Below are 56,601 nucleotides of genomic sequence, written 5' to 3' on the forward strand. Positions count from 1 at the left end.
GACATGATCAAAAAGACGCTCGAAGCGTACGAACGAGGCGACCTTCCCCACACGAATCCTCCGTGACACCGTCACGGACCGTCAAGCAACACGGCCCCTTGACAACCAATCCCCGATAGGGAATCAGACGTAGAGCTTGCGGAGTTCACGGGCGATGTCGGAGACCTCGGTCAGGGTGCCGCTGGCCACCGACATCACAAGAGCCTCTGCCTGATCAACATCGACATCCTGGATCGGCACCTCGTTGAGGGCCAGGAAAACACGCACCGCAGCCCAGGCGAGACGCTTGTTTCCATCGATCAGCGCGTGGTTCATGCAGATCGAGTGGAGCAGCGCGGCGGCCTTGCTCCAGATATCGGTGTAAGCCTCCTGGCCGAACGCCACGGTGGCCGGGCGAACCACCGCCGACGAGAGCAGGCCGAAATCACGGACCTGCGGCGTCTCGCCCAAGACGATCGAGGCGATCTCCATGAGGTCGTCGACCTCAAGATAGTTGGTCACTCTGCCAACCGTCGCAGCAGTTCGGCGTCGCGCTCGGCAACCTCCCGCGCAAGATCCCGCACCCGGGCACGGTGACTGCGGGCCGAGACGTACTCCTCGACCGCCACAACGATGGTGGCGTTCATCGACCGGTGCTCCTGCTCGGCGAGCTGCTTGAGCCGCTCATGCAACCCGTCAGGCAAATTGACAGTGGTGACCATATGGAAATCATACTGCTCATACACACGGGAATCACCTATCCCGAGGTCTTCGCGAGCCTTCAGGGCGCGGTCGCGCGACTCCTGGTGCGGGTCCGCCTCCGGCGGGCGGGCGGTGGAGCCCCAGCTGCGCCAGCCGGTCCCGGATCAACGGGGACGCGGCCGGAACCAGGTCCACACGCAGTAGCCGAGCCAGGCGACCGCGACCACCGCGCCGAGCGGCCGGAGGCGCAGCGCGTTCAGCGCGATCACCAGCGCCAGGACCAGCAGCCAGGGCAGGAACGCCTTCACCCGGTCCACCCGTTCGGCCTACCGGAACCGGCCACCACCGGTTGCTGTGTCATCGCAGGCTGCGCCAGTACCGGCTCGGGGGCGGCGGGCTGCGCCACGGTCGGCTCGGGCACGGGCGGCTGCGCCAGGGCCGGGGCCGCCGGCCGGAGCGGTGTCGACCCCGGCGGCTCGGCGGCCGGCGCGACGAGTTCCGGCCAGAGGGTCGCGGTCACCGACCGGGTACGCGCCAGCCGTTGCCGGGCCCGCGCGTGCCGCTCGGCCAGTACGGCGGCCAGGTACGCCCACTCGGGCAGGCACGGCGGTGGCGGTGGGGAGGTCACCGCCGCCACCTCCGCCCAGAGTGACCGGGTCAGTCGCCGCCGGGCGTCCCGGGTCAGCGTGGAGGTGCGACTGAGCAGTTGGCGTACGGCCAGCGCCAGCCCGTCGTCCAGCCGGGTCAGGTCCAGGGTCGCCGCCCAGCCGGCCAGCGGCGGGACCATCGTCGGCACGTAGCCGGTGCCGGCGGGGCTCCGGTCGTGGATGACCAGCGTGCCGGCGGCCAGGTCACCGAGCCGTCGACCCCGGGGGTCGGTGAGCATCACCGTCACCCCGACCGCCCAGGTCAGCAGCGGCAGCACCAGACCGGGCCACTCCACCGCGACGCCGACCAGGCTGCGGGTCAGCGCCTGCCGGAAACCGACCCGGCCACCGTCGGCGCGCACCACCCGCAGCCCGACGGCGAGCTTGCCGACCGTACGGCCGGAGTTGAGGGTCTCGAAGGCCACCGGATAGCCGACCAGGATCAGCACCACGCCGACGGTCTGCAACCCGCGCAGGGTCGCCGCGTCCAGCGCGCCGGGGCCGACGAACGCGGTGAGCAGGATCCCCGCCCCGATCACCATGATCACCGCCAGGGTGACCTGGGCCAGGATGTCGACGAGCAGCGCCAGTACCCGGGAACCGAGCCGGGCGGCCCGAATGTCCAGTTCGACCGCTTCGCCGCTGACCAGCCCGGCGTCCGCACCGTAACCGCCGGGGTGCGCCGGCCGGGCACGGGCGGACCTCGGTGGTTGCGCTGTCACCAGGACAGTGAACACTATGGTCGCGAACCCTGGGGGACTGAGTTGGATCTCGACGCGTACGCGGCGGAGCACGACCGGGAATGGCGGCGGCTGGCCGAGCTGACCGGGCGGCGCCGGCTCGACGCCGACGAGGCCGACGAGCTGATCGCGCTCTACCAGCGGGTCGCCACGCACCTGTCGGTGGTGCGCAGCCGGTCGCCCGACCCGGTGCTGGTCGCCCGGCTCTCCCAACTGGTGCTGGCCGCCCGGAGCCGGCTGGCCGGCAGGTCCGGGTTCTCCCTCGGCGCCGTCGGCCGGTTCGTCCGCACCGGCTTTCCGCTGGCGGTCTATCGGGCCTGGCCGTGGTGGACCGCGGTCGGCGTCGGGTTCGTCCTGGTCGCGGGCTTCTTGATGTACTGGACCGCCGGGCATCCGGAGACCGCCGCCGCGCTGATCGGCGACGAGGCCGCGGCCGAGGCGTTCGAGGCGCGCTTCGTCGGCTACTACAGCGAGTACGCCGCACCGAGCTTCGCCTTCCAGCTCTGGACCCACAACGCCTGGATCGCCGCCCGCTGCCTCGCCTCCGGCATCCTGGTCGTGCCGGTGTTCTACCTGCTCTGGCAGAACGCCCTCAACATCGGCGTGACCGGCGGGGTGCTCGCCGCCTACGACCGTACCGACGTCTTCTTCAGCATGATCACCCCGCACGGCCTGCTGGAGCTGACCGGGATCTTCGTGGCGGCCGGTGTCGGCCTGCGGATCGGCTGGGCCTGGATCGCGCCGCCGCCCGAGCTGACCCGGGGGCAGGCGGTCGCCCGGGCCGGCCGCTCCGGCGTGCTGGTCGCGGTCGGCCTGGTGGGGCTCTTCGCGGTCGCCGGCCTCATCGAGGCCTTCGTCACCCCGGCGGCGGTCCCCACCGGGATCCGGATCGGGATCGGCGTGCTCGCCTGGCTCGGCTTCCTCGGCTACGTGTGCTACTTCGGTCGTCGTGGTGCCAGGGCCGCTACCTGAGATCGAAGACGTGGACCATGTGTGGTGCGTCGATGAGGGTGTGCGGCGCCAGCGCGTGGTAGGCCCAGACGTGCACCCATGCGTTGCCGGTGCGGACCGTGAGCACCGTCTTGAACATCCCCGGCGCGAAGTAGGTGAACAGCAGGAAGACGACCGACAGGGCGGCGTTGCCCGGTGAGGTGAACACGGTCCACGCGTCCCAGACGTGCAGCGCGGTGTAGGTGAGACCCCCCAGGATCACGGTGGCCGCCGTCGACCCGGTCAGCCGCAGGAAGCGCGGCACCAGAATCGCGTAGATGAAGATCATCGCGGGTAGCACGGCGCCGGCCAGGTACAGCGTGAAGGTCAGGGTGGCCCCGAGCACGAGTTGGCCGGGCGCCAGGTCGAAGGTCTCCGGAGCGAGCACCGCGATCTGGACCAGGGATTCGATCAAGAGGACCACGCCGATGAGGGTGGCGTCGGCCCGACGGTTGCTCGAGCGAAGGTTGAGCGCCTCGGCGGAGTAGCGCCGCCGGAAGAACAGCAGCGGAACCACCGCGTAGACCACGAGATTGTAGGTTGCCCAGGCGATGGACTCGGCCGGGCTGACGTGGTCGTGCGTCCCGTAGATCGTGCCGGCCAGGTGAAGGCCGAAGGGGTGCCAACCGGCGAGTCGGGCGAGGACGAAGCCCAGTGCCAGCCCGGCAGCCCCGTAGGCGAGCAGGAACAGCGTCTCCCGGGCGGCCACCGACCGCTCCGGCGCACGGTCGGCCAGGTCGGGCAGCCTCCGGCCCCGGGTGAGCCAGTACGTCAGCACGGTGAGCAGGAGCACCTCCGCCAGAGCCAGGTTGGCGTCCATCAGGTGGCCAACCGGCGTGCGGGCCGCAGCGGCCGGCCAGTCGAACGGGAGTACGTCCCCCGCCACCGCGAGGACCGCCAGGTTGCCGGCGAGCCAGCCGACGGCGGTCAGTTGCACGCTGCGCCTGTGCAGCAGTGTCCCCGGGCCGTACCGGGGCGGACCTGGCGGCGGGTCGGTCGTGCGGGAGAGGACCATCATCCACCTCGAAATCTTTGTAGTATGACCGTGCTAGTTGGTCGGCGCAGACTAACACGACTGTGCTATAAAAGGTCAATGCCGAAGGTGGTGGATCCGACAGAGCGTCGACGGGAACTGGTCGAAGCCGTGTGGCGGGTGATCCGCCGAGACGGTCTTGAGCAAGCCTCGGTTCGCAACGTCGCCCGCGAGGCGGGACTGTCGATGGGTTCCCTCCGGCACTACTTCGCGAGCCAGTCCGAACTCATGGTGTTCGCGTTCCGGACGGTCATCGACCGGATCGAAGCCCGCCTGACCGGGCTGGCACCCGAGCCCGACCCCAGACGACGGGTGCAGCGGACCCTCGCCGAACTGCTCCCGCTCGACGAGGAACGGCGGTCGGAGAACGAGGTCTGGCTGGCCTTCACCTCCGGAGCCATGGCCGACCCCGCGCTTCGAGCCCTGCGGGACGAGGGATACGACGCCCTGCGAGCCGGCTGCCGAAGGATGATCAGCGACCTGTCCGCCGCCGGCCTCGCCCCGACCGACATACCAGCCGAGACCGAACGCCTACATGCCATGTTGGACGGCCTCGCCGTCCATGCGGCCATGCGACCGGACATCCATACCGCCGAGTCGCTGGTCGCCGCCGTCGCGCATCATCTCGACGCCCTGGCGGCGCAACGCTGCCCGCGAGGAAGCTGAACCCGCCGGGCACTCCCGCCCTCAGCCCTCCGGCGCCCTGGCCGCTGCCCGAGGTGACCGGCAGGTCGCGATCAGAGCTGGCCGAGGGCCTTGAGCCGCAGGTAGGTGTCGGTCACCATCGGCGCCAACCGGTCGGCCGGGGCGTCGACCACGGTCACCCCGTGCCGGGCCAGCGCCGCGCGCACCCGGTCACGGTCGCCCAGCGCCCGCCAGGCCGCGGCCGTCGCGTACGCGTCCTGGACGGTCTCCGGTGACCGGGTGGTGAGGTCGGTCAGCACCGGGTCGTGCACCGACGCCACGATCACCCGGTGCCGGGTGGCCAACCGGGGCAGTACCGGCAGCAGCCCCTCACCGAGGGCGCCCGGCTCCAGGGCGGTGAAGAGCACCACCACCGATCGCCGGCGCTCCCGCCGGAGGATCTCCCCGGCGACCAGTTCGAAGTCGGTCTCCACCAGGGTCGGCTGGAGCGGGGCGAGCACGTCGACCATCCGGGCCAGCAGCGTCGACTGGGCACCCCCGGTCAGCGCGACCCGGACCGCGTCGTCCACGGCCAGCAGGTCCACCCGGTCACCGGCCCGGGCGGCCAGCGCCGCCAGCAGCAGCGCGGCGTCGATGGCGGCATCCAGCCGGGGCTCGTCGCCGACCCGCACCGCCGAGGTGCGCCCGGTGTCGAGTACGCAGACCACCCGCCGGTCGCGCTCCGGTCGCCAGGTCCGGACCAGTACGTCGGCCCGCCGGGCACTGGCCCGCCAGTCGACCGAGCGCACGTCGTCGCCGATCACGTACTCCCGCAGCGTGTCGAACTCGGTACCCTGGCCCCGCCCCCGGGCCACCTCGGTGCCGTCGATGACCCGCAGCCGGGCCAGCTTCTCCGGCAGGTGCCGGCGGGACTCGAACCGGGGCAGCACCCGCAGGGTCCACGGCGGGGTCGGCGGCCGCTCCCTCCGCTGCCGGAACGCCAGCCCCAGCGGCCCGTACGAGCGCAGCGTCAGCCGCAGCGCCGGCCGGTCGCCGCGCCGGGTCGGGGTCAGCCGGCTGGGCAGCTCCACCCGGGCACCCGGCTCGACGCGCACCTTCGGGGCGCCAGGAAAGTCGAACCGGGCCCCGGCGGACGGCACCCAGGCGTCCCGGACCAGCCCGCGCAGCGGCCGGCCCGAGGTGTTGTGCAGCCACACCGAGACCGTGGCGGTGTCGCCGAGCCGTACCGCCCGGTCGCCGTCCCTGCTCGCCTCGACCGCGTCCGGCGGGACGGCCAACCGCCAGTCCAGTACGGTCAGCGCCAGCACCACCCCGGACATCACCAGTACGCCGAGCCACGGCGCCGGCCAGAGCGGCAGGGTCAGCGCGCCCGCACCGAGCAGGGCCGCCGCCCGTGGCGTCATCGTGGCGTCGGCACGGTGCCGAGCACCGCGTCCAGCACCGACCGGGTGGTGACGCCCTCCAGTTCGGCCTCCGGCCGCAGCCGCAGCCGGTGCCGCAGCGTCGGCCGGGCGATCGCCTTGACGTCGTCCGGGGTGACGTGGTCGCGCCCGGCCAGCCAGGCCCAGGCCTTCGCGGTGACCAGCAGCGCGATCGCGCCCCGGGGCGAGGCGCCGAGTTCCAGCGCGGGCGCCGTCCGGGTGGCCCGGCACAGGTCCACGATGTAGCCGAGCACGTTTTCGGCGACACCGACCCGGCTGACCCCCGTCTGGGCCAGCGCCAGGTCGGCCGCGCTCGCCACCGGGCGTACCCCGGCGGCGGCCAGCTCGCGCGGGTCGAAGCCGCCGTGGTGTGCCCGGAGTACGCCCAGCTCCTCGTCCCGGTTCGGCAGCGGCATCGTCAGTTGCAGCAGGAACCGGTCGAGCTGCGCCTCGGGCAGCGGATAGGTGCCCTCGTACTCCACCGGGTTCTGGGTGGCGGCCACGATGAACGGGTCCGGCAGCGGGCGCCGGTTCCCCTCCACCGAGACCTGCCGCTCCTCCATCACCTCCAGCAGCGCGGCCTGGGTCTTCGGCGGCGTCCGGTTGATCTCGTCGGCGAGGAGCAGGTTGGTGAAGACCGGTCCCTCCCGGAAGGTGAAGGCGGCGGTGCGCGGGTCGAAGATCAGCGAGCCGGTGACGTCGCCCGGCATCAGGTCCGGGGTGAACTGGAGCCGTTTGGACTCCAGGTCGAGAGCGGTCGCGATGGTCCGCACCAGCAGCGTCTTCGCCACCCCCGGCACGCCCTCCAGCAGCACGTGCCCCCGGCAGAGCAGCGCGATCACCATCCCGGTGACGACGGCGTCCTGCCCGACGACCGCCTTGGCGACCTCGGTCCGCAGCCGGTGCAGGGCGGCGCGGGCCCGGTCGGCCTCGGCCGGGGCGCCGCCCTGCGCCGGGACCGGGTACGGCGCGGCGGCGTGGCGCGGGTCGGTGGTTCCGGCGGGTCGGGTCACCAGGCTTCTCCTTCACTGGGGCGGTCGTGCCGGGGCTGGCCGGGCGGGGCGGTGTCGGGGGAGCCGGCCAGGTCGTCGAGTGCCCGGGCCAGGTCGAGTAGTTCCTGGTTGGTCTCCGGGGCCGGACCGTGGAGCAGGTCGTGCACCTCGGTCGCGCTCCGGCCGGTACGCGCGGCGACGACGGTGGCCACCTCGTCCGGCCCGGCGTCGGACGGCACGCCCCGGGACCGCGCCAGCCGGTGCAGCGCCGCCGCGCGCAGCGTCTCCGCCGCTGGCCCGTACGCCCGGGCCCGCTGGTAGAGCCGGCCGCGACCCCGCACCGTCTCGGCGGACGGGACGGTCACCGGCAGCGGCTCGGCGACCGGTGGCCCGAGCCGACGGGCCCGCCAGAGGACCAGCAGCAGCAGGGCCAGGGCGAGCTGCGCCAGCAGGGCCCAGAACCAGGGCGGGAAGGCGTCCCATAGCGGGTTGCGCCGCTCCGGCGGGGCTGCCTGGTCGTCCTGCCCGGATGGCGGCTGCGGTCGCTCGTCGTACTCCGGGGTGCGGTCCCGCTCCTCGAACTCGCCGTCGGGGTAACTGTCGGAGCCGTCCGGCGTCGACGTCCAGGGGTCCAACTCGTCGTCCCGCTGGTACGGCGGCGGTGGCTCCGGCCCGGCCAGGTCGAGCCAGACGACCCGGTCGTGGATGCCGAGCAGTCCGGCGGCGAGCGCGGCGTTGCCCCGCTCGGCTATCCGGTCGTTCCGGAACGGGTCGCTGGCGCCGATCACCACGACCTCGCTGCCGCGCCGATCCGTGGCCTCGCCGTCGCGCGGCTCGGTCCGGACCAACCCACCGGAGTAGCAGGAGTCGGTGCGGTCGGGCAGCCCGGGCGGGCTGGCGAACCGCTGCAGCAGCGCGGCGGCCCGCCCGGCCCTCGTCACCTCCGGCAGCGGGCAGGGCCGGTCGTCGGCGGCGGCCTCGACCGCGCCGGCCGCCCACCGCCGACCGGTGGCGACCAGCGGCAGTCCGGCGCCGTCCAGCACCCGCTGCGGCGGGTCCACCAGCACCACCCGGGCGCGGTCGGCCGGCTCGGCGAGGTACGGCAGGTACAGCGGGTGCACCAGGCCCGGCGAGGGGACGAAGAGGGTGAACCCCGGGCTTGTCGCCTGGATCAGCGCCCGGCGGGTACTGGTGAACCGTTCGACGACGACGCCCTCGGCGCGCAGCCGGTCGGCGAGTCGGCTCCCGCCCTCGTCGTCGACGTTGATTGGGGAGAGGAAGCCGGGGGAGCCGCGGTCGGGCTGGTCGATCGCCCGGGTGATCCCGGTGACGGCGAGCAGCACGGCGACGGCGCCGAGCGGGATCACGAGCCGGTGCCAGCGGCGTCGCCGGCGGCCCGTCCCGGACCGCGCCGGCGAACCGTGCGGTGCCGACGCCCCGGGGCCCTCCCGCGGATCGCCGGCCGCCACGGTCGGGCCGGGGGTGGGGGCGGTCGGGCCGGGGGCGGTCGCGCCCACGGTGGGCGTGGTCGGGTCGGGGGTGGTGGTCATCTCGGTGCCGTCCCGGGCCGGGCCGTCGGGTGGTGGTCCGGCTCCGGAGCGGTCCGGGCCGGCTCGGCGGGTCCTCCCGGCGCCGGGTGGTCCGTGCCGGCGAGGATCCGGCCCACCTCGGTGGCGAGCATCCGCATCCGGTCGTCGTGCTCGCGCCGGGCGGGACGCTCGGCGTACCAGAGGTCGGAGAAGACCTGGCCGGCCTCGGAGACCGGGTGGTCCACCTCGGGGCGGTTCCGGGCGGCCGCCGTCGCGAGTTCGGTGACGGTGAGCCCGGGGCGGTGTTCCAGCGCCCCATGGTCGACCAGTTCCCGGACCATCCCCCGGAACCGCTCGCGGGCCGCCTCGGCGTACCGGCCCTCGGCGGCCAACCGGTCGGCGAGGGCGACCAGCGTCCCGGCCGGTACGTCCGGCAGTTCCGGATCGTCGGCCGTCGCCTCCGGCTCGGGCCCGGTGGCCGGCGCCGGACCGGGCTGCCGCCGTCGCCGCCACCGGCGCAGGCGCCAGCGCGGCAGCCGCCGGGGCACCCAGGCGGGGTAGTGGAACCAGCCGAGCGCGACCAGCACGCCGGCCAGCACCAGGAGGAGCGCGACGAGGGGCAGCGGCAGACGGTCGCCGATCGCGGCCGTCGTCTCGGTCCACCAGCGGCTGAAACTCACCGGCGACCTGCCGGCGGAGTGAGCATGGCCGACCCGGTCCGCCGGGCCCGGTCGATGACGATGTCCAGCCCCTCGGTGCGGATCCGCGCCTCCAGGTAGACCACCGCGTCGATGCAGGCGAGCGCCGGATAGGCGACGCCGTTCGTCAGGGTCCAGACCGCCAGGCCGACCGGCAGGTGCCACTCCGCCGCGAGCAGTCCTGCCGAGTGCAGACCGGTGACGGCACCGACGGCGAGCCCGATCCGCAGCAGCCACCAGACCAGGTAACCGAGTATCCGTACCGCCGCCGCGCGGCCGCCGGTGCGCAGGGCGAGCGTGGCGGAGCGCCACAGCGCCCGGAACGGCCCGACCCGGTCCAGCACGATCGCTGGCGCCACGGAGCCGAGCAGCGCGAACCCGACCACCCAGAGCGGCATGATCAGGGACGCAACGAACATCACCGCACCGGCCAGCAGGGCGACGAGCAGCGCCACCGGCAGTCGGGCCCCGCGCGGGCGGAGCAGCCCGCGGGCCGGGGAGCCGGGATCGAGCAGGACCGTACCGGCCGCCCGGGCGGTCAGGTTGCCGAGCAGCGCGATGATCACTCCTTCGCAGGCGGCGCCGACCGCCAGCAGGAACCAGTACGCCGGCAGCCTGTCGAACGTCGGCAGGTAGGCCGGCGGGGTGGCCCCGGCGACCAGCCGCAGCGGGTACAGCAGGAGCTGTTCCAGCGCGGCCAGCACCAGGGCGACCGGCACCAGCACCCGGGCGTGGTCGCGGAGCAGCAGGACCGCCGAGTCGATCAGCTCACCGACGGTGAGCGGCCGCAGCGGCAGTACGGCGATCGGGGCGGCGTCGGGCAAACGTACTCCTGGCGGCTTCGGGACGGGCGGGGGGATACGCCGCAGCAGTCATGGTGTCACGTAGGCCCGTCCCGGGCCGAGCCGCTCGGCCGGTTCCCACGTCACGGTTCGGTGTGCGTCACCGAGGGCGGAGCTCCCGGGTTCCGCCCCTGGTTCCCGGGCGGTCGACCAGGGTAGGCTTCTGCGCTTCGTGCCCGGGGAGAGGGCCGGCGGTACGCCGCGCCGGGAGGCGGGACACCGCCGTGGAGCAGAGAGTGGAATATTAGTGTCATGAGAGCCCGGGTACTGGTCGTCGACGATGACCCCGCGCTGGCCGAGATGCTCGGCATCGTGTTGCGCAGCGAGGGGTTTCTGCCCTCGTTCGTCGCCGACGGAGAACGGGCACTGGCCGCGTTCCGGGAGAATCGGCCCGACATCGTCCTGCTCGACCTGATGCTGCCCGGAATGAGCGGCATCGACGTGGCCCGGGCGATCCGCTCCGAGTCGGGCATCCCGATCGTGATGTTGACGGCCAAGAGCGACACCGTCGACGTGGTGCTCGGGCTGGAGTCGGGCGCGGACGACTACGTGGTCAAGCCCTTCAAGCCCAAGGAACTGGTCGCCCGGATGCGGGCCCGGCTGCGCCGGGGCGAGGACGCCGCACCGGAGCTGCTGACCATCGGGCCGCCCGGCAACCAGATCAACATCGACGTGCCGGCGCACACCGTCAGCCGGGACGGCGAAGAGGTCAAGCTGACCCCGCTGGAGTTCGACCTGCTGGTGGCGCTGGCCCGCAAGCCGCGTCAGGTCTTCACCCGGGAGGTCCTGCTGGAGCAGGTCTGGGGTTACCGGCACGCCGCCGACACCCGGCTGGTCAACGTGCACGTGCAGCGGCTCCGCGCCAAGATCGAGCCGGATCCTGAGCGACCCGAGGTGATCCTGACGGTGCGGGGAGTCGGCTACAAGGCGGGCACCGGATAGCCTTGGGTGCACTGTGGCCCGCACCCTGACCTCGTCGTCCGCCATCCTCGCCCGTGCCGCCACGGCCGGGCGGCGGCTGCGGCGCGTCAGCTCGGTCCGGGTCGCGAGGGCGGTCACCGGTCTGCACCGCACCTGGCGGCGCTCGCTCCAGGTGCGGGTCGTCACCATCACCCTGGTCGCGTCGAGCCTGCTGGTCGGCGGATTCGCCTATCTGGTCGCCGACAACATCACCGAGATCGTGCTCGACAACGCCACCACCGACGTCAAGGCCCGGCTCGAGGACGGCCAGCAGTACGCCTCCGAGCAGCTCAGCAACCACACCACCGTCGCCGAGCAGGGCGTGCGGGCCACCCTGGAGGACACCGTCAACTACCTGGCCGGCGGAGATCCGGCCCAGCTCGGCGGGGTGGTGGTCGCGCTGCGGGTCAGCGGCGTCGCGCCGGCCACCTCGCCCCAGGTCGACGTCAGCGACATCCTGACTCCGGGGCTGGAGAACGCGGTCAGGGGCGGCGACATCGCGCACCAGTTCCGCACCGGCGACCTCTTCGACAAGGGGCCGACGAAATATCTGGTCTACGGCTCACCGGTACCGACTCGGCTCGGTCAGGTCGAACTCTACTACTTCGTACCGCTGACCCGGTGGGACCAGATCGCGGACGGCTCCCGGGCGACGGTGTTGGCCACCGGGTTCGCCCTGGTCGTCCTGCTGGGGCTGCTCTCCGGGCTGGTCACCCGGCTGGTGGTCAATCCGGTACGGGTCGCCGCCCGCACCGCCCAGCGGCTCTCGGCGGGGCTGCTCGACCAGCGGATGGTGGTCAACGGCGAGGACGACCTGGCGTTGCTCGCCTCGTCGTTCAACCAGATGGCGACGAACCTGCAACGCCAGATCGTCCGGCTGGAGGAGATGTCCCGGCTGCAACGGCGGTTCACCTCGGACGTCTCGCACGAGCTGCGTACCCCGCTGACCACCGTACGGATGGCGGCCGACCTGATCTACGCGGAGCGGGACGAGTTCGACCCGGCGGTCACCCGCACCGCCGAGCTGCTGCACGCCGAGCTGGACCGGTTCGAGGACCTGCTCACCGACCTGCTGGAGATCAGCCGGTTCGACGCCGGGTTCGCCATGCTGGACGCCGAGCCCACCGACCTGGTGCCGGTGGTGCACCGGGTGGTCGACCGGCTGGAGTCGCTCGCCGGTCGCTGCGGTACGCCGCTGCGGGTGACCGTGCCGGAGAACCCGGTGATCGCCGAGGTCGACCCGCGCCGGGTGGAGCGGATCCTGCGCAACCTGGTCGGCAACGCGGTGGAGCACGGTGCCGGGAAGCCGGTGACGGTGGTCCTGGCGGCGGACGAGACGGCGGTGGCGATCACGGTCCGGGATCACGGTGTGGGGCTGCGGCCCGGCGAGGAGAAGCTGGTCTTCAACCGGTTCTGGCGGGCCGACCCGTCCCGGGCCCGGCAGACCGGTGGCACCGGGCTCGGCCTCTCCATCAGCCTGGAGGACGCCCGGTTGCACGGTGGCTGGTTGGAGGCGTGGGGCGCATCGGGCGAGGGCGCCCAGTTCCGGCTGACCCTGCCGGCCCGGGCCGGTGACCGGCTGACCTCGTCACCGTTGCGGCTGGTGCCGGCCGACGCGTCGGTGTCGGCCCCGGACATCCTCGGCTGGACCGTACCGACCCTGGCCGGCGACGGACCCGCCACGCCGCCGCCCGGCGCGGACAGTGCGGAGGCCGCCGCCGACGCCCCGGCCGGGACGGCGACGCCGGACGAGGCCGTCGATCCGGTACCGGGCGGGCTGGCCGCGCCGCGGGCGCCGGCCGACGCCGAGCGGAGCGAGGTGACCAGATGAGCCGGCGCCGCATCGCGCTCGGTGCCGTCGCGATGCTGCTCTCCGGGCTGGCCGCCTGTGGCATCCCCGGCGAGAGCGACGTGCGGATCGACGGCAAGGGGCCGGTGGCCGACGCCGCCCCGGCCGACCGTCCGGCGGCGCGGCCGCCCGGACGTACCGCGAGCGGCAGCGATCCCGAGACGTTCGCCAAGAACTTCCTCACCGCCGCGGCCGGCGAGGCCGGCGAGGCCTACAAGCGGGTCAACGAGTACATCCTGGAAGGCGCGAGGTTCGACTCGAAAGCGGAGAAGGGTGACATCAACGTCGTCCGGGTCGAGCCCGGCGGGATCCAGGTCACCCAGAACAAGGACGGCACCAGCAAGGTGATCGTCACTGTCCAGCAGGTCGGAGTACTCCGGGCGAACGGCTCGATCGGCGAGCCGGTGCAGCAGGACACGTCGTACTCCTTCGTCGTCGGCGCCGCGCCGACCGACCCGGGGCCGGGCGGCGGGCTGTGGGTGCTGGAGAAGCCACAGGTGCTGCTGATGACCGACGACGCCCTACAGGACTACTACCAGGAACACACCATCTACTTCTGGAACACCAACGGCACCTCGCTGGTACCGGACCTGCGCTACCTGCCGCGTACGGTGCCGGTGCAGCGGCACGCCACCGCCGTGCTCGAATGGCTGACCGGCGGCCCGTCGGAGTGGCTCAAGTCGGCCGTCGCGCTGCCCGAGGGCACCAGTCCGGTGGGTAACGTGCCCGCCCCGGAGGAGGGGGGCCGGCTCGAAATCAACCTCGCGGTCAAGGCCGGCGCCCTGGAGACCGAGCGCGACCTGGAGAGGCTCTTCACCCAGATCGTCTGGTCGCTGCGGACCAACCAGTTGCTCGACAACGAGCTGGAACTGAAGATCCAGAACCAGTCGAAGATGATCGAGGTTGCCGCCGACTACCGCCGGGACAACCCGCTCTACGAGCTCGACGGCGCCGCCGCCCGGTACGGCGTCTTCGCGGGCCGGATCTATCCGCTCACCAGCCCGGGCGAGCCGAACCCGGTGCCGATTCCCGCGGCCGAGAACCACGACATCGTCACCGCCGGGTTGAGCCGCAACCGCGACGACGTGGCGGTGGCGCTGGTCGTCCGGGACGGCGACTCCCTCCGGCTGCGTACGGGCACCGGTCCGGGGGTGGCGAGCAGTCTCCTGACCAGCGAGGAGAAGTACGACGACATCAGCCGGCCGGTGTGGCTGAAGGAGGCGTTGATCGGCGGACCGGTCGGGTTGGTCGTCGCCGAGGGCCGGCTCTGGACCTTCACCGCCGGAAATCCCCGGCTGACCCGGGTCTCGTTCTCCGGCGCGGACCTGAGCGTGACGGCGGTGGCGGCGTCGTTGGACGGCAACCGGATCGCCTTCGTATCCGGCGGCCGGCTCTACGTCGCGGGGGTACGGCCGATCGACGGCGGGCTGAACGTCGAGCTGCCCCGCCAGCTGGCCACCTCGTTGCACTCGCTGAGCGCGGTGGACTGGTTCGGCGAGAACCTGCTCGTGGTGGCCGGTCTGGACGGCGAGGACGCCAAGGCGATCAACCGGATCAACGTGGACGGGACGCTGGAGTCGCGGCAGATCAGGTACGTCAGTGCCGCCCCCGTCGAGGCGCTGGCCGCCGACCCCACCTTCCTGGCGGTGCGGCCGTTGCCCCTGACGTACGAGGCGAACGAGGTGGCCTTCGTCTCCGACACGATCATCACTCGGAGCCAGGTCGCACCCGGTGCGGGCGAGCCCCCGGCCAACGCGAACTCGGCCACCGCCTCCTTCTACCTCTACTGAGCTGCTGCCCGGGGAGGCGTGGTGCTGGCGGGGGTCTGGACCGAGTTGACCGATCTGGTGCTGCCGGCCGAGTGCGCGGGTTGTCGCGCCGAACGGTTGCCGTTGCGCCAGGGTGCCTGCCCAGGCTGTGCCGCCGCGCTGCGGGCCCTGCGCCCGGCCCCGGTACGCCCCACCCCGGCGCCGCCGGGCCTGCCGGACTGCGTGGCGCTCGGCAGCTACCAGGGCGCGTTGCGGGAGTCGCTGCTGTCGTACAAGGAACGGGGCCGGCACGGGCTGGCCCGGCCGCTGGGCAGGTTGCTCGCGGAGGTGGTGGCGGAGGCCGCCACTGGGCGCCGACCGGTGCTGCTGGTGCCGGTACCGGCGACCGCACGGTCGGTACGGGCCCGGCACGGCGACCATCTGCGCCGGCTTGCCCGGCACTGCGCCGCCCGGCTCCGGGCTGCCGGCTGGCCGGTCGTGGTGGCCCACCCGCTGCGCGCGGCGCCCCGACCCGACTCGGCGACGCTGGACAGCGCCGGCCGGGCAGCGGCGGCCCGGGACGCCTTCCAGCTCCGGTCGGGCCGGTCGGACCCGGTCCGCCGGATGGCCGCCGGCCGGGTGGTGGTGCTGCTGGACGACATCGTGACCACCGGGGTCACGCTCGCGGCGGTGGCCGGGCGGCTGGAGAGCGCGGGAATCCCGGTGTACGCGGCGGCGGTGCTGGCCGCCACCGTCCGACGGGGGCGTGGTTAGCCACTCCGCAGAAAAGTCACTCTACGTGCCGCGACATTCACCCTGTCGTGCATCTCATGCAAATCTTCCCACCGTTCTTGGTGACCGGGGTGACTGTCGGGGCGATTGGGGTTAGCGTCTGGGTTACCGAGGGTATGACGGATGTTCCAACGCCCCTCGGATGCGTGGAGGGAGGCACCGCCGTTGTTCTCGACCCGGTCAAGCCGAATGGATCCTCCAGGGGCGGGCTGACCGGGGCTTTTTTGTTTCCGCAGACTCTCCGATGGCGCAGGGAGGTCACGCATGGATCTCGTGGTCAAGGGTCGCAACGTCGAAGTGCCGGATCATTACCGTGTGCACGTAGCCGAGAAGCTCGCCAAGATCGAACGGTACGATCACAAGCTTATTCGGATCGACGTGGAACTCTTTCACGAACGCAATCCGCGACAGTCCGATCACTGCCAGCGAATAGAGATTACCTGTATCTCCCGGGGACCGGTGGTCCGGGCGGAGGCATGTGCGAAGGACTTTTACAGTGCCCTCGACGCGGCGATCTCGAAGCTCGACACGAGACTGCGCCGGGCCGCCGACCGGCGTCGCGTGCACCGTGGCCGGCATGCCCCGGTCTCCGTTGCCGCCGCCACCGCTGGGCTACCGGTCGTCGACGCGAGTGACTCGGCGCTGGCCACCCTCACCGCACCCGCACCGGCCCGGTCGACCGACAACGGCCGTGCGGCCCAGGAACCCGAGTTCGACGAGCACGACGAGTACGACGACAGCCAGCCCTGGCGCATCGCCCGGAAGAAGCTGCACCCGGCCGATCCGATGACGGTCGACGACGCGCTGTTCCAGATGGAACTCGTCGGCCACGACTTCTACCTGTTCCTGGACAAGGAGTCCGGCCGCCCCAGCGTCGTCTACCGGCGCAAGGGTTACGACTACGGCATCATCGCCCTGGCCAGCTGACTCCACCGTTGCCCACCGGCCCGGGGCTCGTCCCCAGGGCCGGTGGGCATGACCATCCCCGCCCGTCAACCGTCGCCGGGGCGGTGGCTGGAGGTTCCGCCGATCAGCCCCCGACCCCCGGCCGATCGGCGTCGGTGAAGAGCCCGAGGTCGTCGGGGAGCAGGGCGCCGACCCAGGCGTCGACCCGGTTGCCCCGGTGGCTGAGGGCGTGCCGCGCGGTGCCCTCGATGGTGAACCCGGCCTTCTGGGCGGCCCGGCGCGACGCGGTGTTGCCCACGTTGGCCCGCCACTCGAGCCGGGCCAGATCCAGGGCGGTGAAGCCCCAGGCGGCAACGGCCGCGGCCGCCGCCGGGCAGTAGCCACGCCCCCGCGACCAGGGTGCGACCAGGTAACCCAGGTCGCCGACGAGGGGATCGCCCGGGGAGATCCGCAGCTCCATCACCCCGCTGTACCGGTCGGATCCGTCGGCGATCGCGAAGACGGCGCCGGTGCCCCGACGCCACACCGTCCGGCTGTACTCGTGCACGAAGTACTCCGCGTCCGACCGCTGGTACGGGTCCGGCACGGTGGTCCAGCGGATGCTCTCCGGGTCGCGGCAGGTCGCCACGATCGCCTCCAGGTCGGGCTCGTGCAGGGGGCGGAGCCGCAGCTCCGTACCGTCGGCGGTCCGGGCGAAGAGCACCGGTTGGGCGGCGGCGAAGACGGCGGCCCGGCGCGCCGGGAGTGAGCCGGCACCGGCCGGAGCACCCGGCTGCGCCGCGCCGTCCGGCTGATCCGGGTCGGTGCCGGTCAGGTCCTCCGGAAGCAGTGAGCCGATCCAGCCCTCCCGGCTGCCGCCCGGACGTGGGGCGGCGAGCCGGAGCCGTCCGTCGACCTGGAAGCCGGCCCGCAGCGCGACCAGCCGGGAGGCGTGGTTGCCGACCTCCGCCTGCCAGATGATCCGGCGCAGCCCCAGCTCCTGGAAGGACCACCTGCTCACCGCCCGGGTCGCCCGGACCGCCACGCCGCGGCCGCGGGCCCAGGGGGCGGTCCAGTAGCCGACCTCCCCGGACCGGAGCACCGAGTCGACGGTGATCAGGCCGCAGGAGGCGAGGAGTTCTCCGGTGCCGGCGTCGCAGACCGCGAACGGCGCTCCGGAGCCGTTCAACCACGCCTGCGGAGCCCGCTTGGTCACGAAGTCGATCGCGTCCTCGACCCGGTACGGGCTGGGCACGTTGGTCCAGCGCTGGATCTGCGGATCCTGGCATGCCCGGTACACGTCGTCGGCGTCCTCGGCCCGCCACGGCCGGAGCCGCAGTCCCGCCTCGACGATCTCGACGCCGTCCGGGCGGCTGCTCCGGTTCACCGGGCGGCTGTTCTGGTCCATCCGGTCATCGTGCCGGAGCATTCGCGCTGGGCGTAACCGGATTTACCGGCCCTCACGGCTACTATCGGACAGAATGTCCGGTTCGCTGAACAGGAGGGGCGGCGCGACTGACGATCGGGCCGGTGATGCGCCTACGATGGTTCGGCAGACTGTCTAGGGGAGCGTTGATCCGTGTCGATTCTGGAAAAGGTCCTACGCGCGGGCGAGGGGCGCATGGTGCGCCGCCTCAAGGCGATCGCCAATGCCGTCAACTCGCTCGAGGATGACTACGTCAACCTCACCGACGAGGAGTTGCGGGCGCTCACCGACCAGTTCCGGGAACGGCTGGCCGACGGCGAGACCCTCGACGACCTGCTGCCCGAGGCGTTCGCCACGGTACGCGAGGCCGCCTCGCGGGTGCTCGGCCAGCGGCACTACGACGTGCAGATCATGGGTGGCGCGGCGCTGCACTTCGGCAACATCGCCGAGATGAAGACCGGTGAGGGCAAGACCCTGACCTCGGTGCTGCCGGCCTATCTCAACGCGCTGTCCGGCAAAGGCGTACACATCGTCACGGTGAACGACTACCTCGCCGAGCGCGACGCGGCCTGGATGGGGCGGGTGCACGAGTTCCTCGGCCTGACCGTCGGGGTGATCCTGCCGAACCGGCCGGCCGCCGAGCACCGGGCGGCGTACGAGGCCGACATCACGTACGGCACCAACAACGAGTTCGGGTTCGACTACCTCCGGGACAACATGGCCTGGAGCCGGGATGACCTGGTCCAGCGCGGGCACAACTTCGCGATCGTCGACGAGGTCGACTCGATCCTGATCGACGAGGCCCGGACCCCGCTGATCATCTCCGGTCCGGCCGAGCACTCCGCCCGGTGGTACACGGAGTTCGCCGGGGTGGTGGCCCGGCTCCAGCCCGGCAAGGACGGCGAGGGCGACTACGAGGTCGACTACGCCAAGCGGACCATCGCGGTGACCGAGCGCGGCGTCGCGAAGGTGGAGGACCGGCTCGGCATCGACAACCTCTACGAGTCGGTGAACACCCCGCTGGTCGGCTACCTCAACAACGCGATCAAGGCCAAAGAGCTCTACAAGCGCGACAAGGACTACATCGTCAACGAGGGCGAGGTCCTGATCGTCGACGAGTTCACCGGTCGCATCCTGCACGGCCGCCGCTACAACGAGGGCATGCACCAGGCGATCGAGGCCAAGGAAGGCGTGGAGATCAAGCAGGAGAACCAGACTCTTGCCACGATCACCCTGCAGAACTACTTCCGGCTCTACAGCAAGCTCTCCGGCATGACCGGTACCGCCCAGACGGAGGCCGGCGAGTTCAACAAGGTCTACAACGTCGGGGTGGTGACGATCCCGACGCACCGCCCGATGGTCCGGATCGACCGCCCGGACGTTATCTACAAGACCGAACGGGCCAAGTTCAACGCGGTGGTCGAGGACATCGCCGAGCGGCACGCCGCCGGCCAGCCGGTGCTGGTCGGCACGGTCTCGGTGGAGAACTCCGAGGTCCTGTCCCAGCTGCTTCGCCGCCGGGGCATTCCGCACGCCGTCCTGAACGCGAAGTTCCACGCCAAGGAGGCGGAGATCATCGCCCAGGCCGGGCGGAAGGGCGGGGTCACGGTGGCCACCAACATGGCCGGCCGGGGCACCGACATCCTGCTCGGTGGCAATCCGGAGTACCTGGCCAACACCGAGCTGCGGCAGCGCGGGCTCGACCCGGTGGAGCACGGCGACGACTACGCCAAGGCGCTCGAAGAGATCCTGCCGCGCTGGAAGGAGGCCTGCGACGCCGAGGCCGACGAGGTTTCCTCGGTCGGCGGCCTCTACGTGCTCGGCACCGAGCGGCACGAGTCGCGGCGGATCGACAACCAGCTGCGCGGTCGGTCCGGTCGGCAGGGTGACCCGGGCGAGTCCCGGTTCTACCTCTCGCTCCAGGACGAGCTGATGAAGCGGTTCCGGGCCGGCGCGGTCGAGGCCGTGATGGAGCGGTTCAACATCCCGGAGGACGTCCCCATCGAGTCCAAGATGGTGACCCGGCAGATCAAGAGCGCGCAGGCCCAGATCGAGGGTCAGAACGCCGAGATCCGCAAGAACGTCCTCAAGTACGACGAGGTGATGAACAAACAGCGCCAGGTGGTCTATGCCGAGCGCAAGCGCGTGCTCGACGGCGAGGACCTGAACGACCAGGTCAGGAACATGATCGACGACGTGGTGTCGGCGTACGTCACCGGTGCCACCTCGGACGGCTACGCCGAGGACTGGGATCTCGACCAGCTCTGGGCCAGCCTCAAGCAGCTCTACCCGATCGGTGTCACCGTCGACGACATCGTCGAGGAGTCCGGCGGGGAGCGGAGCACCCTGGACGCCGACTTCCTGCTGGAGCAGCTCAGGCAGGACGCCTTCGCGGCATACCAGCGGCGCGAGGAGGAACTCGGCAGCGAGGCGATGCGCCAGCTGGAGCGGATGGTGCTGCTCCAGGTCATCGACCGCAAGTGGCGCGAGCACCTCTACGAGATGGACTACCTCCAGGAGGGCATCAGCCTCCGCGCCTACGCCCAGCGTGACCCGGTGGTCGAATACCAGCGCGAGGGTTTCGACATGTTCGCCACCATGATGGACGGGATCAAGGAGGAGACGGTCGGCTTCCTCTACAACCTGGAGGTCCAGGTGGAGGAGGCGAAGCCGGCTCCGGCCGACTCCGGTCCCGCCCCGATGCCGATGCCGGCGGAGCAGCCCGTCGAGATCCGGGCCAAGGGGCTGGGGCGGGCACCCCGGACCCAGGGTCTCCAGTACTCGGCGCCGACCATCGACGGTGAGGCTCCGGCAACCGGTGGGGTGGCGGTCGAGCGTCCGCAGGCACCGGCGCTCGGGGTGGGCGGCCCGCCGCCGCCCTCGACGTCCCGTCGACCCGCCCAGGGCCAGGCGACCGCGGCCAACGCCCCATCGCGGAACGCGCCCTGCCCCTGCGGCTCCGGACGGAAATACAAGCGCTGCCACGGAGCGCCCGGCGGCGCCTGATCAGTCCCGGTGCCCCCGACCACCGTCCGGTGGCCGGGGGCACCGGTGTCTCCGGACCGGTGGCACCCCTGCCCGGTCAGCCGGCTCGGTAGGTGGTCGGCTGCCCGGTCAGCCGGCTCGGCGGGTGGTCGGCTGCCCGGTCAGCCGGCTCCCCAGGTGGTCGGCTGCCCGGTCAGCGGGCTCGGCAGGTGGTCGGCGCCGACCTGGGTGACGCGCCCGGCCCCGGGACGCCTGCCGCCGGCCCGGCCCCCGGGACTGGTGAGGGCTAGACCCGGTCGGTCAGTAGCCCCCACATCGCCCGGGCGGTGCCGTGGCGGGCCGACCGGGCCGAGGAACTGCTGCGCGGCGGTCCCGGCCAGGCCCCGGGACGCGTGCTGCCGGCGACCTCGGAACTGGTGGGGTCGGCCGTCGGCGAGACCGCCATCGTGCGGCCTGGGCCGTTCAGAGCAGGGCCACGGCGGTCCCGACCCAGCTGCCCCGGCGCCGCTCGATCCGGAACGCCATCGCCCAGGTACGCCCGGCGACGCCGACCGCGGCGGCCGCCTCGACGACCCCGGGCCGCGGTTCACAGACCCGTAACCGACGCAGCCGCACGGTCCGGACCGGCTGCCCGGGTCGACTCCGGCCGGAGACCCGGCTCGTGGCGGAGGCGAGTTGCGCGACCATCCCGGCGGCGTCGGGCGGACTGGCCAGTGCCCGCACGTGCCAGGCCGGCCGGTAGCCGTTGACGATTTCCAGGCAGGTGTCCAGGAACCGCTTCGCCGCCTGCTTCGCCTCGGGTGTCGCGCCGGCCACGGCGGCAGCGAGCGGCGGACGACCGCCGTCGCCATGGTCGGAGCGGACAGCCGAAGCCACCGCCCGCTCGACGGGTCGGGCGGGGGCCTTCGGCACGGTGGCCGGGCGGGTCGCCGCGCCGGGGTGGCGGCTCTCGGCGGCGGCCGGCCGGAAGCGTTCGACACCGTTCCGGACGACTCGGGGTGAGGGTGCCGGGTCGACCCAGGTCTCCGGGACGCATTCGTCGTCGAAGGGCGGATCAAGGGGCGGCACGGGGCGCAGGCGCACGGTGGGCCGGACGGGCGGCCGGGTGCGGGCGAGGGGCATCCTCGTTCCCTTCTTGATCTTGCGTTTGCTTTCGTTTGCCTCCGACAGCTATTTTTCTAGCCCATTCACTGGCAGTCGTCAATGGCTTTGAGTCGTTTGCCGGGTATGGGTCGGCACAGCTGCCCCGATGGCCGGGCGGCACGGCTCCCTGCTGGCACGGGCGCCGGGGGTGCGGGCAGAGATCACCCGAGGGCTTGCGCGCCACGATCCCCGCTCGGCCTGGCGTGCAGCCTGGCGGAAGCGGCGGTGGTGAGCTGTCTGGGGTGGACGCTAGCCGACCGGTCCGACACCGGTCCCGTGCTGCGGCGGCTAATCGGGAAGACGCTCCACCAGCGGGTTGTCGGCCACCCACTCGGCGGTCTCGGCGTACTTGCGCTGGATGTACTCCTCCAGGCGGGCGCGCTCCACCCGCCACTGCCCTCGGCCGCCGATCTTGATCGCCGGCAGTTCACCGCTGCGCACCATGTGGTAGACCTGCGAGTCCGAGACGTTCAGCTCGGCGGCTACATCGGACAAGAGCAGGAACCTGGGTTCCAAGAGAACTCCCGGTAATTGGTGACCGCCTCAGTTTGCCACCGACTGCGGTGTGGTCGCCTCCGCCGTCAGGTCCCGACCCGGCAGCGGACTGGAGTAGACCACGCTGGTGGTGACCGGGCCGAGCCCGGCGATCCGGCCCGCCACCTGCTCCAGGTGGCGCATCGACCGGGCGACGACCTTGAGTACGAAGCAGTCCTCGCCGGTCACGTGGTGCGCCTCAACGATCTCCGGAGTGCTCTTCAGCAGCGCGTGGAAGGGCCGGTAGTTGCCGCTCGGATAGCGGAGCCGGATGAAGGCGAGGATGTCCAGGCCGATCCGCTCCGGCACCACCACCGCCCGGTAGCCGGCTACCACCCCGGTCTCCTCCAGCCGTCGTACCCGCTCAGTCACCGCACTCGGCGACATCGCCACCAACCGGGCAAGCTCCGCGAAGCTGGCCCGCCCATGCCGTTGGAGTTCGGCGAGGATCCGCCAGTCGGTCGCATCGAGTGTCGGTGAATCGTCGGTCACAGGAGCAGAATACCGGGGATTCCCCGGCAGACCCTTGCCGTGACCGGGGAACGTGCCTTCAGATGTGGAGGCTGCGGCCGTACCGTTACGGTCATGACCACGACCACCACGAACCCGGTGCTGGCGGTCCCGCCTGCCGCGCCCGACCAGGCCGCCGCCTGGTTCGTCGCCAAGCTGGCGGTGCAGACGGACGTCTCCGACGTGCACGCCGCGCTCGACAGCGACGATCCCGGCTTCGTCCTGCTCGACACGCGGGATCTGGCCTCATGGCGGCAGGGACACATCCCCGGCGCGGTTCACCTGCCGACCCGGATGATCCCGATGCGCGCCGCCCGGCTGCTCGACCCGGGAATCCCGGTTGTGACCTACTGCTGGGGGCCCGGCTGTGACGGCGCGACAAAGGCGGCGCTCGCGCTGAGCAGCCGGGGCTACCGGGTCAAGGAGATGATCGGCGGCATCGAGTACTGGATCCGGGAGGGCTTCCCGGTCCAGAGCGTCGGGGCCGAGCTGGTGACCCGGGCGGTGGACCCGCTGACCGCCCCGGCGCGGGCCTGAGCGGTGCGACCCGACCCGATCTGCGGGTCCGCTGCCGTCCGGCACGCCGTCGGTGTACTACCGTCGCGGGTGAACGTCAGCGACGGCCGTGGCCCGGATCGGGCGCCGTCGCTGGCCGGCGTCGAGCGGGGGAGAACCAGCGTGCCAGAGCAACTCGTCCGGGTGTACGTCCCGGCCACTCTGCCGATGCTCGCCGAGCTGCGCCAGCAGGGCTGGATCGTGGCCGCCCAGGGGCACGCGGTCACTCCCGAGCTGCGCGAGTGGTACGCCGAGGGCGACGAGGAGGAGCTGGAGTACGTCGCCTTCACCCGAGCCGCCCAGGAGGGGCTGCGACTGCTCCGGGCCGATCCGCAGGCGCCCCGGCGCCGGGTCGTCGTCGCCGTCGATCTGCCCCCGGGGGCCGTCACTCGGCCCGATCCCGAACTCGGCTCCAGCACCGTACGGCTGGGCGAGCGGCTCGGGATCGACGCGGTGGCCGCGATCCACGTGGACGGCGACGACGCCGAACAGGACGTCGAGGCTGCGGTGGAGGCGGTCGAGCAGGCGCTGGCCGGCGACCCGGACGCGCAGTTCACCGTGGACGGCGCGGAAGACCACGAGCTGGAGTGGTACGACCCCTCCGAGTTGGACGCACTCTTCGGCGCCACCGGCTGACCCGGAGCCTCAGCCGCTGGTCCGGATCCGCAGTCTCCCTGATCCGGATCCCCAGCCGCTGGTCCGGATCCTGGTGACCCGGAGCCGGTGGCCGGCGGTTCAGGGCGTGCTGGCCGCCAGCTTGAGACAGTTGAGCACGGCGCCGTCGACCGCGGCGATCTCGTCCGGGTTCGTGCTGGCCCTGCCCGCCACGTACGCCTCGCGCTGCTCGGCCGTCGCGTTCTGCATGTACCAGTCGGCCAGGCAGTCGATGGCCCGGTCCGAGGTACCCGCCATGCGCGGGTCGGAGCGGACCTTCGTCACCACGTCGTCCCGGTCGGGGCTGCCGTCCGAACAACCGGTCAGGGCCATCGCGAGCCCCAGCGCGGCGAACGCGGCGGCGACCGTTCTGCGGAATCTAACCACGACCACAGTCTATGCCTGCCGGGTCCGTCACCGCTGCATCGCCCTCGGCGCCGGGCTCCGGTCAGTGGTCCGCGACGGGCCGGGCGACGAGGAGTTCCGGGCCGCCGACGGGCTCTCCGGTCAGCGGCCGGCGACCGGCTCGGGGCGGTCCGCCGGTTCGTGGTCCTTCCCGTCGGCGGCGTCGTCTGCGGCCGCTCCACCCGACTCCACCCTCGGGCTGCTGTCCGGGGCGTCGTCCGCACCGGTGTCCTCGCCCGCCGGCTCGGCGCCATCCCGGTCGGCGCGGCTCGGGTCGGCGCCGCCCCGGTCGGCGCCGTCCTGGTCGGCTCCGCGGGGGTCGGACGGCGTCGCGGTCGACTCCTCCGCCGGTCGGAGCGTACGGCCGAAGGTGATGAGCGCGGTCAGCGAGCCGAGGAAGAGCACCAGCGTCGCGTGGTTGATCCGGGAACCTCCGAGCAGGCTCTGCGCGGCCCGGTCGGCCTCGCTGACCGCTCCGGCCAGCCGGAGCACCTCGGCCCCGGCGGTGCGGGTGAGCACCTCGGCGGCGAGCAGCAGCAGGCCCGGTCCGGCGCCCGCGATCAGGTACGCCGGCCAGCGTGGTGACGGCACCGCCCCGGTGGCCCGCTCGACGGCCCGCCGTCCGGCGGCCCGCAGGTAGCCGAATGCCAGCAGCCCGGCGGCCAGCCCGCTGGCCAGTGAGGAGGTCCGGGAGAACCAGCGGAAGGCGTTCACCTGCGACGCCTCGGTGGCACCGGCGCCGTAGAGGTTCAGTATCGGGTCCTGGAAGTAGCTCAGCGCGAAGCCGACCGCGAAGACGGCCAGCCCGGCGGCGACGACGGCGGCCACGACCAGGGTGCTGCGCAGCCCGCCGGCGATGCCGCCGACCGTGGCGGCCGCAGCCGTGGTGCCGGCGAGGACCATGATCGCCGACCCCTCGCCGTAGCTGAGCGTCACGACCAGTGCGGCGAGGAACCCGGTGGCGAGGCCGGCGACCAGCGACACGAGGAACCGGGGAGTGCTGCGCCGCACCCCGAGCCGGGTCAACAGGTTACCCAGGACGAGGCTGACCCCGGCACCGCTGACCAGGCTCGCCGAGATCACCCCGGGCAGGGCGTACGCGGCCGAGGTGATCGCCATCGAGGTGATGCCGGAGGAGGAGATCCCGGCCTTGGCCGACCAGAGCATCGCGGCCAGCCAGCCCACGGCGAGCAGCGCGAGAACGAGCGCGCCGGGCGCCGGCACCAGGGGCGGAGCCGTCGCCGTCGCCGGCGGCTCGACCGGCTGGTCGGGCGCCGAGGTCGCGGTCGTGCCGGACTCTTCTGACATCATCTCCCCTTCAGCAAGTGGCCGGCCGCGGTGGCGGGGCGGCGACGGGCCGCGGTGGTGCGACCCGGCCACCCGGTCCTCAGCGTACGCGGGCCGGTCGGGGCGGTGGCTGGCTGCCGGTACGCGCGGGCCGGTGCGACCCTTCGCGGCGGGCGACGCCGTTCGGGGTGTGCCGGCCGGATGTTGATCCGGTGCGGACGCCGCCCGGGTGGTGCACCGGCGACCGGGGCGGCGGCGACCACCGTGTAAGGATTGACGCAGGTCCCGCCCCCGTACTCCCGGCATCTCCCGGGGCACGGGGTCGAGGTGTCCGGCCGACCGGTCGGCACCGGCGGGTCCGGTTTCGCCATCGCTGTCGAGATCGCCCAGGAGAATCCCATGGACGCCGTACTCTCCGTACCCGAGCCGCGCAACGAACCGGTCCGCGACTACGCGCCGGGCAGTGCCGAGCGGGCCAGCCTGGAACGCCGGCTCGGTGAACTGGCCACCGAGCGGCTCGAACTGCCGATGACGGTCGGCGGTACGCAACGGATGGGCGCGGGTGCCGCGATCGACGTCGTAGCGCCGCACCGGCACCAGCATGTGCTGGGGGTCACCCACAACGCAACCAACGCGGATGCGCAGGCGGCGGTGACGGCCGCGAAGCAAGCCGCCCCGATGTGGCGGGATTTGTCCTTTGCGGAGCGGGCTGCGGTCTTCCTCCGTGCCGCCGACCTGCTCGCCGGACCCTGGCGGGACACCCTGAACGCGGCCACCATGCTCGGCCAGTCCAAGACGGCGATCCAGGCAGAGATCGACGCTGCCTGTGAGCTGATCGATTTCCTGCGCTTCAACGTCGCCTTCGCCCGCAAGCTCCTCGCCGAGCAGCCGCTGTCGTCGAGCGGCGTGTGGAACCGGTTCGACCACCGGCCGCTGGAGGGCTTCGTCTACGCCGTCACGCCATTCAACTTCACCGCGATCGCCGGCAACCTGCCGGCCGCACCCGCGCTGGTCGGCAACACGGTGGTCTGGAAGCCGGCGCCGACCCAGCAGCTCGCGGCGCACTTCACCATGCGGCTCTTCGAGGCGGCCGGGCTGCCGCCCGGCGTGATCAACATGGTCACCGGGGACGGCATCGCGGTCTCCGAGGTCACCCTCGCCGACCCCGATCTGGCCGGCATCCACTTCACCGGGTCGACCAAGGTGTTCCAGAAGCTGTGGCAGGGTGTCGCCGAGAACATCGCGAACTACCGGGGGTACCCCCGGCTGGTCGGCGAGACCGGCGGCAAGGACTTCGTGGTCGCGCACCCGAGCGCCGACGTCGACGCGCTGCACACCGCGCTGATCCGCGGGGCGTACGAGTACCAGGGGCAGAAGTGCTCGGCCGCGTCCCGGGCGTACGTGCCCCGGTCGCTCTGGGAGGGCGGGCTGCGGGACCGGCTGGCCGCCACCGCCGACGGGCTCGCGTACGGCGATGTCACCGACTTCACCAACTTCGGCGGCGCGGTGATCGACGCCAAGGCGTTCGCCCGGCACACCGCCGCACTCGACATGATCGGAAGCGACCCCGCCTGCCGGGTCGTGGCCGGCGGCACGGCCGACGACTCGGTCGGCTGGTTCGTCCGGCCGACCCTGTTCGAGTGCGACGACCCGGGGCACAGATCGTTCACCACCGAGTACTTCGGGCCGATCCTCGGGGTGCACGTCTACCAGGATGAGCGCTTCGAGGAGACGGTGCGGCAGGCCGAGTCGGTCGCGCCGTACGCGCTGACGGGTGCGATCTTCGCCACCGACCGCCGGGTGGTCGACTGGGCCAGCCAGACCCTGCGGTACGCGGCCGGCAACTTCTACATCAACGACAAGCCGACCGGTGCGGTGGTCGGGCAGCAGCCGTTCGGCGGGGCCCGGGCGAGCGGGACCAACGACAAGGCCGGCTCCTGGCACAACCTCGCCCGGTGGATGTCGCCGCGCACCGTCAAGGAGACCTTCGCCCCGCCGACCGACCACCGGTACCCGCACATGGGCTGACCACCCGGCGTCCCGTGCCCCGGTCGACCGCGTGTTTCGTGCGCGGCCGACCGCCCGGCCGGCGGCGGCGTGGCCTCGGCGCCGCTGTCGAAGTCCGGGACGGTCGGGTCGGCGGCGATTGTTCCGGCAAAAGCCTACATAAGCGATGAAAGTTTACTAACCTCCGCAATTGACACTTGCCCTGATCAGGCGCCGCCGGCCGTCGACCGGCAGTCGGCCCGGGTCGTGCGTGTCCGGTCCGCGGTCGTGCGTGTCCGGTCGCCGCATCACCGGAGGGTCCGTTTCGATCAGCGCCGGTGACCGGGAGTGTGCGTCGGGCCGTGTAGTGCGCCCGCCGGGCCCGCGGTGCGGCGACCCGGAGCGGCGCGGAGCGGGGGTGGGTGCCCTCCGTCGGATGGTCGGCTCCGCCGTGCCCGGCGAGCCCCGATCCATCGATCGTCCTCAGCCGACTGTCGCCCCAGAACAGTGCACAATGGAGACGATGACCAGCGGATAGTGCCAAATCCTGGACGCGGCGCCGGCAAAGTGGCAGCGTGGAGGGCATGGCGGATGTTGCAATCAATCCCACGGCGGCAGCCCTGCTCGGGCTGCTCCACGAAGGACCGATGACAGGCGGCCAGCTGATGGCCGCCGCCGAGCGGCGCCTGGCGCCGTACTGGTCGATGACCCGGAGCCAGGTCTACCGGGAGTTGCCGGCCCTGGCCGAGCAGGGACTGGTCCGGCTCGGCAAGCCCGGCCCCCGGTCCAGTCAGCCGTACGCGATCACGGCGGCCGGCAAGCGGACGTTCTCCCGTTGGCTCACCGAGATGCCGGGACGGGACACGGTGCGTAACCCGACCGCGCTCCGGGTGGCCTTCGGCCCGCAGCACTCGGCCACCCAGCTGCGCAACCTGGTGAGCAACGCGAACGAGTACCACACCGAGGCGCTCGCGGCAGCCAGGGAGCAGGCCCGGGACGCGAAGAAGACCGGTGACTCGTACGGTGCCGCCGCGCTGGAGTTCGCGGTCGCGTACCACAAGGCGGCGCTGTCCTGGCTGAAGAACGCACCGGTCTGATCCGGCTCCCGACCCGGCCGGCAGCTCCGGACGACGCCCGGGCGGACGCGCCGAAGCGCTTCGCCGCTGGCGCCGACCCGGTCCCGCGGACGACCAGTACTCTTGACTGTCGTGACCGCTGCCGAATACGCCGACCAACTCAAGGATCTTGACGCCACGCTTCGCAACATCGAGACCGTCCTCGATGTCGACCGGCTGCGTCAGGCCAAGGCGGAACTGGAGGAGGCGGCCTCCGCGCCGGACCTTTGGGACGACCAGGCCCGCGCGCAGGGGGTGACCTCCAAGCTTTCGTACGTCAACGGAGAGATCGCCAAGCTGGAGAGCCTGCGCGGTCGGCTCGACGACGCCCGGGTGCTGCTGGAGCTCGCCGAGGCGGAGGCTGACGCGGGGGTGCTCGGCGAGGTCGAGGCGGAGATCGGCGGGCTGACCAAGGCCATCCAGGAGATGGAGGTTCGCACCCTGCTGTCCGGGGAGTACGACTCCCGGGAGGCGCTGGTCGCGATCCGGGCGGGTGCCGGCGGCGTGGACGCGGCCGACTTCGCGGAGATGCTGCTCCGGATGTACCTGCGCTGGGCCGAGCGGCACGGCTATCCGACCGAGGTCTACGAGACGTCGTACGCCGAGGAGGCGGGCCTGAAGTCGGCCACCTTCGCGGTCAAGGTCCCGTACGCCTACGGGACGCTCAGTGTCGAGGCGGGCACGCACCGGTTGGTCCGGATCAGCCCCTTCGACAACCAGGGGCGCCGGCAGACCAGTTTCGCCGGAGTCGAGGTGCTGCCGGTCACCGAGCAGACCGACCATATCGACATTCCGGAGAACGAGCTCCGGGTCGACGTCTACCGGTCGTCGGGTCCGGGCGGGCAGAGCGTCAACACCACCGACTCGGCGGTGCGGATCACGCACGTCCCGACCGGGATCGTGGTCACCTGTCAGAACGAGAAGTCGCAACTCCAGAACAAGGCGTCGGCGCTGCGCGTGCTCCAGGCCCGGCTGCTGGAGCGGAAGCGCCAGGAGGAGCAGGCCAAACTGGAGGGCCTGAAGACCGACGCCGCCGGGTCCTGGGGTGACCAGATGCGGTCGTACGTCCTGCACCCCTATCAGATGGTGAAGGATCTGCGTACGGAGCAGGAGACGGGCAACCCCGCCTCGGTGTTCGACGGTGATTTGGACGGATTTATCGAGGCCGGCATCCGGTGGCGCAAGCAGCGGCAGCTCGCCGGTGACGCCGCGTGAACACGGCTCGCGTCCGCGTCGCTGCGGTGTGTCGACATCGGTGATCGTTTCCATGTGCGGGGCGTGAGGGGTACCGGACGCAGAGCAGTTTCCCGATAAATGTCGCCCGGACAGGCCGGGTTCCGGACTTGGCCTTTTCGTTACGACGCGTAGACTCACCACCCGTGATTCAGCTTGAGCAAGTGACGAAGACGTACCCGAAGGCGTCCCGGCCGTCGCTCGACAGCGTGTCGGTCTCGATCGAGAAGGGTGAGTTCGTCTTCTTCATCGGTCCCTCCGGTTCCGGCAAGTCGACAATCATCAAGCTGCTGCTGCACGAGGTGACCCCGAACAAGGGTCGGGTGATGGTCAACAACAAGGACGTCACCTCGATGCGTTCTTGGAAGATCCCGAACTTCCGGCGCTCGATCGGCTGTGTCTTCCAGGACTTCCGGTTGCTGCCCAACCGCACTGCGTACGAGAACGTCGCGTTCGCACTGGAGGTCATCGGCAAGACCAAGGCGGTAGCCCGCCGGGTGGTGCCCGAGGTGCTGGAACTGGTCGGGCTCGGTGGCAAGGAGCACCGCTACCCGCACGAACTCTCCGGCGGTGAGCAGCAGCGCGTCGCGGTGGCGCGGGCCTTCGTCAACCGGCCGCTGATCCTGCTGGCCGACGAGCCCACCGGAAACCTCGACCCGGACACCTCGATCGAGATCATGCGCCTGCTGGACCGGATCAACCGCACCGGTACCACGGTCGTGATGGTCACCCACGACTCCAACATCGTCAACCAGATGCGCCGTCGCGTCATCGAGATCGAGAGTGGTCGCATCGTGCGGGACCAGGCTCGGGGCGTCTACGGCTGACCTGCCCCACCGCGCCCGCGCCGAACAGCCCCCGGTTCGGCCCGGCAGCGGCCGCTGACTCGACGACGAACGACTCCTGCGGAGATCCGGAAGGAACCCCCGATGCGCTTGAAATACGTCCTGTCCGAGGTATTGGTCGGGCTGTGGCGCAACGTGACCATGACCATCGCAATGATCATTACGATGGCGGTCTCACTCACCATGCTCGGCGCGAGCGGCCTGATGTACCTCCAGGTAGACGCGATGAAAGACGCGTACTACAAGGACATCGAGGTGTCGATCTTCCTCGTCTCCGGTGTGACCGAGGAACAGCGCACCCAGTTGCAGACCGACCTGGAGGCCGACCCGCTCGTCCGGGAGGTCAAGTACGAGTCCAAGGAAGAGGCGTACGAGCGCTTCCAGCGGCTGTTCGCGGACTCGCCCGACCTGGTCAAGGCGGTGCAGGCGGACAAGCTCCCCGAGTCGTTCCGGGTGAACCTCGTCGATCCGGAGCAGTACCAGCAGATCTTCGACACCTACAAGGGCCGCGAGGGGATCGACGACATCATCGACCAGCGCCGGCTGCTCGAACAGATCTTCAACATCCTCGGCGCGATCCAGAACATGGCGCTGGTCTCGGCCTCGGTGATGGCGATCGCCGCCCTGCTGCTGGTGGCGAACACGATCCAGGTGGCCGCGTACAGCAAGCGCCGTGAGGTCGCGGTGATGAAGCTGGTCGGTGCCTCCAACTGGTTCATCCAGGCACCGTTCGTGCTGGAGGCCGTGGTGGCCGGGCTGCTCGGCGCGATCATCGGGTTCGGCGCGCTCGTGCTGGGCAAGATCTTCCTGCTCGACGGCTCGCTGCGGGACCTCACCGATCTGCTCACGCCGATCGAGTGGAGCACGGTGCTGCTGATGTTCCCGTTCATGGCCGGGGTCGGTGGTCTGGTCAGCGCGATGACCGCCTGGGTGACGCTCAGGTTCTACCTGAGGGTCTAGCTCGGTCCCGCTCTTCGCGGCCCGCATCGGCCGTCGATCGACCGCAGGGCCTCCGGCACGCGTGAAAAGCGCGAGCCGGGGGCCCTGCGCCGCGAGGTAGCATTGCGCGGTTGTTCCACGGGTACGACGAGCAAGGGGTACGACGAGGAAGGGGTGTGGCGCCGATGCCACGGGAGAAGGGGCGGAAGGTCGTCGCCTCCAACCGCAAGGCGCGGCACGACTACGCCATCCTCGACACGTACGAGGCGGGCATGGCGCTGACCGGTACCGAGGTCAAGTCGCTGCGCGCCGGCCGGGCGTCCCTGGTCGACGCCTTCGCGCAGGAGCGGGACGGCGAGATCTACCTGCACGGCATGCACATCCCGGAGTACGCCCAGGGGACGTGGACCAACCACGAACCCCGGCGTACCCGAAAGCTGCTGCTCAACCGGCAGGAGATCAGCCGGCTGATCGGCAAGTTGAAGGAGAGCGGCCTGACTCTGGTGCCACTCTCGGTCTACTTCTCGGATGGCTGGGCCAAGGTCGAGATCGGCCTGGCCAAGGGTAAGAAGGCGTACGACAAACGGCAGGACCTGGCCAAGCGGGACGCCGAACGGGAGATCTCCCGAGTCGCGGGCCGGCGTGGCAAGGGTATGGGGTGACGGTCTGTCCTCGGCTGGCCGGTGGTGGTCAGGACGCCCCGTGTCTGGGGCCGCTGTGACGCACGTTACTGCCGAGTCGTCCGGTTCCGGCGGTGTGCCGGGCGGTATCCGGAATGAAGTTGGCGGGGCGAGGCGTTAGGCTTGGAGTGGCCGCCGACAGGCGGTGCGGAAACTCCACCGGCCCACGTCGGTCCGCGGGACAGTCGGGTCGGTAGGACACAGGGGGTGACTGGTTTCGACTTCGTACGTTGCGGCAGGGGAAGCGAGCCGAGGAAGCCGACGTCGTCTCGAGAATCGTTCGTCGGAAACCAATAAGCGCCAAGCAGAATCGCGCTGACTTCGCTCTCGCCGCCTGAGGCGGGTAGCAAGTCTGTCGGCCTGGGAGTGCCTTCGACCCAGTTAGCCGGCATCAGCTAGGAGGCTGGCCAACCGGACCCGGTCGCGGGGTCCGTGCGGCGAGATTAATCAGCGACTGGGCCCGTCACACCGACTCGCTCGCGTGATCGGAGGGGCCGAGTAGAGGCACAGCGAGCTGCGCTCGGAGAAGCCCTGGCAAGGCGACGAAGGACCCGGGTTCGATTCCCGGCACCTCCACGACAACGACTGCGCCCCGGTTCAGCAGGACCGGGGCGCAGTCGTCTCGTTTCCGCCTCGCCTCCGCGCCGCCCGCCGGGCCGGCCCGAGGCCTCCCCGGGGCGCCGGCACCATCCTGCGCGACCCTCCTGCGACAACCTCACCCGGTGCTGAAGTGACTGGTGGGACCCGCTGTGCTCGGTGAGACGTACGGGACAGATGAGCCGGACCGCAAGGGTCGACAGCGGCAGGTGGTGGGCCGCACCATCGTGATTACCACCGGTAGCTGTCGCTCTGCGGGAGGTGGTCATGCCGACCGACCCGAACCAGCACCAGCTGTCGATTCCGGTGCCCTTCTCCAGGCCGTCGCCGGCAGCGGCGACCGAGTCGGCCACGCTACGGATGGTCCGATGCCGCCGGGCCGTACTGCTGGGTGAGACCCACATCCTGGAGCGGGCGATCGTCGCGCCGATCCGGGATCCCGAGTGGCGGCCCCGGGTCCGATCCAGTCTGGGTGGACTGCGGGGCGCCTTCGCCGAGCACATGCGCAGCACCGAGGGACCGGACGGGCTCTACGCCGAACTGCTGGACCATGCGCCCCGACTGGCTCGGGGCGTACACGTGCTGATCCGGGAACACGCGGCGGTGGTCGCCGCGATGGCCGCCCTGCAACGTCGGGTCGACCTGCCGGAGATCAGCGTGACCGAACTCCGGAGCCGGGCCACCGATCTGCTCCGGGAACTCTCCCGGCACCGCCAGCGCGGCGCGGACCTGGTCTACGAGGCGTACCAGACGGACATCGGCGGAGAGACCTGACGACACGTCGGCGCGGGCGGGTGCCGATGCGTGGGGCGCTGCCCGGTGCTTCGGGTCCTCGGCGCAGATCGGCGGGACGCTCAGGGCAGGTCGATTGGCAGCTTGATGCCGTCGAGGCTGTGCGGGCACGGGCAGTCGCGCTCGGCGGAGAGCCGGCCGACCGCGTCGAGCAGAACGTTGCGCAGTCGCGTCGTGTTCTCGCCGAAGACCCGGAACACCTCCTCCTGGGTCACCGCGTGCCCACCCTCCACTCCGGCGTCGAGGTCGGTGACCAGCGCCACGGCGGTGTAGCAGAGCGCCAGCTCCCGGGCGAGTACCGCCTCCGGGTGCCCGGTCATGTTGATGATCGCGCCACCGATCGCGGAGTACCAGCGGGACTCGGCCCGGGTGGAGAACCTCGGTCCCTCCACCACCACCATCGTGCCGCCGTCGTGCGCCCCGATCCCGTGCGCGGCCGTGGCGGTCAGCACCGTGCTCCGGCCACGCGGGCAGTACGGGTCGGCGAACGAGACGTGCACCGCACCCTGGTCGTAGTAGGTCTGCGCCCGGCCACTGGTCCGGTCCACGAGCTGGTCGGGAATCACGAACGTCCCCGGACCGAGTTCCGGCCGCAGCCCGCCGACCGCGCAGGGAGCGAGAATCTGGCGTACGCCGAGCGACCGCAACGCCCACAGGTTCGCCCGGTACGGAATCCGGTGCGGTGGAAACCGGTGGTCACGCCCGTGCCGGGGCAGGAAGGCGACCGCGCGACCCGCCACCTGCGCCACCATGATCGGGTCGGACGGCGGCCCGTACGGCGTTTCGACCCGGTGCTCGGTGGCGTCCTTCAGCAGGGCGTAGAGCCCGGATCCGCCGATCACCGCGACTTCCGCCTGCGGACCCATGCCCCACCCTCTCCTGCTCAGCTCTCTTCCAGACTGCCAATTGTCGTCAAAGCGCTCTGTGGACTAGCCCTACAGACCTTAACCAGCGCCAGTGACGCAAGCTATGGTGCGTGGCATGGCGTTTACTGCGCGCAGGATCACCATCGATCCTGCGGATCCGGCAAGGCCGGTGAAGGGCCGGGTCGGGGTGACCGACGACGAGACGCGGCGGCGGCCCGGGGAGTGGTTCCTGGTCCTCGGGCCGGCCGAGTAGCGGGATGGCTGGCGTGTTCGGCGAGGGGCAGGCGATCGGGGGGCGGTCGATGGAGTCGATGACCGGGCAGTTGCTGGTCGCGACCCCTGCGCTGAAAGACCCGAACTTCGACCGGACCGTGGTGCTGTTGGTCGCCCACGAGGCGGGCGGTGCGCTCGGGGTGGTGCTCAACCGCGCCACCGAGGTGCCCGTCTCCGAGGTGCTCGGCGCCTGGGGCGGACTGGCCCGGGACCCGGCGGTGCTCTTCGAGGGCGGTCCGGTGCAGCCGGAGTCGGCGATCTGCCTGGCCCGGATGCGTACCCCGACCCAGCGGGTGAAGGGCATCCACCAGGTGACCGGATCGGTCGGCACGGTCGATCTCTCGGTCGACCCGGACCGGCTCCGGGACGCCGTCACCGGAATACGCGTCTTCGCCGGCTACTCGGGCTGGTCCCCGGGGCAGGTGGAGGAGGAGGTGGCCCGGGGGTCGTGGTTCGTGCTGGACGCGCTGCCCGGCGACGCGTTCATGGAGCGCCCCGACGACCTGTGGCCGATGGTGCTCCGCCGGCAGGGCGGGATCATGGCGGCGGTCGCGCACTTCCCACCGGACGTACTGCTCAACTGAGCCGGGACGGCGCGCTGCCCCCTCGGATGACCGTGGCCGCGAAGGTGTGTACTATTGCGCGGGTGCCCGGGAGACCGGGCAGGCAGTGAAGCAAGGGGCCGTGGCGCAGCTGGTAGCGCACCACACTGGCAGTGTGGGGGTCAGGGGTTCGAGTCCCCTCGGCTCCACCCGAAACCGCAGGTCAGCGGCATTTTCAAGCGATGCTTGTGAATGCCGCTGACCTTGCGTCTCACATCGTCTCACGACGTGGAGGCTGTCGGCCGCTTGGAGCGGTCTGCTCCAGTGGTCGGAGCATGGGCAGGGCAGCCGCGAACCTTGCTTCTCTCCGGAGCGATTTCCCTGGTCATAGTGGCTGCGTCGGCCCGTTGGCCCGTCCGGCTCGTCGATGTTCGCCGGCTCCGAAACCGTCGGCGAGGCACCGCACCACATCGAATGTGTGGGGGTAACGGGCCGGACTGAATGCTTGATTGGTCGATGCGGCAGCAGTAGGCGGCCACGACGAGGGTCGGCCTGTCCCCGCCGTTCAGGGCCGCACGGAGGTCGCCGTCGACGACAACGGCCGGCTACGCCTGCGGCTACCGGAACCGGCGCACCGCCGAGGCCGGCGTTCCGGGCAGGAAGCTCCGGTCCAGGTCCCGGAGGTTTCAGGTGGAAAGTAGGGTGCCGCCGGTGATGCCCGCAAGTCGGACCGTGCGATCGGCGAGGGTGGCGTCGGTGGCGTCGTGACTGGCGAAGATCACCGCCGCGCCGGCGCGGACCCGTTCGGCGAGCAGGTCGTGGACGGTAGCCGGCTTGCCGCGTCGTCCGATCGGTGACGCTCGACTCGACTCCCAACGAGATCAGCGGAACGCTGTCGGCGCACTGACGTCCCGGATTCCGGCGGTGGGGACGGATCCCTTCTCCATCGCCGGCCGGTCCGCATTCCTGGCCGGGCAGCCCGGCTGGAGCTCGCCGGGCCAGGTCTCGGATTTCGTCGGCACCACCGGCCACTTCGGCGGCGGGTACCTCGATGGACACCGGAGATCATCGCCCAGGCACGTGGCCAGGACGTGATTGCCGGCCCGGTGGGGCTCCTCCGGCCTCATCTCGGGTGATGGTGGAGATGGTCTGCTTGGACACCCCAGCGCCGTACACCTCGGCCAAGTGGGCGGCGATCTCCCCGTGCGTCAGCCCCTTGGCCGACAACGACAGGACCATGTCGTCGACGCCGGTCAGGCGCCGCTGCCGTTTCCGCACGATCTGCGGCTCGAACGTACCCGCCGCGTCCCGCGGCACCCGGACCTCGACCGGCCCTACATCGGTGAACACCATCTTGGTCCGGCTGCCGTTACGGGTGTTCCGGCTACCCCGACCCGCCGGGTCGTGCTTGTCATAGCCGACGTGGTCGGTGATCTCACCGTCCAGCGCCGATTCCAGGACCCGCTTGATCAGCTGCCGCAACAGCCCACCCTCGCCGGTCAGCTTCAACCCGTCCCCACGAGCCCGATCGACCAGCATCGCGATCAACTGCTCATCCGTGACCGCATCCGCCGGCCTGGCGGCCGGCTCCTGCCCCGAGGTGATCTCGGTCGTCATCTGGCGTCTCTCCCTTGATCGGTGGCGGGAGGACGACGCCGAGCACGAGACGTACACCGACTCGGGCGGCAAGTCCGGCGGGCAGAAGGAGAAGCTGGCGTACACCATCCTGGCCGCGTCGCTGGCCTACCAGTTCAAGCTCGACTCGACGGCCACCGGCGCGAACACGTTCCGGTTCGTGGTGATCGACGAGGCGTTCGGGCGCGGCTCCGAGACATCGACCCGGTTCGCGCTCGCCCTGTTCCAGCGGATCGGTCTGCAACTGCTGATCGTGACCCCGTTGCAGAAGATCCACGTCATCGAGCCGTACGTGGCCGCGGTCGGGTTCGTGGACAACCCGAACGGCCACTACTCGCGTCTGCAGAGTCTGACCATCGAGGAGTACCACGAGCGGCGGCAGGCACACGAACTGGGCGCATCGCCCGCGTCCGGGGCCTGACATGGGCGCTGCCTCGCGGATACCACGCTGGACCGGGCCCGACGATCTGGTCGAGCGGCTGCGTCGCCGGTGGGAGACGGGGGAGTTCCTGACCGCACTGGGACAGGGGGCACCGTGGGAGCCGGTCGTGGTGCCGCTGCGCGCCCCGACCGCGGCCGAACTGGCCGACCACTTCGGCGCCGCCCAGGACCGGATCGGCCGATGGTGGAAGGTCGACCCGGATCTCGTACGGCTTGAGCAGCGCAGCGTCGGTGGTCGACTGATCGGTGCCAACCGGGTACCCGCCCGGGCGGTGATCGACACTCCCCAGCAGCTCTGGGCACTGTTGCGGGTCGAGGAGGACGTGGCGACGTACGAACGACTGCTGGAGGTCACCCAGGCGAGCGCACCTGCGTTGGTGGACTGGATGGTGGCCCATCCGATGCGGGTGCTCGGGCTCGCGGATCGGTGGGGGAGCCTGGTCGACACCGTGCTCTGGATCGACCGCAACGGGCGGCCGGAGGTCTATCTGTGGCATGTCGACGTGCCGGGCGTCGACACCAAGTTCATCGAGCAGCACCGTGGGGTGCTGGCCGGGCTGCTCGACCGCCAGCTTGAGCCGAGCCGGATCGACCAGGCCCACCCGCCGAGCCGGTTCGCGCAGCGATACGGCTTCCGAACCAGGCCGGTGTACGTTCGGCTGCGGGCGCTGGGCCGGAAACCGCCGACGCCGGGGCCGTACCGGGAGGTGACGGTACGGGTGGAGGAGTTGGCGGCGACTCCGGTCGAGGCGTCCCGGGTCATCGTGGTGGAGAACGAGATCACCTATCTGGCGCTGCCGCCGGTTGACGATGCCGTGGCGATGCTCGGCGGCGGGTACGCGCTGTCCGGTCTGGCACCGCTGAACTGGCTGAACTCCCGTGAGCTGGTCTACTGGGGCGACCTGGACACGCACGGCTTCGCCATCCTGGACCGGCTGCGTCAGGTCTTTCCGCACACCCGGTCGATCCTGATGGACCGGCCGACACTGCTCGCCCATCGCGACCACTGGGGTCGGGAGCCGAGTCCGGTCCGAGCCGAGCTGCCCCATCTGCACCCGGCGGAGGCCGACCTCTACGCCGACCTGCTTGCCGACCGGTACGCCCCTGCGCTACGTCTGGAGCAGGAACGTATCCGGTTCGGCACGGTCGAGCGGGCACTCCGCCGAGCAGACGCATCCGGTGTGTGACGTCGTGCCACGGGCCCGGCATCGGGACAGGTGGTCGCCAAAGCTGAGAGTGGGCCATGGCAGCGGATCAGGATGCCTACCGCTGCCGAGGCTGGGTTGCGGGGTGGGGGGACGCCCAGCCCGCCCCGCTGCGGCGATATCTCACAACCGTCTCACGGACGACTCGGAAAGGTCCGGTTGAGGCCGACGTGGTTCGAACCCTCAGTGGATGTTCCCCAGCCTTCGACCACGTACGTCCTCGGCCGCGAGCGGTCCGCTGCTGTCTCGTCCCCGGCCGCCGTCGGGACAGCCAGCCCGGTCATCGCGCCGGGCGAGGTCCCGGAAGATCACCGACGGCCCCACCGGAACCCGCCGAGATCAAATCGGGCGACCGGCTGAACTGGCCTCCCTCATGGCTGACCCTTGAAACTCAGAACCTGCCGCGTTCGGTGGCAACGTCCAGCCATGCGAGCACCCGGTCGGCAAGATGGTCGGCCGAGGGTAGCCACGCCACGAAGCTGCCCCGGCGGTCGGTCGGTACCGGGTCGGGAACGGCCGCGAACCGGCCGCCGGCCGCGGTCACCAATGCCCGGCCAGCGGCGACGTCCCAGGCGTACACGTTGGTGTTCAGGGCCATGTCCGCTCGACCGCTGGCGATCCAGGCCAACGCCAGTGCCGAGGAGCCGATGCGACGCAGTTCGGCGTGCCGAAGCACGTTCCCGACCAGATGGCTGTCCCCGGGCCGGAATGCCGGGCCGCCGTTCGGCACGTCGGTGAGGACCAACGGCGGGCCGACCGTCGATCGCTCGTCCACCGGAAGTCGCCAACCGTCGAGCCGGAGCTCGTCACAGTGTGCCGCGAAGGTCTCGCCGCCGACCGGGTCGTGGACACATCCGCCCAGAGGCACGCCGCCAACCTCGTACCCGATGGATATGCAGAACAGCGGCAGGCCACGGAGGAAGTTGTAGGTGCCGTCGATCGGGTCGACATACCAGCGGAGGTCTCCGTTCCCACGGGGGCCGCTTTCCTCACCGACCACCGTGCAGTTCGGAAATGCCGCGTCGAGGGTCTCCCTGATGATCTCCTCAGCGCGGAGGTCGCACTCGCTCACCAGGTCGGTGGCGGGTGCGCCGGCCGCGCCAGGCGGAATCTTGTGCCGCGTCCGAACCTGCTTGCGGAACTGGCGGAGCAGGTATTCGCCGGCTCGATGGCTCGCGGAGACTGCGGCACCGAGGAGGGCCGGCATGTCGTCGGTGTCCCATGGGCGCCTCTCGACGTCCAAGCGTATGGTCACGGCTGCTCCTCAGGCGATCACTGCGCTCGGTGGCCGCCGATTGGGCGGTGCGGATCGGCGACCACGCCGCAGACGAGGCGTACGTACCCGTCCGCCAATGTGTCGACCTGTGCAGACGTGAAGTGCCGCGGGTCATAAGCGAGGACGCCGCCGCTGCCGTTGACGCGTGCGCCCGGCGCGTGCCGCCGAACATGCCTCGGAGGCTGCCAGGACGACGTGTTGCTGCCAGCGACGGTTTCCGCACTGAACCACGCATCGATGAGATGCACGAAAGGCCATGGCCGGTCGTCGAGAAAGGCGGGATGGACGAGGGCTGCCAATCGGGTGAAGGGCGGCGCGACCCGCGCCGCTTCGGTGAGTCGCTCCTGTACGTGGCAGCTCAGGTCGTGGAACGACATCGAGGTGGAGACTCGAATCTCCACGTAGAGGATATCGGCGAACCGGCCGACGAGGCTGCCGAGAGCACCGCCGTGCCGCCCCGGCGTCGGCGTTCCCATCACCACCCGGTCGGTGCCCGCGCGTAGCGCCAACAGAGCGGCATAGGCACCGAGCAGCAAGACGAATCGCGTCGTGCCGATCAGGCGTGCCGTCCTGGTCAGCCCGACGCGGGTCGGCGGCGGTAGGGAGAACCTGCGTCGGACGAGCGACGGCGGCTCCGCCACCGGTGGGTCCGCCTGCGGTAGCGCCTCCGGCAGTGGAAGGAGCCGCTGGCACCACTGACGGAGTACGTCATCGTCGAGGGCCGGGGTGGATGCCCGCGACGTGACGGTTGCCCGGTAGGTCGTCGGCACGGCGGCAGGTGCCGGTCCCAGTCCGGCGCGGGCCCGGTACGACCTGCCGAGTTCGCGTATCAGCACCCAGATGGAGCGTTCGTCGCCCACGATCGGGAACAGACTCACGACGAGCACCGAGTCCCTCTGCCGGCGTACCAGATAGGCGGCCCAGAGAGGACCGGCAAGGAGATCGAAGCGGCGCCGGACCGCCGCGTCGACGACCGCGGCGAGACGCTCGGCATGGTCGGCCCGGAGATGGTCGCCGGCAGTCGAGACGATCAGCGGTACACGCGGACAGCCCAGCGTCAGCCGGGGTTCCATCCCCGCACGCGCGAATCTCGTGTGCAGCGGTTCGTGTCGTTCTCCGACCTCGTCGACCGCTGCCCGCAGCGACGCGATGTCCACAGTTCCTGGAAGCATCGCCGTACCGACGAGGTTCATGGCCGCCGCCCCGGGATCACCCGGATGGAAATACTTGAGGTACTCCCAAAGAGTCTCCTGGGCGGGTGAGAGCCGAAACGAATCGGCAGATCCGACGAGCATCGGGACTCCCGTGGTGGGACATCGACATTCCGTATGCGAATGGTGGTCGGACGGCGACGAACGATGGCAGAAGTGGGTCTCTGTCGCATCTCCTCAGGTGGGCGAGGCTGGCATCGGGTGCCGCTGGACGAACAGGAATCGCCTCGACACTTTCGGGTCGACGGCCGGCGGCGCACTCGGCCGATCGAACATGTATTCCGCCTCAAAATATAAGCTGACGACTGGGTGACCGCAAGCCGTCGTCGATATCCAGCTTGGCGTGTTTGCGCCAGGACCGCGGCCGTCCTGCCGACCTGTTTTCCGAAAATCCGCTGGTCAGCCGCCCGGTATGGGTGAACGCTTCACTCGCGGTCGGAGGGATTGGCGGCCGGTGCCCGGAGGACGCCTTCCCGGGTTCGCCAATTACTGCTACGTTGTTCGCGGAATCAATCACGTCCCACGACGCCAGAAAGACACCACGGTGTGGCGGTCGTCCGCGACGGGCAGGGCCGGACGCCGCCGACGGGAAGAGGGTCAACAGTGGACGGGAACCACGCTGTGGACGGCGTGATCACGGTGGTCACACCAACGCGACGCCGACCGCACCTCATCGGACGAGCTATCGAGTCGGTGGCAAATCAGTGCTGTCGTCACGTCAGCGAACACGTCGTGCTCGTCGACGATTGCCCGAGTACCTGGTCGTGGTTGGGGCGAGAGTTGCCGTCGTTCGTCCGCCCCCGATTCGTCCCACGAGGCCCACGGGAGACCGGTGGGCCGGCCCGGGCGGCCAAGTTGCGCGATATCGGCACAAGCGTCGCACGGACCAGGTGGGTGGCCTACCTGGACGACGACAACGAGTGGGAGAGCAACCATTTGCACACGCTGCTCAGTGAGGCGATAGAGTCGGCCTGCCCTGCGGTGTATTCCTGGGCACAGGTGTTCCATCGGGACGGCACCCCATACCTCGACGAGGTCAACCCGTGGAGCCAGGACCTCGATTCCGGACGCGCCGAATATGCGCGTCTACGAAAAGCCGGTGTCGTGACACCCGGTTCCCACGTGTATCGGGACCGGTTGGACCTGTTCGACGGCGAGGATGCGATCCGGTCCGTCGATCAGAGCGCCTGGTTGCTGGAGACGGATCTCGTCAGACGCATCACTTTCAGCAACACCTCGATACGGCCGAACCGCGAGGAAGGGCTCGCGGAGGACGACATTTTCAATTTGAATCTCGTCGCCGAGGGGATAGGCGCGCGCCCCACCGAGCTGGCGACGCTGCGCTATTATCTCGGTGGTTATTCGACCGCACCGGAGCAGAACGAGCCAGCCGACTGGTGAGGGGCGGCGCATGTTCTCGCGCACCCCAGTCCCCAGCACCCCAGTCGGCTGCCCCGCCGCATCACCAACTCGCCTCGCCTCGCCTCCAGGGCGATTGCATAGTCGGCCGGCGGGTTGTTGACCAGGAGGTTCGAGACGAGTTCGGCCTCTGTGGAGGCGTAAGAAGCGGGTGAGGCCGCATCGGTGATCATGGAGTTGCGACGCTTCATGACTCCGAGGAAGACCCCACCCGCCGATGGCATCATCTCTCATCCGGGCACTGGCCGTAGCAGCACCCGCCTCCCTCGCCGAGGCGGTGCCAGTCACCGACGGTGAACACCGCGGGCTGCTGCACGCGCTCGCCGCTGTTCCTGATCCACGCGACCCACGAGGCGTGCGTTACCCGCTGACCCCGCTGCTGGCGGTGGCGGTCTGCGCCGTCATGGCTTGGGCGTCGTCGTTCGCCGCGATCACGGATTGGCTGCACGACCTGGACGAACAAGCTCAGGAACGGCTCGGGTTCACCGCAGGAGTGCCGGTCGGTAGCACTGTCTGGCGGATCCTGACGCGCCTGGACGACACGCTGCTCGGCACCGTCCTGGCCGGCTGGCTGCGCACCCGCACTCCCGTCGAGGTGACCGCGCCGAGGCGGTACCGCACGGTGATCGCCATCGACGGCAAGACACTGCGCGGCGCCCGTACCGGCGACGGCCGCCAGGTGCATCTGCTGTCCGCCCTGGACACCACCACCGGGATCGTGCTCGCCCAGGTCACCGTAGACGCCAAAAGCAACGAGATCCCGGCGTTCGCCCCGCTGCTCGACGCCGTCGAGGCGGTGCTCGGCACCCTGGCCGGGGTGTTGTTCATCGCCGACGCCCTGCACACCCAGACCGGTCACGCCGACGAAGTCACCGCCCGCCGAGCGCACCTGCTCGTACAAGTGAAGGCCAACCAGCCGACCCTGTTCAAGCAACTCAAACGGCTGCCCTGGGCACAGATCCCGGTCGGTGACCGCACCCGCGACCGCGGCCACGGCCGCCGCGAAACCCGCACCGTCAAAGCCGTCACCGTCGCCACGCCCGGCGGCATCGCCTTCCCCCACGCTCAACAAGCCGTGCGGATCACCCGCACCCGCATCGTCGCTGGCAAGACCAGCCGCGAGACCGCCTACCTGACCGTGTCACTGCCCGCCGGCCAGGCTCTGCCCCGCGACCTGCAAACCTGGATCCGCCGCCACTGGCACATCGAGAACCGCCTCCATCACGTACGCGACGTGACGTTCCGTGAAGACCTCCACCAAGCCCGGACAGGCAACGGACCCGCCATCCTCGCAACCCTGCGTAACACCGCGATCGGCTGGCACCGCACCACCGGCGCGACCAACATCGCCCGAGCCACCCGCCAAGCCAACCGCCGATCACACGACCTGATCACCGCCGTGACCAGCAGTTACCCGACAACGCAATAGCCCTGGCCTCGCCTCGCCTCGCCGACGCCCGACGCCAACAGCCGTCCGGCTGTCCTGGCCCGGCCCACGGTTGACGGTGGCGACACCCGCAGGAGCAGGTCAGGTCGATCTCGCCCGCCGCGACGTGATGGTGGGCGTCGACGCGCCGGCTCCGCACAGACTTGACTCGATCGCCCGGCACACCTCCTCGGCTCGGGCAGCGTCCTCCCAGGTCGCCAGGTGCGTCGCGGTGGTGCCGCCCTCGACGACGGCGAGGAAGGCGCGTATCTCGGCGGCGTAGGCCTCGGCGAAGCGCTCCCGGAAGTCGGCGTACCCTCCGGCGCGTGCCGGGTCAGCGGTGCGTACGGTCGTCCGCGTACCAACCAGTTCGGCATAGACCTCACAACCGTGGCCGCTCATCCGCTTGCTGATGATCGCGCAGACCACGCCGTTGGCCAGTCGGACCGAGGTGAGCAGGGTGTCCGGCACCTTGTCGAGCTCCGCCTGCACGCCGGTCACCTGGGCGACCGGCACGCCGAAGATCCACAACATCAGGTCGACGTCATGGATCTGCAGGTCGTACGCAAGGCTTCCACCGGCGACCTGATATCCCGGCGGCGGCGGGGCGCCGTCGAAGCTGGTGAAGGCGGCGTACAGGAACCGGTCGCCGCCCTCTCGCACCCGGTCGCGCAGGGCCAGGTACTCCGGGGCGAACCTGCGCTGGAAACCGATGTACAGCGGTACCTTCCACCGATCGGCGGCCGCGCCGAGCGACCGGGTGGTCACCGGGTCCGCACAGCAGGGCTTCTCGACCAGCACCGGTACACGACGATCGAGCACCTGGGAGACCACCCGCGCGTGGGTGTCGGTGGGGGAGCAGACGACGTAGCCGCCGACGGTACCGACCTCGGACAGGTCGGCGACCACAGCCAGACCCGGATGGCCGGCGAGCTGGGCGGCCCGCCGCTCGTCGGGTTCGACGACGACGACCTGCGCGCCGCTCGCGACCAGATTGCCGGCGTGTACGGCGCCGATCCGCCCGGCGCCGATCACCGCCACCCTCGGCCGGTCGTTCCTGCCGATCGGGTCCTCAGCCATCGAGTCGCCGTCCCGCTCGGCCCGCAGCCGGGTCGTTCAACAATCGTGCGGCCATCTTCCGATCGACCTTTCCGGTAGACGTCCGGGGCAGTGGGTCGGTCACGAACGAGATGCGGAACGGCACCGCGGCCGACTCGACCCGCCTGGCACAGAACTTCCGTACCTGCACCGCCGACAAGTTCTGCTCCGGAGCGGTTCGGATCAGCGCCGCGACCCGGGTTTCGCCGCTCGGCGCGGTCCACGGCGCCGTCACCGCCTCCGTGACTCCGTCGAGCACCGAGATGACGTCCTCGACGTCCTCCAGATCCACGCTGACCCCGTTGACCTTGATCCGGAAGTCGCGGCGGCCGAGGAACCGCAACGCGCCGTCGGGTCGTCGTTCGACCATGTCACCGGTGCGGAAGTAGATATCGCCGGGCCAGCCTGGCGATGCCTGGACGAAGCTGCCGCTCCCGACGGTGCCGAGATAGCCCTCCGCCTGGAACGGGGTGGTGACGACCAGCTCGCCGGAGCCTGGGCCGCGCAGCTCGGTGCCGCCCTCGTCGATCAGCCGGACGTCGACGCCGGGCAGCGGCTCGCCGAGCGGGATCCGTTCGGCGACCACCTCGTCGTAGTCGAGTCGGGCGATCAGCGAGTCGTTGGTCTCGGTGCTGCCGTAGATGTTGTAGTAGCTGGCCGCGGGAAACATCTGTCGGATCACCCGCCGGGTCGGCAGGGGCGTGTTGTCGCCGGTCATGATGACGTGGCCGGCCGACAGCGCCTCAAGGTCACCGGACTCCGCGAGCCCGCGGGCGAGCCGCTCGTACAGCACCGGAACGCCCTCGACGAGATCCGGTTCCCAGGTTCGGACGAGCGCGGCGAGGTGCCGGCTGTCGCGCAGCGCCGGTCCGGTGGCGGCCACCACGGTGCCGCCGTACGCCAGGGTGGTCCACACCTCGAGGAGGGACAGGTCGAAGTTGAGCGGGGCGTAGCTGAGGACTCGGCTGCCCGCACCGATCATGAAGCGCTCGGCGGCCCAGGCGGCGAAGCGCGCGATGGCATCCTCCCGCAACGGGACGAGCTTGGGGTTGCCGGTCGACCCCGACGTGCAGAAGACCAAGGATGCGGCCGGCGGGGGTGAATCCGGCTCGACCTCGGCCCGTTCCATCCGGGCCTGTTCCGGCCCGGCACCCGGCGAGGCGACCAGAGAGAACCCGGTTTGCCGCTGGGCCGCTGCCCGCGCCGCCGGCGTCGCCGAATTGGGCAGTAGGACGACCGGGCGTCCGGCGATCATGGCGCCGAGGATCAGCGGGATGCCGCCGTCGCCGGCCCCGCAGACGACCGCGACGGCGCCGTCGGCGCCGTCGGCGGACTTCAGCGTGTCGGCATGAGCAGCGGCGAATCGGTGCAACTGCCCGTAGTCGACGGTTCCCACGGGCGTCGCCACGGCGATCCGGCCCGGGTCCACCTGGGCCAGCCGCCGTACAGATTCGATCACGGTGATCACCATCGCCTCCTCCGGCTCAGTCGACGATCGCGAAGGCCCGTACCGAGCAGGTGCCGAAGGCGTGTACGGCCAGGGGTGGCGCGAAGAACCGGAAGTCCCTCGACAGAAGACGATCGAGGCCGCGCAGGTGCTCTACGAGTGGGATGCCGGCCGCCAGTAGCAGGGAGTGTGCCGGCCGGGCCCTGTCCGACATCGCGTCGATGTTGACGGAGTCGATGCCGACCACCGCCGGGGCGAGCGCGGTGAGTCGGTCGACGAGTTCTCGCCCCAGGTACGGGTGGGACGCTCCGAAGTACTCCTCGGTCCCCCAGTGCCGGTCCCAACCCGTCCGAAAGAGCACGGCCCTGCCGGCCACCTCGATGCCGTCGAGAATCTCCGGTCGGATCTCGCCCTCCAGGGCCGCGGTGCATGCCACACCCACGACATCCACGACCCGCTCCAACGGTATTCCGGCGGTGTCGGCCCCGTCGGGATAGCGGTGGAACGGCGCGTCCAGATAGGTACCGGTGTTGGCGACCATGTCGATCCGGCCGATGTGGAACTCCACGCCGTCGGCATACCGCGAGCGGGACTCGGTGCGGGACAGATGGGTGGTGATCTTCGGTCCGGGTAGGCCGGGATACGTCTGCATCCCCTCGTGGATGGAATGACTGAGATCGATAATCACGATGTTTGCTCCTGTTCCGTGCCAGATCCGGGTACCGCTCGTCGGAGCCGGTCGACGTGCGCCAGCGTGACGATCAGCCCGGCGTGCCCGCCGGGTGGCGGACCGGGCCACGCAGCCTCGGTGGCACGGTGGCGGTACAGACCGTGCGGCGACTCCAGCCGCTGCACCGTGACAGTGCCGGCCACCAGGCGTAGCGTGACCGCGCCGGTGACGATGCGATCCAGCCGGGCCAGCACCTCCCGGATGCATCCGGTGGTGTGGTCGAACCATCCACCGGCGACGGCGGAATCCGTCCAGGCCGTAGCGAGTGTCTGCCGGAGGCCGTGCTCCCGCGCGTCGAAGACGGCGTTCGACAGCGCCCGGTGGGCGGTAGTGATCACAGCGGCCGCGGGCGCCTCTCGAATCTCGTGGTTCTTACCCCACAGGTGCGTGTCCTCCAGCCCGGAGAACCGGCCCACACCCCGGGTACCGGCCAGTTTGTTGAGGCGCCACACCAGCGGGCCGAGTGGCATCCGCTTCCCGTCGAGCGCCACCGGCAGGCCACCCTCGAAGGCGAGGTCGAGGATGACCGGACGTGCCGCCTCCGGCGCGTCCGGTGCGCAGGTCCACTCGAAGACCTCGGTGTCGAGGACGTTCTCGGGGCTGTCCAGACTGCCGCACTCGATCACCCGCGCCCAGGGATTGGCGTCGATGCTGTGTTCGCCGTGCCGGAACTCGACACCGGCAGCGGCGAGCTCCGCCACCATCGTCGGTCGCGGCGTCGCCGATTCCAGGAACGGGGCGGCGAGTGGCAGGCCCGGCGCCGCGTGCGCGATCGCGGTGGACAACCGGATCCCGCTGTTCTGCAGGGCTGTCGCGCTGTGGCAGATGGCGTCGCAGCCGCGTTCGGCGGCGACCCGGGCGGCCACCTTTCCGTACAACGGGCGCGAGATACTCGACCCTATCGGGTAGAGGCCCTGGTAGAACGCCTCGGCGTGGATCGCGGCGGGGAGAAAGTCACGGAAGAACTCGTCCTCTGCGGAGAGCCGGACCGGCTCCGCGCCGAGGGTACGCGCCCGCTCGGCGGCGTCCTCCTCACCGGTGCCCAGGTCGACCGTGAGTGCGACAGGCTCGGAACCCCGGGTGACGAACCATCTGAGCAGGTAGGACCCGTCCACGCCACCGGAGTAGAGGACCAGCGGCCGACGGGGCAGGTGCCGTTCCAGGCTGTGCAGACTAGACGCGAATTGCATCGGACTCCTCCGCTGACCACAGGATGAGCGAGACCGGCGGGCGGCGGGTCAGGGGCGAACCACGCGGGAGAATGGCGGTCGGCCTGCCTCGCACTGACGGAGGTCCGCGATGGCGAATGCCCGCCGCAGCCAGCGGTCGCGACCGTCGAAGCGGGGTACGAACGGCGTCCGGCCGTGCATGGCGGTCCGATTGTCGATGACCAACAGGTCTCCGGGAGTGAGCCGGACACCGACCGCGACCTGCCGCAGTGTCTCGAAGAGCCGCGACATGGCGAACTTACCGTCGTCCGTGGTCGCCTCCATCGCGTGCAGGTCCGCCACCACTGTGACATTCCCGGCGTGTTCGGTGATCGCTGCCAGCAAGGGGGAGTACTCGGTCCGGTCGGTGCCGACGAAGGAGGTGCTGTAGGCGATCCGGAAGACCGGTTCGCGCAGGCACCGCACCACGTCGGGCTCCAGCAGGGGCAGCGCGTCGGCGACGCCCGCGACCACGGTCTGTGAATTGCCGTCCTGGTCCGGTCGCAGGCAGAGCAGCGTGACGAAGTCGGGCTTGGTGGGGTGGAATCCGTTCTCCGTGTGCAGTTCGAGAAGAACGCTGCCGACGTTTTCCTGGTGGTTCTCCAGGCCACGTAGCGCCACGATGTCCTGCACGAGCGCGCCGCCCTTCTCACCAGCGTAGGCGATGAGGTCGCCCAGTTGGGCGAGGACGATCAGCTGGGCCAGCGTGCTGATCGGCAGGTCAGGCAGGGGCAGCGACCTCCGGTCCGATGGCGTCGGTGGCAACTCGTCGTCGAGTGGCATTCCGCGAATCAGTAGCGCGCCGTGGTCCGTGCTCTCCCAGCGGAACCGGGCGAGGGAGGTGACCAGGTCGGCGGGCAGGTACCGGCTGCCGGCGACCGTCTCCGCCACGAGGCGGTTGTCGAGCACGTCGACTGTGGGACACCGGTCGATGATGTCCCGGCAGCCAGCCACCAAGGTCGCGCGGTCGTCCGCGCCCAGGGTCGCCGATTGCAGCCGCTCCGGGAACGGCAGCTCGGGCGGTTTCATCGGATGCTGACTCACCTTGTCACGCCTCCACGAGTTCGTTCGTCACGCCCGTTGGCATCGGGTGAAAATGTCGGTGATGGCGCGGACGTCGTGAACGGCGTCCCGAGCGTCCGAGCGGCACGCCACCCCCTTCGTCACCACGTCGGCGAAATGCTCGAGCTCGCGCTTGAAGGGGTCCGCGTACGCGCCCTCCTCGACCAGGCTGGCCAGCGGGCCCCGCGCCGAGGCCGAGTACGTGTGGCGCACCGTCGCCGGGGTGTTCTTGAGGTAGACGGACGGGTACTCCAGGGTCGTGTGTGCCGTCGGACCGGCGACCAGGAAGTCTTCGCGGTAGCCGCCGGACAACCCGGTCATCACCGCCAGCGTGAGCGAGGCCGCGTCGCCGTCGTCGGTCTCCCACAGGGCGTGCACGCCGTACCGGCCGAGCAGGGCGCGAGCGGCGGTGAGGCGATACCCGGCGCGAAAGAGCCCGCGCAGGCAGTACAGCTCGTGCGTAGCCAGGTTGTGCAGCACCTCTTCGAAGAAGTACGTCCAGGTCGGTTCCGCCCGGGTGGTGCTGTCCGCGGCCGGCGCGGCGCACCGGGCGACGACGTGGTGCGCGCGGAAGAAGTAGTCGTCGGGAAGCACGGCCGTCGCCCTGATGAGCCGTCCGGGCGGCTGTTCCGCAGCCAGGTCGCGGAACCGGTCGTACGCGGTGTCGAACAGCCTGCTGTACCCGACCATCACGGTCACGCCGGCCGACTCGGCCCTGTCCGCGATGCGTTCGGCATCCTCGACGCGGTAACACAACGGCTTCTCGACCAGGACGTGCTTACCCGCCGCCACCGCACGTTGCACGAGATCGACGTGGTCACCCGGAGTGGCGATGACCACCGCGTCGACGCCGGGATCCCCGAGGAGAGCGGTGGCGTCGGTGGCGACCCGGTCGACCGCGAACCGCTGCGCGACCGTCTTGAGCACGTCCGGGTCGGTGTCGCAGACCGCGACGAGATGAAGGCGCTCGTCCAGTTCGCGCAGGTGCGGCAGGTGCATGATCTGAGCGATCTCGCCACAGCCGATGACCCCGACGGTGATGGCTCGGGGCGACATCACGGGACCGCCACGACGTCGGGCCGCAACGCGGCGCTGTTCGTGACGACCTTCTCCAGGGCCCGCACGATGTCGTCCATGTCGGTCGCCGAGGCGAGCAGCGCCCGATGCGGAATCGTCAGGACGGTGGCCCTCGCCGCGTGCACCTGCGGCAGGTCGAACCGCGTTGGGTCGAGCCGGGGCAGCAACAGCGGGTCGTACTTGTGCGGAGATCGTCGCGGGTCGTAGAGCCGGCACGCATTCAGCGGCTCGTGCAGTGCCTCGCAATGCAGCCCGAGTTCCGCGCCGAGGGCCTGTAGGACCGATTCGACCGGTACGCCGTCGAGCACCTCCGGATCGACCCGGAAGCAGTACCGGTAGTACGTCCGCCGCGTCACCGCTGGCGGGGCGGCGATCGGGTGCGCGTAGCCGAGGCCGGTGAGGAGCTCGTCCAGACGGGTGGCGTTCGCCGCACGCCGCTCGTTCTCGGCGTCCAGCCGGGCCAGGCCGCCGAGCAAAATCGCGGCCTGGATCTCGGTAAGGCAGAGGTTGCGGCCCTGCACCGTGCCGACATCGCGAAGGTTGGGCTCCAGCAACCGCGGGGACTCGGCGTAGCGGCGACCGTCCGCGCGGTACTCCTCCATCCGCTCGTACAGTGCCGCATCCCCGGTCACGCAGGCGCCACCCTCACCGGAGGTCAGAAGCTTGGACTCCTGCATGCTGAAGGTGCCGACGGCCCCGTAGGTACCGACCCGCGCGTTCCGATAGGCGGCGCCGTGTGCCTGGGCGCAATCCTCGATCAGCGCCAGGTGACGGCGACCGCAGAGATCCACGAAGGCGTCGAGGTCGGCGAGGCTCGACCCGTAGTGCACCAGCAGTACCGCCTCGGTCCGTTCGCTGATCGACGCCTCGGCGGCGGCCGGAGACATGCAGAGCGTCGCGGGGTCGATGTCGACGAGAACGGGGACGAGACCGGCGTTGGCGACCACGGAGGCACACGCCACCCAGGTCAGCCCGGGTACCAGCACCTCGGCGCCGTGTGTGAGGCCGAGCGCTTCGATTGCGACCGTCAGGGACGCCGTACCGCTGCTGGTGGCGACGGCGTACGGTACGCCGTGGTAGTCGGCCCAGGCCCGGGCGAACCGTCGCTCGTAGAGCTCGTGTCCGTTGTGGTCCTCGCTGATGGCCCAACGGCCAGACTCCAGTGCTTCGGCCACGGTCGCCTTCGTGCCGGCGTCCAGGCTGGGCCAGCCCGGCCATCCTGCGGCGCGCACCGGAGTGCCGCCCAGGAGAGCGAGGTCAGTGCCGTCGGGCATGGTGAGTCCTTCGCGTCGTGGGAGGCGGACGTTCGTGTGCCGGCCTCAAGCCTGCGGCCGGGACGATCCGACCCGGAGCAGGTCGCCGATGGTGACCCGGTCGATCTGCTCGAACAGTTCCGGCGTGGGCTCGACCGCGTGCCGGCCGTACCAGCGGACCAGCAGGTCCGTGACCATCAGCGAGTCGAGGCCCAGGCCGTCGTGTCCCAGGGAGAGCGACGGTTCGAGGGAGAGGCCCGCCAGATCGCAGGCGAACTCCTGTTCCAGAATGTCTATTATTTCTTCGATAGGCGAGTGCGGCGCGTCCATTGAAAGTCCTTCGATGCTTAGTCGAACGATGTCTGAGCGCCTTCTTCCCGGTTTATCGACGGAGGGGTCGGGAAGGTGCATCGATAATGGTGTCCCCGTCGGGGACGGTCTCAATCATATGCACGGCCGACGGGACCGTGCAAGCGAAGTGCAGTTCGGAGGATGGCGTATTCCCGCCAATGCTTGCCGGTTCGTGCCGCACGGCGGCGAGTACTTGCTGGCCGGAGACGCTCCATTTGCCAATCGATCAAAATCGATTGGTTACCGGTTATGGTCCGAGGCTCTTCCGTCGTGCGCGGGTCGGCTGCTACCTTGCCGATACCCATGTTCGGCAGGTTGTTTCGGCCGGTGCCGACATCGGGTCGACAAGCGATGCCGTGGTAGCCCCCGTTTGCGAATCGCTTCCGCCCGCTGCCGCGGGAAGACCCCGTCGATCCTGAACCGGAGGGTGCCGCGTGTTTAGCCTCGGAATCTACACCGGACCGCACGACCCGGCCGCCTGCCTCGTCGCGGACGGTCGCGTCGTCGCAGCGATCGAGGAGGAGCGTCTGACACGCGTCAAGTACGGGACCATCCGGGCGAATCTCGGACTCTGGGAGGAGTACGGCGACCGGTTCGGCTACTTTCCCTGGTCGGCGATTGCCTACTGTCTTCAGGCGGCGGGCATCGGCCTCGACGACGTCGACCGGATCGTGCTCGCCGACGACTACCTCGCGCCGATGGCGGCGTTGAACATCCCGGTGCGGGATCCCGAGCGCATCGTGGTCGCGCGCGACCCTGCCGGCTGCGCTCACCACTACATGCACGCCCTGTCCGCTTTCTACGCTAGTGACTTCGACGAAGCCGCGGTCCTCGTCGTCGACGGGGACGGTACCTGGACGGACGCCGGCTACGAGGCCGAGTCGGCGTACGTCTTCGATCGCGACGGGGGACACCGGACGGTCCAGAAGAACCGGTACGTGCCGCTCCCCACCGGCGGTCGTGTGCCCCATCTGTTCCACTCCGGGCTGGGCTGGATGTACGAGTACGTGACCGGCCTCCTGGGCTTCTCGAACGTACGCGCCGGTGTCCCGGACGCCGGTAAGACCATGGGCCTGGCGCCGTACGGCGGCCCGAGCTCGTTGCTCGCCGGGAAGTGGTTCCACGAGCGTGCGGGCCACTTCGACTTCCGCCCGTTCCTCGACTGGATCGTCTCGGCGGGATACGTGGACTACTTGGACGACCGGAGCTTCAAAATCATCGAGGATCCGGACCGGATCAGCGCGTATGCGATGGATCTCGCCTGGAAGGCGCAGAGTGAGCTGGAGCGCGGACTGCTCGCGCTGGCCGCCGAGGTGCGTCGGCGCACGGGCCGGCGCTACCTCTGCCTGGCCGGAGGGGTGGGGCTGAACGCGGTGGCCAACGGCGTACTGGCCCGAGCGGGGATCTTCGACCGGGTGTTCGTGCAGCCGGCGGCAGGCGACAACGGGCAGGCGATCGGGCTGGCGTACCACGGCTACGTGACCGCCGGGAAGGCGCGCACCCTGACCCCGATCCGGGATTCGTACACCGGGACGGCATACGCGACGGAGGAGATCCTCGCGCACCTACAGGCCCTGCGCATCCCGGCCGAGGTGATCGACGGCGACCTCGCGGAACACGCCGCCGCCGAACTCGCCGACGGCGCGGTGCTCGGCTGGTTCCAGGGCGGAAGCGAGTTCGGGCCGCGCGCCCTCGGCCACCGCAGCATCCTCGCCGACCCCCGGCCCGAGGACATGAAGGATCGAATCAACGAGCGGGTGAAGATGCGCGAGATGTTCCGCCCGTTCGCGCCCAGTGTCCTGAGCGACCTCGCGACCGAGGTGTTCGACATCAGTGCGGGGGCCGATCTGCGCTTCATGCTGTCGTGCTGTGGCGTTCGCGAGGAATGGCAGAAGCGCATTCCCGCGGTGTGTCATGTGGACGGCACCGCCCGGGTCCAGGTCGTCGACGCCGGCACGGACCAACTCTATTACGAGCTGATCAGCCGTTTCCACCGGCTGACGGGGGTGCCACTGGTGCTCAACACCTCGTTGAACGTTCGCGGTATGCCGCTCGTGGAGACCCCGGCGGACGCCCTGCAGTGCCTGCTCTCCTCCGATCTGGACGCTCTCTACCTGCACAACATCCGCGTGGTGTACCCCCCGCACGCCAGCCTGCACGTGCGGCTCGCTGACGGCTGGTCGCTGGCGGGGGCCACCGGCGGCGCCACCGTGCGGCACGCCAGGACCGGCCGTGCGCTCGACGTGACCGAGGACGGGGCCGCGCTGCTGGACGCTCTGGACGACGGACGCACCCTGCACGCCGCCACCGTCGCGGCCGGCATCGGCCCGGACCCGGACGGCGCCCGCCGGACAGCGGGAGCGCTGCTGCGCCGGGGGTACCGGGCCGGTGCCCTCAGCGTGGACGCCGGGGGCCTACCGTTCGACACCCGGTGGACCTTCGGGCGCCTGCCACGCGGTGAGGGTTCCCGACCGCATTCACCCTTCGCCGGCCCGATCGGTCCGGACGGCATCCGCCTGCCCCGGTCGGTCGGCCGATGACCCCGGCCGCTCCGATCACCGGGCCGCTGCCGAAGGGCTACGAGCTGCTGTGGGAGCGGATGCACGAGCTCTCTCCCGGCGATCCCGGCGGCTCCCGGTTCACCGCCCTGCTTACCCGCGACCTGCACGGTCCGGTCGACGTGGCCGTGCTCGGTACCGCCCTGCGGGAGGTGACGCGCCGGCATGACATGCTGCGGATGCGGTTCGCCGACATCGCGCCGGAACCCGCCGTGTCGATCGACACCGAGGTCGACGCGCCGCTGTCCGTCGTCGACCTACGTGCCTGTCCGCAGCCGCGGCGCCGTGCCGAGCTCGAGTATCACCTGTACGGCGAGAGCATCCGCAGGTTCGACCTGACGGTCGCGCCGCTGTGGCGGGCCTGCCTGGTCCGGCTGACCGACGACCGGAGCCTGCTCTGCCTCAGCTTTCCCGACCTGCTCTTCGACGCCTGGTCCGACCGCATTCTCGTGCAGGATCTGCTGCGTTGCTATGCGGCCGGCCTCGGCCTCGCGCCGGCGCCCGCGGTGATGCCGGCCGGGTACCGGGAACTGGTCGCCCTACACGAGCGGCAGTACGGCCGGACGTCGGCGAGCGTCGTGGCACAGGCCGGTCGGCTGCGTCGCCTGCCGCCGATGCTGCCTGTCGAGCCGCGCCGGGCGTCCGCTGGCGACCTCCTGCTGGATCCCGCCACGGTGGAGTTCGAGTTTTCCGCCGAGACCACCGCCGGGTTGGAGCACTCCGCGCTGCGGTTGCGGACTACGACGTACGTCGTGCTGATGACCGCGTACGCGATGTTCGTGGCGTCCGGCGCACGTTCCTCCCGGGCGGTGCTGAGCACGGTGACCCTGGGCCGGCAGAGTCGAGCGGAACGCGAGATCGTCGGCCAGTTCGGGCAGGACGTCTTCGTGCCTGTCGACATCGACTGGCGGGAGCCCGTCGAGGCGCTGATCGCCCGAGTACACCGAGACCTTGTCACCGCTCGGCTGGCCCGGACCGGGTACCGCAACCTGGTCCGGCTGATCGGCGCCGACCGGTATCCGCGGCCCTGGTCGGACCTCCATCTCTACGACTCCTACTTCCAGTCCGTGGTGCCGGGGACCAGCCCGCAAGCGGAGGGGCCGCTACAAGTGGGCGAGACGCCCGACATCGTTCCGAAACCGCGGCCGGGAGAGGACGGCTATCCGAAGGTCGGCGAGATCGCGTCGGCGGCCCTGCCGGCCTGGCAGAAGCAGGCGGCGCCGTGGATCGTGGTGGGCGGGGAGCGGCAGGGCGGCGCGTTGAACTACAACCGATCGTTCTACGACGACTCGCGGATGGCCGCCCGGGTCGAAGCGTTCCTGGACGTGGTACGCGGGGTGGCAGCGGACGCCGGCCGACCGGCCTGGCGTGCTGTCGGCTGAGGT

52 protein-coding genes, 1 tRNA gene, 1 other RNA gene and 1 pseudogene are annotated in these 56,601 nt (G+C 70.7%); 27 read left to right on the forward strand and 28 right to left on the reverse strand.

The annotated features are described in order from the left end of the window. Positions 1-123 precede the first annotated feature (123 nt). The 4 genes from ABNF97_RS26555 to ABNF97_RS26570 form a co-directional block, all read right to left on the reverse strand. A complete protein-coding gene (locus tag ABNF97_RS26555; RefSeq protein WP_349340180.1) occupies positions 124-501 on the reverse strand; it encodes a type II toxin-antitoxin system death-on-curing family toxin in 378 nt (125 codons plus the stop codon). Continuing rightward, on the reverse strand, positions 498-701 hold the full coding sequence (locus tag ABNF97_RS26560) for a ribbon-helix-helix domain-containing protein (RefSeq protein ID WP_073824963.1): 204 nt from the start codon (positions 699-701) through the stop codon (positions 498-500). The genes ABNF97_RS26555 and ABNF97_RS26560 overlap by 4 nt, the downstream gene beginning before the upstream one ends. A 144-nt stretch (positions 702-845) precedes the next feature. Further along, the gene (locus ABNF97_RS26565) at positions 846-998 is read right to left on the reverse strand and encodes a hypothetical protein (protein ID WP_349340181.1); all 153 of its coding nucleotides are present in this window, start codon (positions 996-998) and stop codon (positions 846-848) included. Next, positions 986-2,050 (reverse strand): RDD family protein, encoded by a 1,065-nt coding sequence (locus ABNF97_RS26570; RefSeq protein WP_349340182.1) that lies wholly within the window; start codon positions 2,048-2,050, stop codon positions 986-988. The genes ABNF97_RS26565 and ABNF97_RS26570 overlap by 13 nt, the downstream gene beginning before the upstream one ends. A 42-nt stretch (positions 2,051-2,092) precedes the next feature. Here ABNF97_RS26570 and ABNF97_RS26575 point away from each other — a divergent pair, with 42 nt between their 5' ends. Continuing rightward, positions 2,093-3,040 (forward strand): stage II sporulation protein M, encoded by a 948-nt coding sequence (locus tag ABNF97_RS26575; protein ID WP_349340183.1) that lies wholly within the window; start codon positions 2,093-2,095, stop codon positions 3,038-3,040. On the opposite strand, the gene ABNF97_RS26580 is transcribed toward ABNF97_RS26575, so the two are convergent. Further along, complete coding sequence (locus tag ABNF97_RS26580) at positions 3,033-4,076, reverse strand: hypothetical protein (RefSeq protein WP_349340184.1); 1,044 nt, start codon at positions 4,074-4,076, stop codon at positions 3,033-3,035. The genes ABNF97_RS26575 and ABNF97_RS26580 overlap by 8 nt on opposite strands. 21 nt (positions 4,077-4,097) lie before the next feature. Between ABNF97_RS26580 and ABNF97_RS26585 the strand changes: the two genes are divergently transcribed. Further along, on the forward strand, positions 4,098-4,757 hold the full coding sequence (locus tag ABNF97_RS26585; RefSeq protein ID WP_349340185.1) for a TetR/AcrR family transcriptional regulator: 660 nt from the start codon (positions 4,098-4,100) through the stop codon (positions 4,755-4,757). Positions 4,758-4,828: 71 nt separating this feature from the next. Here the strand turns inward: ABNF97_RS26585 and ABNF97_RS26590 are convergent, their stop codons facing one another. The 5 genes from ABNF97_RS26590 to ABNF97_RS26610 form a co-directional block, all read right to left on the reverse strand. Next, positions 4,829-6,139 carry a DUF58 domain-containing protein gene (locus tag ABNF97_RS26590; RefSeq protein ID WP_349340186.1) on the reverse strand — a complete coding sequence of 437 codons (1,311 nt, stop codon included), beginning with the start codon at positions 6,137-6,139 and terminating at the stop codon, positions 4,829-4,831. Beyond that, positions 6,136-7,065, reverse strand: a complete 930-nt coding sequence (locus tag ABNF97_RS26595) for an AAA family ATPase (protein ID WP_349340227.1) — start codon at positions 7,063-7,065, stop codon at positions 6,136-6,138. Before ABNF97_RS26595 ends, ABNF97_RS26590 begins: the two co-directional genes overlap by 4 nt. 101 nt (positions 7,066-7,166) lie before the next feature. After that, positions 7,167-8,699 carry a DUF4350 domain-containing protein gene (locus tag ABNF97_RS26600; protein WP_349340187.1) on the reverse strand — a complete coding sequence of 511 codons (1,533 nt, stop codon included), beginning with the start codon at positions 8,697-8,699 and terminating at the stop codon, positions 7,167-7,169. Continuing rightward, positions 8,696-9,358: a DUF4129 domain-containing protein gene (locus tag ABNF97_RS26605; protein ID WP_207230630.1), complete on the reverse strand. Its 663-nt coding sequence runs from the start codon at positions 9,356-9,358 to the stop codon at positions 8,696-8,698. The genes ABNF97_RS26600 and ABNF97_RS26605 overlap by 4 nt, the downstream gene beginning before the upstream one ends. Continuing rightward, positions 9,355-10,200: a hypothetical protein gene (locus ABNF97_RS26610; RefSeq protein WP_130464732.1), complete on the reverse strand. Its 846-nt coding sequence runs from the start codon at positions 10,198-10,200 to the stop codon at positions 9,355-9,357. Before ABNF97_RS26610 ends, ABNF97_RS26605 begins: the two co-directional genes overlap by 4 nt. 270 nt (positions 10,201-10,470) lie before the next feature. Between ABNF97_RS26610 and mtrA the strand changes: the two genes are divergently transcribed. The 5 genes from mtrA (at position 10,471) to hpf (ending at position 16,494) form a co-directional block, all read left to right on the forward strand. After that, the gene (gene mtrA / locus ABNF97_RS26615) at positions 10,471-11,160 is read left to right on the forward strand and encodes an MtrAB system response regulator MtrA (protein ID WP_101369873.1); all 690 of its coding nucleotides are present in this window, start codon (positions 10,471-10,473) and stop codon (positions 11,158-11,160) included. A 76-nt stretch (positions 11,161-11,236) separates the two neighbouring features. Next, positions 11,237-13,009: an MtrAB system histidine kinase MtrB gene (gene mtrB, locus ABNF97_RS26620; RefSeq protein WP_207230834.1), complete on the forward strand. Its 1,773-nt coding sequence runs from the start codon at positions 11,237-11,239 to the stop codon at positions 13,007-13,009. After that, positions 13,006-14,817: an LpqB family beta-propeller domain-containing protein gene (locus ABNF97_RS26625; RefSeq protein ID WP_130464731.1), complete on the forward strand. Its 1,812-nt coding sequence runs from the start codon at positions 13,006-13,008 to the stop codon at positions 14,815-14,817. The genes mtrB and ABNF97_RS26625 overlap by 4 nt, the downstream gene beginning before the upstream one ends. Positions 14,818-14,838: 21 nt before the next feature. Then, positions 14,839-15,549 carry a ComF family protein gene (locus ABNF97_RS26630; RefSeq protein WP_349340188.1) on the forward strand — a complete coding sequence of 237 codons (711 nt, stop codon included), beginning with the start codon at positions 14,839-14,841 and terminating at the stop codon, positions 15,547-15,549. A 282-nt stretch (positions 15,550-15,831) separates the two neighbouring features. After that, positions 15,832-16,494, forward strand: coding sequence for a ribosome hibernation-promoting factor, HPF/YfiA family (gene hpf / locus ABNF97_RS26635; RefSeq protein WP_349340189.1), 663 nt, complete (start codon positions 15,832-15,834; stop codon positions 16,492-16,494). 103 nt (positions 16,495-16,597) lie between these two features. On the opposite strand, the gene ABNF97_RS26640 is transcribed toward hpf, so the two are convergent. Continuing rightward, positions 16,598-17,860, reverse strand: a complete 1,263-nt coding sequence (locus tag ABNF97_RS26640) for a GNAT family N-acetyltransferase (RefSeq protein ID WP_349340190.1) — start codon at positions 17,858-17,860, stop codon at positions 16,598-16,600. Positions 17,861-18,031: 171 nt separating this feature from the next. On the opposite strand from ABNF97_RS26640, the gene secA reads away from it, so the two are divergent. Then, a complete protein-coding gene (gene secA, locus ABNF97_RS26645) occupies positions 18,032-20,884 on the forward strand; it encodes a preprotein translocase subunit SecA (protein ID WP_130464727.1) in 2,853 nt (950 codons plus the stop codon). A gap of 441 nt (positions 20,885-21,325) precedes the next feature. On the opposite strand, the gene ABNF97_RS26650 is transcribed toward secA, so the two are convergent. The 3 genes from ABNF97_RS26650 to ABNF97_RS26660 form a co-directional block, all read right to left on the reverse strand. Then, the gene (locus ABNF97_RS26650; protein WP_349340191.1) at positions 21,326-21,985 is read right to left on the reverse strand and encodes an Rv3235 family protein; all 660 of its coding nucleotides are present in this window, start codon (positions 21,983-21,985) and stop codon (positions 21,326-21,328) included. A 309-nt stretch (positions 21,986-22,294) separates the two neighbouring features. Beyond that, positions 22,295-22,522, reverse strand: coding sequence for a helix-turn-helix domain-containing protein (locus ABNF97_RS26655; protein WP_130464725.1), 228 nt, complete (start codon positions 22,520-22,522; stop codon positions 22,295-22,297). A 27-nt stretch (positions 22,523-22,549) separates the two neighbouring features. Continuing rightward, on the reverse strand, positions 22,550-23,032 hold the full coding sequence (locus tag ABNF97_RS26660) for an Lrp/AsnC family transcriptional regulator (RefSeq protein ID WP_349340192.1): 483 nt from the start codon (positions 23,030-23,032) through the stop codon (positions 22,550-22,552). Between the two features lie 93 nt (positions 23,033-23,125). Between ABNF97_RS26660 and ABNF97_RS26665 the strand changes: the two genes are divergently transcribed. Then, positions 23,126-23,587 carry a rhodanese-like domain-containing protein gene (locus ABNF97_RS26665; protein WP_130464723.1) on the forward strand — a complete coding sequence of 154 codons (462 nt, stop codon included), beginning with the start codon at positions 23,126-23,128 and terminating at the stop codon, positions 23,585-23,587. Between the two features lie 141 nt (positions 23,588-23,728). Then, positions 23,729-24,241: a DUF6912 family protein gene (locus ABNF97_RS26670; RefSeq protein WP_349340193.1), complete on the forward strand. Its 513-nt coding sequence runs from the start codon at positions 23,729-23,731 to the stop codon at positions 24,239-24,241. A 99-nt stretch (positions 24,242-24,340) separates the two neighbouring features. Here the strand turns inward: ABNF97_RS26670 and ABNF97_RS26675 are convergent, their stop codons facing one another. Beyond that, the gene (locus tag ABNF97_RS26675) at positions 24,341-24,646 is read right to left on the reverse strand and encodes a hypothetical protein (protein ID WP_349340194.1); all 306 of its coding nucleotides are present in this window, start codon (positions 24,644-24,646) and stop codon (positions 24,341-24,343) included. Between the two features lie 120 nt (positions 24,647-24,766). Beyond that, complete coding sequence (locus ABNF97_RS26680; protein WP_349340195.1) at positions 24,767-25,975, reverse strand: DUF2339 domain-containing protein; 1,209 nt, start codon at positions 25,973-25,975, stop codon at positions 24,767-24,769. Positions 25,976-26,350: 375 nt separating this feature from the next. Between ABNF97_RS26680 and pruA the strand changes: the two genes are divergently transcribed. From pruA to ABNF97_RS26720, 8 genes are all read left to right on the forward strand, one after another. Next, positions 26,351-27,979, forward strand: a complete 1,629-nt coding sequence (gene pruA, locus ABNF97_RS26685) for an L-glutamate gamma-semialdehyde dehydrogenase (RefSeq protein WP_349340228.1) — start codon at positions 26,351-26,353, stop codon at positions 27,977-27,979. 542 nt (positions 27,980-28,521) lie between these two features. Then, on the forward strand, positions 28,522-29,034 hold the full coding sequence (locus tag ABNF97_RS26690) for a helix-turn-helix transcriptional regulator (RefSeq protein WP_130464720.1): 513 nt from the start codon (positions 28,522-28,524) through the stop codon (positions 29,032-29,034). A gap of 111 nt (positions 29,035-29,145) precedes the next feature. After that, complete coding sequence (gene prfB, locus ABNF97_RS26695) at positions 29,146-30,267, forward strand: peptide chain release factor 2 (RefSeq protein WP_130464719.1); 1,122 nt, start codon at positions 29,146-29,148, stop codon at positions 30,265-30,267. Positions 30,268-30,431: 164 nt separating this feature from the next. Beyond that, the gene (ftsE, locus tag ABNF97_RS26700; protein ID WP_101369892.1) at positions 30,432-31,112 is read left to right on the forward strand and encodes a cell division ATP-binding protein FtsE; all 681 of its coding nucleotides are present in this window, start codon (positions 30,432-30,434) and stop codon (positions 31,110-31,112) included. Between the two features lie 102 nt (positions 31,113-31,214). Further along, positions 31,215-32,090 carry a permease-like cell division protein FtsX gene (ftsX, locus tag ABNF97_RS26705; RefSeq protein ID WP_130464718.1) on the forward strand — a complete coding sequence of 292 codons (876 nt, stop codon included), beginning with the start codon at positions 31,215-31,217 and terminating at the stop codon, positions 32,088-32,090. A 164-nt stretch (positions 32,091-32,254) separates the two neighbouring features. Beyond that, positions 32,255-32,731 (forward strand): SsrA-binding protein SmpB, encoded by a 477-nt coding sequence (gene smpB, locus ABNF97_RS26710; protein ID WP_130466271.1) that lies wholly within the window; start codon positions 32,255-32,257, stop codon positions 32,729-32,731. Positions 32,732-32,952: 221 nt separating this feature from the next. Then, positions 32,953-33,328, forward strand: a transfer-messenger RNA (tmRNA) gene (gene ssrA, locus ABNF97_RS26715). A 285-nt stretch (positions 33,329-33,613) separates the two neighbouring features. Further along, positions 33,614-34,120 (forward strand): hypothetical protein, encoded by a 507-nt coding sequence (locus ABNF97_RS26720; protein ID WP_349340196.1) that lies wholly within the window; start codon positions 33,614-33,616, stop codon positions 34,118-34,120. An 80-nt stretch (positions 34,121-34,200) separates the two neighbouring features. Here the strand turns inward: ABNF97_RS26720 and ABNF97_RS26725 are convergent, their stop codons facing one another. Then, positions 34,201-35,004 carry an S-methyl-5'-thioadenosine phosphorylase gene (locus ABNF97_RS26725; RefSeq protein WP_349340197.1) on the reverse strand — a complete coding sequence of 268 codons (804 nt, stop codon included), beginning with the start codon at positions 35,002-35,004 and terminating at the stop codon, positions 34,201-34,203. A gap of 115 nt (positions 35,005-35,119) precedes the next feature. On the opposite strand from ABNF97_RS26725, the gene ABNF97_RS26730 reads away from it, so the two are divergent. The 3 genes from ABNF97_RS26730 to ABNF97_RS26740 all read left to right on the forward strand — a co-directional run bounded on the left by ABNF97_RS26730 (position 35,120) and on the right by ABNF97_RS26740 (position 36,028). Continuing rightward, complete coding sequence (locus ABNF97_RS26730) at positions 35,120-35,257, forward strand: hypothetical protein (RefSeq protein ID WP_349340198.1); 138 nt, start codon at positions 35,120-35,122, stop codon at positions 35,255-35,257. Between the two features lie 4 nt (positions 35,258-35,261). Continuing rightward, positions 35,262-35,861 (forward strand): YqgE/AlgH family protein, encoded by a 600-nt coding sequence (locus tag ABNF97_RS26735; RefSeq protein ID WP_207230627.1) that lies wholly within the window; start codon positions 35,262-35,264, stop codon positions 35,859-35,861. A 94-nt stretch (positions 35,862-35,955) separates the two neighbouring features. Further along, positions 35,956-36,028, forward strand: a tRNA-Ala gene (locus tag ABNF97_RS26740). Positions 36,029-36,950: 922 nt separating this feature from the next. Here the strand turns inward: ABNF97_RS26740 and ABNF97_RS26745 are convergent. Further along, positions 36,951-37,358 (reverse strand): annotated as a pseudogene (locus ABNF97_RS26745) (transposase); the annotation flags it as partial. Positions 37,359-37,419: 61 nt separating this feature from the next. Here ABNF97_RS26745 and ABNF97_RS26750 point away from each other — a divergent pair. Both ABNF97_RS26750 and ABNF97_RS26755 read left to right on the forward strand, forming a co-directional pair. Continuing rightward, positions 37,420-37,875 (forward strand): SbcC/MukB-like Walker B domain-containing protein, encoded by a 456-nt coding sequence (locus ABNF97_RS26750; RefSeq protein WP_349340199.1) that lies wholly within the window; start codon positions 37,420-37,422, stop codon positions 37,873-37,875. Between the two features lies 1 nt (position 37,876). Continuing rightward, positions 37,877-39,082, forward strand: coding sequence for a Wadjet anti-phage system protein JetD domain-containing protein (locus ABNF97_RS26755; RefSeq protein ID WP_349340200.1), 1,206 nt, complete (start codon positions 37,877-37,879; stop codon positions 39,080-39,082). 409 nt (positions 39,083-39,491) lie between these two features. Here the strand turns inward: ABNF97_RS26755 and ABNF97_RS26760 are convergent, their stop codons facing one another. Next, positions 39,492-40,355 (reverse strand): inositol monophosphatase family protein, encoded by an 864-nt coding sequence (locus ABNF97_RS26760; protein WP_349340201.1) that lies wholly within the window; start codon positions 40,353-40,355, stop codon positions 39,492-39,494. Positions 40,356-40,372: 17 nt separating this feature from the next. Then, positions 40,373-41,671, reverse strand: coding sequence for a condensation domain-containing protein (locus ABNF97_RS26765; protein WP_349340202.1), 1,299 nt, complete (start codon positions 41,669-41,671; stop codon positions 40,373-40,375). A 555-nt stretch (positions 41,672-42,226) separates the two neighbouring features. Between ABNF97_RS26765 and ABNF97_RS26770 the strand changes: the two genes are divergently transcribed. Together ABNF97_RS26770 and ABNF97_RS26775 are read left to right on the forward strand one after the other, a co-directional pair. Further along, positions 42,227-42,988 (forward strand): glycosyltransferase family A protein, encoded by a 762-nt coding sequence (locus ABNF97_RS26770; RefSeq protein WP_349340229.1) that lies wholly within the window; start codon positions 42,227-42,229, stop codon positions 42,986-42,988. A 295-nt stretch (positions 42,989-43,283) separates the two neighbouring features. Beyond that, complete coding sequence (locus ABNF97_RS26775) at positions 43,284-44,435, forward strand: ISAs1 family transposase (protein ID WP_349340203.1); 1,152 nt, start codon at positions 43,284-43,286, stop codon at positions 44,433-44,435. A gap of 99 nt (positions 44,436-44,534) precedes the next feature. Here the strand turns inward: ABNF97_RS26775 and ABNF97_RS26780 are convergent, their stop codons facing one another. The 8 genes from ABNF97_RS26780 to ABNF97_RS26815 are packed head-to-tail and all read right to left on the reverse strand — an operon-like array spanning position 44,535 to position 52,637. Next, positions 44,535-45,512 carry a Gfo/Idh/MocA family oxidoreductase gene (locus ABNF97_RS26780; RefSeq protein WP_349340204.1) on the reverse strand — a complete coding sequence of 326 codons (978 nt, stop codon included), beginning with the start codon at positions 45,510-45,512 and terminating at the stop codon, positions 44,535-44,537. Then, complete coding sequence (locus ABNF97_RS26785; protein ID WP_349340205.1) at positions 45,505-47,001, reverse strand: AMP-binding protein; 1,497 nt, start codon at positions 46,999-47,001, stop codon at positions 45,505-45,507. The genes ABNF97_RS26780 and ABNF97_RS26785 overlap by 8 nt, the downstream gene beginning before the upstream one ends. Before the next feature lie 13 nt (positions 47,002-47,014). Further along, complete coding sequence (locus tag ABNF97_RS26790) at positions 47,015-47,665, reverse strand: cyclase family protein (protein WP_349340206.1); 651 nt, start codon at positions 47,663-47,665, stop codon at positions 47,015-47,017. Further along, on the reverse strand, positions 47,662-48,897 hold the full coding sequence (locus ABNF97_RS26795; RefSeq protein ID WP_349340207.1) for an argininosuccinate synthase domain-containing protein: 1,236 nt from the start codon (positions 48,895-48,897) through the stop codon (positions 47,662-47,664). Before ABNF97_RS26795 ends, ABNF97_RS26790 begins: the two co-directional genes overlap by 4 nt. 48 nt (positions 48,898-48,945) lie before the next feature. Next, positions 48,946-49,944 carry a TauD/TfdA family dioxygenase gene (locus tag ABNF97_RS26800; RefSeq protein WP_349340208.1) on the reverse strand — a complete coding sequence of 333 codons (999 nt, stop codon included), beginning with the start codon at positions 49,942-49,944 and terminating at the stop codon, positions 48,946-48,948. Between the two features lie 42 nt (positions 49,945-49,986). Beyond that, the gene (locus ABNF97_RS26805) at positions 49,987-51,033 is read right to left on the reverse strand and encodes a Gfo/Idh/MocA family protein (protein ID WP_349340209.1); all 1,047 of its coding nucleotides are present in this window, start codon (positions 51,031-51,033) and stop codon (positions 49,987-49,989) included. Further along, positions 51,033-52,328 (reverse strand): DegT/DnrJ/EryC1/StrS family aminotransferase, encoded by a 1,296-nt coding sequence (locus ABNF97_RS26810; RefSeq protein WP_349340210.1) that lies wholly within the window; start codon positions 52,326-52,328, stop codon positions 51,033-51,035. The genes ABNF97_RS26805 and ABNF97_RS26810 overlap by 1 nt, the downstream gene beginning before the upstream one ends. A gap of 45 nt (positions 52,329-52,373) precedes the next feature. Beyond that, positions 52,374-52,637 (reverse strand): hypothetical protein, encoded by a 264-nt coding sequence (locus ABNF97_RS26815; RefSeq protein WP_349340211.1) that lies wholly within the window; start codon positions 52,635-52,637, stop codon positions 52,374-52,376. 455 nt (positions 52,638-53,092) lie between these two features. Here ABNF97_RS26815 and ABNF97_RS26820 point away from each other — a divergent pair, with 455 nt between their 5' ends. Both ABNF97_RS26820 and ABNF97_RS26825 read left to right on the forward strand, forming a co-directional pair. Continuing rightward, positions 53,093-55,198, forward strand: a complete 2,106-nt coding sequence (locus ABNF97_RS26820) for a carbamoyltransferase family protein (protein WP_349340212.1) — start codon at positions 53,093-53,095, stop codon at positions 55,196-55,198. Then, a complete protein-coding gene (locus ABNF97_RS26825; protein ID WP_349340213.1) occupies positions 55,195-56,598 on the forward strand; it encodes a condensation domain-containing protein in 1,404 nt (467 codons plus the stop codon). Before ABNF97_RS26820 ends, ABNF97_RS26825 begins: the two co-directional genes overlap by 4 nt. Positions 56,599-56,601 lie beyond the last annotated feature (3 nt).

The sequence above is a fragment of the Plantactinospora sp. B6F1 genome, from assembly GCF_040120695.1.
GTDB lineage: Bacteria > Actinomycetota > Actinomycetes > Mycobacteriales > Micromonosporaceae > Plantactinospora.

What these genes read in the sequence shown, in the direction of transcription:
- ABNF97_RS26690 (WP_130464720.1), top strand. Translation starts at nt 28,522, where the DNA reads ATGGCGGATGTTGCAATCAATCCCACGGCGGCAGCCCTGCTCGGGCTG.
- ftsX (WP_130464718.1), top strand. Translation starts at nt 31,215, where the DNA reads ATGCGCTTGAAATACGTCCTGTCCGAGGTATTGGTCGGGCTGTGGCGC.
- ABNF97_RS26810 (WP_349340210.1), bottom strand. Translation starts at nt 52,328, where the DNA reads ATGCCCGACGGCACTGACCTCGCTCTCCTGGGCGGCACTCCGGTGCGC.
- ABNF97_RS26625 (WP_130464731.1), top strand. Translation starts at nt 13,006, where the DNA reads ATGAGCCGGCGCCGCATCGCGCTCGGTGCCGTCGCGATGCTGCTCTCC.
- pruA (WP_349340228.1), top strand. Translation starts at nt 26,351, where the DNA reads ATGGACGCCGTACTCTCCGTACCCGAGCCGCGCAACGAACCGGTCCGC.
- ABNF97_RS26825 (WP_349340213.1), top strand. Translation starts at nt 55,195, where the DNA reads ATGACCCCGGCCGCTCCGATCACCGGGCCGCTGCCGAAGGGCTACGAG.
- ABNF97_RS26580 (WP_349340184.1), bottom strand. Translation starts at nt 4,076, where the DNA reads ATGATGGTCCTCTCCCGCACGACCGACCCGCCGCCAGGTCCGCCCCGG.
- ABNF97_RS26585 (WP_349340185.1), top strand. Translation starts at nt 4,098, where the DNA reads ATGACCGTGCTAGTTGGTCGGCGCAGACTAACACGACTGTGCTATAAA.
- ABNF97_RS26730 (WP_349340198.1), top strand. Translation starts at nt 35,120, where the DNA reads ATGGCGTTTACTGCGCGCAGGATCACCATCGATCCTGCGGATCCGGCA.
- ABNF97_RS26815 (WP_349340211.1), bottom strand. Translation starts at nt 52,637, where the DNA reads ATGGACGCGCCGCACTCGCCTATCGAAGAAATAATAGACATTCTGGAA.
- ABNF97_RS26680 (WP_349340195.1), bottom strand. Translation starts at nt 25,975, where the DNA reads ATGATGTCAGAAGAGTCCGGCACGACCGCGACCTCGGCGCCCGACCAG.
- ABNF97_RS26600 (WP_349340187.1), bottom strand. Translation starts at nt 8,699, where the DNA reads ATGACCACCACCCCCGACCCGACCACGCCCACCGTGGGCGCGACCGCC.
- ABNF97_RS26725 (WP_349340197.1), bottom strand. Translation starts at nt 35,004, where the DNA reads ATGGGTCCGCAGGCGGAAGTCGCGGTGATCGGCGGATCCGGGCTCTAC.
- ABNF97_RS26780 (WP_349340204.1), bottom strand. Translation starts at nt 45,512, where the DNA reads ATGGCTGAGGACCCGATCGGCAGGAACGACCGGCCGAGGGTGGCGGTG.
- ABNF97_RS26765 (WP_349340202.1), bottom strand. Translation starts at nt 41,671, where the DNA reads ATGCTCGTCGGATCTGCCGATTCGTTTCGGCTCTCACCCGCCCAGGAG.
- ABNF97_RS26560 (WP_073824963.1), bottom strand. Translation starts at nt 701, where the DNA reads ATGGTCACCACTGTCAATTTGCCTGACGGGTTGCATGAGCGGCTCAAG.
- ABNF97_RS26755 (WP_349340200.1), top strand. Translation starts at nt 37,877, where the DNA reads ATGGGCGCTGCCTCGCGGATACCACGCTGGACCGGGCCCGACGATCTG.
- ABNF97_RS26720 (WP_349340196.1), top strand. Translation starts at nt 33,614, where the DNA reads ATGCCGACCGACCCGAACCAGCACCAGCTGTCGATTCCGGTGCCCTTC.
- ABNF97_RS26735 (WP_207230627.1), top strand. Translation starts at nt 35,262, where the DNA reads ATGGCTGGCGTGTTCGGCGAGGGGCAGGCGATCGGGGGGCGGTCGATG.
- ABNF97_RS26805 (WP_349340209.1), bottom strand. Translation starts at nt 51,033, where the DNA reads ATGTCGCCCCGAGCCATCACCGTCGGGGTCATCGGCTGTGGCGAGATC.
- ABNF97_RS26650 (WP_349340191.1), bottom strand. Translation starts at nt 21,985, where the DNA reads ATGCCCCTCGCCCGCACCCGGCCGCCCGTCCGGCCCACCGTGCGCCTG.
- smpB (WP_130466271.1), top strand. Translation starts at nt 32,255, where the DNA reads ATGCCACGGGAGAAGGGGCGGAAGGTCGTCGCCTCCAACCGCAAGGCG.
- mtrA (WP_101369873.1), top strand. Translation starts at nt 10,471, where the DNA reads ATGAGAGCCCGGGTACTGGTCGTCGACGATGACCCCGCGCTGGCCGAG.
- ABNF97_RS26665 (WP_130464723.1), top strand. Translation starts at nt 23,126, where the DNA reads ATGACCACGACCACCACGAACCCGGTGCTGGCGGTCCCGCCTGCCGCG.
- ABNF97_RS26640 (WP_349340190.1), bottom strand. Translation starts at nt 17,860, where the DNA reads ATGGACCAGAACAGCCGCCCGGTGAACCGGAGCAGCCGCCCGGACGGC.
- ABNF97_RS26795 (WP_349340207.1), bottom strand. Translation starts at nt 48,897, where the DNA reads ATGCAATTCGCGTCTAGTCTGCACAGCCTGGAACGGCACCTGCCCCGT.
- ABNF97_RS26785 (WP_349340205.1), bottom strand. Translation starts at nt 47,001, where the DNA reads ATGGTGATCACCGTGATCGAATCTGTACGGCGGCTGGCCCAGGTGGAC.
- hpf (WP_349340189.1), top strand. Translation starts at nt 15,832, where the DNA reads ATGGATCTCGTGGTCAAGGGTCGCAACGTCGAAGTGCCGGATCATTAC.
- ABNF97_RS26590 (WP_349340186.1), bottom strand. Translation starts at nt 6,139, where the DNA reads ATGACGCCACGGGCGGCGGCCCTGCTCGGTGCGGGCGCGCTGACCCTG.
- ABNF97_RS26800 (WP_349340208.1), bottom strand. Translation starts at nt 49,944, where the DNA reads ATGAAACCGCCCGAGCTGCCGTTCCCGGAGCGGCTGCAATCGGCGACC.